24 protein-coding genes and 1 rRNA gene (1 of these 25 running past the window's edge) are annotated in these 57,671 nt (G+C 64.4%); 14 read left to right on the top strand and 11 right to left on the bottom strand.

Annotation, left to right across the window (positions count from 1 at the left end; translation table 11 throughout):
- From BLU85_RS24165 to BLU85_RS24150, 4 genes are all read left to right on the top strand, one after another.
- Window positions 1-291, top strand: the 3' end of a protein-coding gene (locus tag BLU85_RS24165) for a pyoverdine-tailoring periplasmic protein PvdN (protein ID WP_092204195.1). 990 nt of this gene lie to the left of the window's left edge; the window shows 291 of its 1,281 coding nt (coding positions 991-1,281); its start codon lies beyond the left edge, outside the window; it ends in the stop codon at window positions 289-291.
- A 33-nt stretch (window positions 292-324) separates the two neighbouring features.
- Complete coding sequence (locus tag BLU85_RS24160; RefSeq protein ID WP_092204196.1) at window positions 325-1,200, top strand: dihydropyoverdine dehydrogenase; 876 nt, start codon at window positions 325-327, stop codon at window positions 1,198-1,200.
- A gap of 276 nt (window positions 1,201-1,476) precedes the next feature.
- A complete protein-coding gene (locus BLU85_RS24155; protein WP_092204197.1) occupies window positions 1,477-3,126 on the top strand; it encodes a cyclic peptide export ABC transporter in 1,650 nt (549 codons plus the stop codon).
- Window positions 3,127-3,230: 104 nt separating this feature from the next.
- The gene (locus tag BLU85_RS24150; protein WP_092204198.1) at window positions 3,231-5,681 is read left to right on the top strand and encodes a TonB-dependent siderophore receptor; all 2,451 of its coding nucleotides are present in this window, start codon (window positions 3,231-3,233) and stop codon (window positions 5,679-5,681) included.
- A 426-nt stretch (window positions 5,682-6,107) separates the two neighbouring features.
- On the opposite strand, the gene BLU85_RS24145 is transcribed toward BLU85_RS24150, so the two are convergent.
- The 5 genes from BLU85_RS24145 to BLU85_RS24125 form a co-directional block, all read right to left on the bottom strand.
- A complete protein-coding gene (locus BLU85_RS24145) occupies window positions 6,108-7,070 on the bottom strand; it encodes an alpha/beta hydrolase (protein WP_092204199.1) in 963 nt (320 codons plus the stop codon).
- A 103-nt stretch (window positions 7,071-7,173) separates the two neighbouring features.
- Window positions 7,174-19,683 carry a non-ribosomal peptide synthase/polyketide synthase gene (locus BLU85_RS24140; RefSeq protein ID WP_256572884.1) on the bottom strand — a complete coding sequence of 4,170 codons (12,510 nt, stop codon included), beginning with the start codon at window positions 19,681-19,683 and terminating at the stop codon, window positions 7,174-7,176.
- A complete protein-coding gene (locus BLU85_RS24135) occupies window positions 19,683-30,761 on the bottom strand; it encodes a non-ribosomal peptide synthetase (protein ID WP_092290050.1) in 11,079 nt (3,692 codons plus the stop codon). The genes BLU85_RS24140 and BLU85_RS24135 overlap by 1 nt, the downstream gene beginning before the upstream one ends.
- Window positions 30,762-43,259: a non-ribosomal peptide synthetase gene (locus BLU85_RS24130; RefSeq protein ID WP_092204200.1), complete on the bottom strand. Its 12,498-nt coding sequence runs from the start codon at window positions 43,257-43,259 to the stop codon at window positions 30,762-30,764.
- Between the two features lie 291 nt (window positions 43,260-43,550).
- Window positions 43,551-44,285: a thioesterase II family protein gene (locus BLU85_RS24125; protein WP_092204201.1), complete on the bottom strand. Its 735-nt coding sequence runs from the start codon at window positions 44,283-44,285 to the stop codon at window positions 43,551-43,553.
- A gap of 143 nt (window positions 44,286-44,428) precedes the next feature.
- Here BLU85_RS24125 and tam point away from each other — a divergent pair, with 143 nt between their 5' ends.
- The 4 genes from tam (at window position 44,429) to BLU85_RS24105 (ending at window position 49,152) form a co-directional block, all read left to right on the top strand.
- Window positions 44,429-45,199 carry a trans-aconitate 2-methyltransferase gene (gene tam / locus BLU85_RS24120; RefSeq protein ID WP_092204202.1) on the top strand — a complete coding sequence of 257 codons (771 nt, stop codon included), beginning with the start codon at window positions 44,429-44,431 and terminating at the stop codon, window positions 45,197-45,199.
- A gap of 92 nt (window positions 45,200-45,291) precedes the next feature.
- Complete coding sequence (locus BLU85_RS24115; protein WP_092204203.1) at window positions 45,292-46,425, top strand: cupin-like domain-containing protein; 1,134 nt, start codon at window positions 45,292-45,294, stop codon at window positions 46,423-46,425.
- 110 nt (window positions 46,426-46,535) lie between these two features.
- Window positions 46,536-47,336: an SDR family oxidoreductase gene (locus tag BLU85_RS24110; RefSeq protein ID WP_092204204.1), complete on the top strand. Its 801-nt coding sequence runs from the start codon at window positions 46,536-46,538 to the stop codon at window positions 47,334-47,336.
- Window positions 47,329-49,152 carry a glycoside hydrolase family 15 protein gene (locus BLU85_RS24105; RefSeq protein WP_092204205.1) on the top strand — a complete coding sequence of 608 codons (1,824 nt, stop codon included), beginning with the start codon at window positions 47,329-47,331 and terminating at the stop codon, window positions 49,150-49,152. The genes BLU85_RS24110 and BLU85_RS24105 overlap by 8 nt, the downstream gene beginning before the upstream one ends.
- Window positions 49,153-49,309: 157 nt before the next feature.
- Here the strand turns inward: BLU85_RS24105 and BLU85_RS24100 are convergent, their stop codons facing one another.
- Window positions 49,310-49,675: a DUF6124 family protein gene (locus BLU85_RS24100; protein ID WP_092204206.1), complete on the bottom strand. Its 366-nt coding sequence runs from the start codon at window positions 49,673-49,675 to the stop codon at window positions 49,310-49,312.
- A 543-nt stretch (window positions 49,676-50,218) separates the two neighbouring features.
- Here BLU85_RS24100 and BLU85_RS24090 point away from each other — a divergent pair.
- Both BLU85_RS24090 and BLU85_RS24085 read left to right on the top strand, forming a co-directional pair.
- Window positions 50,219-50,596 (top strand): hypothetical protein, encoded by a 378-nt coding sequence (locus BLU85_RS24090; RefSeq protein WP_092204208.1) that lies wholly within the window; start codon window positions 50,219-50,221, stop codon window positions 50,594-50,596.
- A 28-nt stretch (window positions 50,597-50,624) separates the two neighbouring features.
- The gene (locus BLU85_RS24085; RefSeq protein ID WP_092204209.1) at window positions 50,625-51,527 is read left to right on the top strand and encodes an alpha/beta fold hydrolase; all 903 of its coding nucleotides are present in this window, start codon (window positions 50,625-50,627) and stop codon (window positions 51,525-51,527) included.
- Here BLU85_RS24085 and BLU85_RS24080 read toward each other — a convergent pair.
- Window positions 51,496-52,488, bottom strand: a complete 993-nt coding sequence (locus BLU85_RS24080; protein ID WP_092204210.1) for a GlxA family transcriptional regulator — start codon at window positions 52,486-52,488, stop codon at window positions 51,496-51,498. The two genes, BLU85_RS24085 and BLU85_RS24080, sit on opposite strands and share 32 nt — an antisense overlap.
- 99 nt (window positions 52,489-52,587) lie before the next feature.
- Here BLU85_RS24080 and inhA point away from each other — a divergent pair, with 99 nt between their 5' ends.
- The gene (gene inhA / locus BLU85_RS24075; protein ID WP_092204211.1) at window positions 52,588-53,274 is read left to right on the top strand and encodes an isonitrile hydratase; all 687 of its coding nucleotides are present in this window, start codon (window positions 52,588-52,590) and stop codon (window positions 53,272-53,274) included.
- Window positions 53,275-53,345: 71 nt separating this feature from the next.
- Here the strand turns inward: inhA and BLU85_RS24070 are convergent, their stop codons facing one another.
- Window positions 53,346-53,603, bottom strand: coding sequence for an Atu4866 domain-containing protein (locus tag BLU85_RS24070; protein ID WP_092204212.1), 258 nt, complete (start codon window positions 53,601-53,603; stop codon window positions 53,346-53,348).
- A gap of 25 nt (window positions 53,604-53,628) precedes the next feature.
- Entirely contained in the window at window positions 53,629-54,366 is a 738-nt protein-coding gene (locus tag BLU85_RS24065; protein WP_092204213.1) for an SDR family oxidoreductase, read from the bottom strand.
- A 203-nt stretch (window positions 54,367-54,569) separates the two neighbouring features.
- Between BLU85_RS24065 and BLU85_RS24060 the strand changes: the two genes are divergently transcribed.
- Together BLU85_RS24060 and BLU85_RS24055 are read left to right on the top strand one after the other, a co-directional pair.
- Complete coding sequence (locus BLU85_RS24060; RefSeq protein WP_092204214.1) at window positions 54,570-55,517, top strand: AraC family transcriptional regulator; 948 nt, start codon at window positions 54,570-54,572, stop codon at window positions 55,515-55,517.
- Between the two features lie 176 nt (window positions 55,518-55,693).
- Complete coding sequence (locus BLU85_RS24055; RefSeq protein WP_092204215.1) at window positions 55,694-55,945, top strand: hypothetical protein; 252 nt, start codon at window positions 55,694-55,696, stop codon at window positions 55,943-55,945.
- 464 nt (window positions 55,946-56,409) lie between these two features.
- Here BLU85_RS24055 and BLU85_RS24050 read toward each other — a convergent pair whose 3' ends face one another.
- Window positions 56,410-56,868, bottom strand: coding sequence for an SRPBCC family protein (locus BLU85_RS24050; protein WP_092204216.1), 459 nt, complete (start codon window positions 56,866-56,868; stop codon window positions 56,410-56,412).
- A 154-nt stretch (window positions 56,869-57,022) separates the two neighbouring features.
- Between BLU85_RS24050 and BLU85_RS24045 the strand changes: the two genes are divergently transcribed.
- Entirely contained in the window at window positions 57,023-57,424 is a 402-nt protein-coding gene (locus tag BLU85_RS24045; RefSeq protein WP_092204217.1) for a lysozyme inhibitor LprI family protein, read from the top strand.
- Between the two features lie 118 nt (window positions 57,425-57,542).
- Here BLU85_RS24045 and rrf read toward each other — a convergent pair.
- Window positions 57,543-57,658 (bottom strand): 5S ribosomal RNA (rrf, locus tag BLU85_RS24040).
- Window positions 57,659-57,671 lie beyond the last annotated feature (13 nt).

The following is a 57,671-nucleotide window of genomic DNA, read 5'->3' as shown; positions in this document are numbered from 1 at the left end:
GAGGTGCAGGCGCGGATCCACGCCCTCAACAGCTACCTGAAAAAACAGCTGGTGGCACAGCCGCAGATCGAGCTGATCACCCCCATGAGCCCGGAGTTGTCCGCCGGCTTCACCTTCTTCCGGGTCAAGGGCCGCGACAGCGACGAAGTCGCCGCCTACCTGATGAAGAACCGTGTGATCGCCGACGCCGTGCATCGCGATGCGGGACCGGTGGTCCGCACCGCACCGGGGCTGCTCAACACCGAAGCCGAGATCGATCGCTTCATGGGGTTGCTGGGCAAAACGCTCTGAGCCGAACCTTTTTGACCTTATCGAGAGAGATGGATGAACAGTTTTTCGCTGAAGCTACTCCCGGCACTGGCCCTCGCCGCCCTGCTGCCCTCCGGCGCCCAGGCATCGCAACCGGGCCAGGTCTTTCGCGACTGCAAGGATTGCCCGGAAATGGTCGTGCTGCCCACCGGCACCTTCCAGATGGGCACCCCGGACGACGAAGTGGGACGCGAACCCGACGAAGGCCCGCTGCACCCGGTGACGTTTGCCAAGCCCGTGGCGATCAGCCGCTTCCAGGTGCTCAAGGGCGAATGGTTCGCCTACCTGCGCGACACCGGCTACACCATGCCCGATGGCGATGAGCGTCCCGGTCGAGCGTGCAAGGCCGGCATCCCGGACTACCAGGGCAGCGACCCGCGCAAGCAATACACCGACCGGCACCCGGCGGTGTGCATGGACTTCGACGAGGCCAATGCCTACGTGGCGTGGTTGTCGAAAAAAACCGGCAAACAATACCGGCTGGTCAGCGAGTCCCTGCGCGAATACGCGGCACGCGGCGGCAGCACCGGGCCGTTCCCCTTCCCGTTCGATGAGGGCAAGGAATACAGCATCGCCCAGCACGCCAACACCTACGGCGCGGCCGACGGCTACAACTTCACCGCCCCGGCCGGCAGCTTCGCGCCCAACGCCTTCGGCGTGTACGACATGCACGGCAACATCTACGAATGGACCGCCGATTGCTACAACGAAAACTATGTGGGCGCCCCGAGCGACGGCAGCGCCTGGCTGACCGGCAAGTGCGAATTCAAACGCATCCGCGGCAACGACTGGGGCGAGGCGCCGGTGTTCTCCCGCTCCGGCAACCGCAACGCGCTGGTGCCGGGCAATCGGGGGGACTGGATCGGTTTTCGGGTGGCGCGGGATATGTAATCGACTGCCCGCCTGAAGACCCCGCTTTTTGTGGCGAGGGAGCTTGCTCCCGCTCGGTTGCGTAGCGACCGCAAAAGCTTGGGGCCGCTTCGCAGCCCAGCGGGAGCAAGCTCCCTCGCCACAACGGCGCTCCTCGGGCAATCAGGTGTTAAATCCCCTCCCCTACCAATCGTTCTACAGGTGGGCGCGCCCCAACCCGGCGTGCCGCCGTCCTCCAGCCCATGCGGTGAATGCCCCGCGATGGCCTTCGCCCTTTTCATCTAGCAGGGAAACTCCATGAGCCAACCAAAACGCGGGGTGATCAATGAATTGTTCACCCTGCTCAAACCCTTCCGGCTGATTGTCATCGGCGCCATCCTGCTGGGCATGGTCGGTGGCCTGAGCGTGACCGTGCTGCTGGCGACCATCAACAAGGTGCTGCACGCCGAAGGTGGGCTGAGCCACACCGTGGTGGGCGTGTTCGCCGGGTTGTGCCTGCTGGCCCTGGTCAGCTCCATCTGTTCCGACATCGGCACCAACTACGTCGGCCAGAAGATCATCGCCAAGCTGCGCAAGGAGCTGGGGGAAAAAGTTCTGTCGGCGCCCATCCAGCAGATCGAACGCTACCGCAGCCATCGCCTGATCCCGGTGCTGACCCACGACGTCGACACCATCAGCGATTTCGCCTTCGCCTTCGCTCCCCTGGCCATTTCCCTGACCGTCACCCTCGGCTGCATGGGGTACCTGGCCATGCTGTCGTGGCCGATGTTTCTGATGATGGTCGTGGCGATTGTCATCGGCACCGTGGTCCAGTACATCGCCCGCGGTCGTGGGATCAAGGGCTTCATGGAAGCTCGCGATTCCGAGGACGAATTGCAGAAGCACTACAACGCCATCGCCGAGGGCGCCAAGGAGCTGCGCATCCATCGCCCCCGGCGGCAACGCATGTTCGTCTCGGGCATCGAACACACCGCCGACAAGATCTGCGACACGCAGATCCGCTCGGTGAACATTTTCGTGATCGCCAAGACCTTCGGCTCGATGCTGTTCTTCGTGGTGATCGGCCTGGCCCTGGCCCTGCAATCGCTGTGGCCGAGCGCCGACAAGGCGGTGATGAGCGGTTTCGTGCTGGTGTTGCTGTACATGAAAGGCCCGCTGGAACACCTGATCGGCACCCTGCCGATCGTCAGCCGCGCCCAGATCGCCTTCCGCCGCATCGCCGAATTGTCGGAGCAGTTTTCATCCCCTGAACCGCACCTGTTGCTCAACGACCCAGGCCAGCCGAAACCCCCGGTGCAGACCCTGGAACTGAGCAATGTGACCTACAGTTTCCCGGCGGTGGAAGGCGCCACGCCGTTCCGCCTGGGACCGGTGAACCTGAAGATCGACCAGGGCGACATCGTGTTCATCGTGGGTGAAAACGGTTGCGGCAAAACCACGCTGATCAAGCTGCTGCTGGGCCTGTACGCGCCGCAGCAAGGGGAAATCCGCCTCAATGACCACGTGGTGACGGCCGTGACCCGCGACGATTATCGCCAGTTGTTCACGACGATTTTTGCCGATTACTACCTGTTCGACGACATCGTCCAGGGCGACACCCATATCCCGGACGACGCCAATAAATACCTGCAACGCCTGGAGATCGCCCACAAGGTCAGCGTGCGCGACGGCGCCTTCACCACCACCGACCTGTCCACCGGCCAGCGCAAGCGCCTGGCACTGGTCAATGCGTGGCTGGAAGAACGCCCGGTGCTGGTGTTCGACGAATGGGCCGCCGACCAGGACCCGACCTTCCGGCGGATTTTCTACACCGAGCTGCTGCCGGACCTCAAGCGCCTGGGCAAGACCATCATCGTGATTTCCCACGACGACCGTTACTTCGACGTGGCCGACCAATTGGTGCGCATGGAAGCCGGCCGGGTGATCACCGAACTGCAATCGGCGTAAATAATCACGATTCTCATTCTGGTTTTTTCTGGGTCGTGCGTCCTAATTAAGAATTGATGACAACTACACCCCTATTAAAACTAAAACCTGCAAGAGTGAAACACATGCCAGCAACTCCGGGGATTCCACGTTTTACCAAGGCACTGATCATGCGCCGCCTGCTGCAACCAGGCTTCAGCGCCAGCGCATTCAGCCTGGCCTTGGCCATGCCGTTCAGCGCACAGGTCCAGGCACAGGAAGTCGATCTCAACATTCCGGCGCAGTCGCTGGCGAGTGCCTTGCAGGCGTTGAGCAACCAATCGAACATGCAAGTGCTCTACAGTGCCGATGATGTCCAGGGCCTGCGCAGCCAACCGGTCAGCGGTCGGTTGTCGCCGGCGCAGGCGTTGTCGCAGATGCTGGTGGGGACCGGCGTCATGTTCACCATCCAGGGCAACACGGTCAGCGTGCGCGCCAGGACAACGGGGAATTCGCTGGAACTGGGCGCCACGACCATCACCGGTAAATCCGCGGAAACCGCCTACGGCCCGGTGGACGGCTACGTCGCCACCCGCAGCGCCACCGGCACCAAGACCGACACGCCGATCCTGGAAGTTCCGCAGACCATCAACGTCGTCACCGCCGAGCAAGTCGCCACCCAGGGCGCGCGCAACCTGACCCAGGCCTTGCGCTACACGCCGGGCCTGAACACCGGTGGCTTCACCGACCGCAACGCCATCGCCGACGAGATCACCAGCCGGGGTTTCTCGCCGACGTCGCTGTACCTCGACGGGGCCTACCTGCCCTATGCCGGCAGCCTCGGCGGCGCGCCGCAAATCGACCCGTACACCTTGGAGCGTATCGAAGTGCTCAAGGGCCCCTCGTCGGTGCTGTACGGGCAGAACCAGCCCGGCGGCCTGATCAACATGGTCTCCAAGCGCCCGACCACGGAACAGCGCAGCCAGATCAAACTGGGCGCGGGCAGCTACAGCCGGGTCAACGGCGCGTTCGACACCAGCGGTCCGATCGACGACCAGAAGGAATTCAGCTACCGCGTCATCGGCGTGGCGAAAAAAGGCAACCAACAGGTCGATCACACCCACAGCGAACGCATGCTGCTGGCACCGAGCCTGACCTGGGCGCCCAACGACGACACCTCGCTGACCGTGCTGGCGCAGATCCAGCGCGACGATGGCCTGGAGGACTACCAGGCGCTGCCGCGGATCGGTTCCCTGGAGCGCGGCCCCAACGGCCAGCGGATCGACCGGGACTTCTTCTCCGGCGACACGCGGTGGAACGACTACAAGCGTGACCAGTTCATCCTGGGCTACGACTTCAGCCACAACATCACCGATGACCTGAAATTCCGCTCCACTGCGCGTTATACCGATGTGCGCGACCAGTACCGGGGCTTCTACCTGCGCAGCTTCGTCACCACCGGTGGCGTCACGGACCAGACCCAGGCCAACCGGGTAAAACTCGACTGGCAACAGCACAACACCGCCTACACCGTCGATAACAACGTGGAGTACAAATTCAATACCGGGGCCCTGGAACACACCACCCTGGCGGGCGTGGACTATCGGCATTTCAACCGTAAGTACGATGGCTACAACGCCTACAACGTCGCGCCGATCGACCTGTACGGCAATAACAACAACTACGACACCGGCAGCGTAACCCCAACGCTGGACACCAAGTGGGACAACACCGTTCGCCAGACCGGCGTCTACCTGCAGGACCAGATCAAGCTGGACAAGTGGATCCTGACCGTGGGTGGCCGCCAGGACTGGGCAGAAGTGGACAACAAGGACCTGCTGGCGGGCACCGTTTCCTCACTGCGCGACAACAAGTTCACCGGCCGGGTAGGCCTGACCTATGTCACCGATTTCGGCCTGGCGCCGTACATCAGCTACTCGGAATCCTTCCTGCCGACCACGGGCACGGACGCCAGCGGCGACGCCTTCAAGCCGACCGAAGGCGAACAATACGAAGTGGGCGTGAAGTACCAGCCATTCGACAAGACGATGATTACCGCCTCGGTGTTCCAGATCAAACAGAAGAACCTGGTCACCGCCGACCCCGCCGATCCGCAGAACTCGATCCAGTCGGGCCAGGTGCGTTCACGGGGGGTTGAACTGGAAGTCAAATCCACCGTCGACAACGTCGACGTCATGGCTGCCGCCACCTACCTCGACTCGTTCTACACCAAGGACAACTACGGCAACGAGGGCAACCGCAGCGAGCAACAGGCACCGTTCTCCGCCACGCTGTGGGTCGACTACCACTTCACCCAGGCCGTCCTCAATGGCCTGACCTTCGGCGCAGGCGCCCGTCACACCGGCCGCAAGCCAGGCGACGCGGCCAACTCGTTCGACGTACCGGCCTTCACCGTGTTCGACACCACTATCAGCTATGACATGGGCAAGGCCACCTCGAGCCTGCGTGGCGTCACCACCAGCCTGAACGTGCAGAACGTCTTCGACCGCGAGTACGTGTCCCACTGCAACTATTCGTTCGGCTGCTACTACGGCCAGGAACGCGTGGCCTCGCTGGACGTGACCTACGACTTCTAAACAACACCCAAAACCGGGCCCGGCCCTAATGCCAGTCAGTTAAGGATCAAACGACTCAAAACCTGTGGGAGCAAAGCTTGCTCGCGATGGCGGCGGACCAGTCAATGACGTTGTCGACTGGCACACCCCAATCGCGAGCAAGCTTTGCTCCCACGGGTTGGGGGATTAACTGACCGGCATTAGGCCTGGCCCGGTTTTTTGTGCCTGCCAATCCTGAAACCCTCCCCCACAGAGGATGTGTGGCAGATGCAAATCCTGAAACCACCCCAAAACAACTGTGGGAGCGGTGGCATGTGCAAATCCTGAGACCACCCCAAAACAACTGTGGGAGCGAGCTTGCTCGCGATAGCGGTGGATCAGCAAAATAATCTTGGCTGACACTCCGCTATCGCGAGCAAGCTCGCTCCCACAAGGGATGGTGGTGATTCAGGCGGTCAACGCAGTCCGCAAGGCTTGGCTCAATTGCGCGTACACCTCATCGATCTCCGGCACCACGCTCTGCAAGCGCAGGTAGTCGTGGATCAGGCCGGTGTATTCGATCAGTTCCACGCTCACCCCCTGCTCCTGCAAACACCGGGCGTAAGCGCGGCCTTCGTCGAGCAGCGGGTCATGGCCGGCCAGGGCGATCAGGGCCGGGGCCAGGCCTGGGCAGCCGGGCGCCAGCAACGGCGAGAAACGCCAATCCAGGCGATCGGTGGGCTCATTGGCGTAGTGCCGGTAGAACCACTCGAGGGTTTCGCTCTCCAGCAAATAACCTTCGCCGAACAGCTCGGTGGACGGGCTGCTGGTGGACGCATCGGTCACCGGGTAACAGAGCAATTGAAAGCACGGCTGGATCGCCAGGGCAGCGGGTTCCAGGGCCGCTTGCAGCGCCAGCACCGTCGCCAGTGTCGCGCCGACGCTGTCGCCGCCGAACGCCACGCGGCTGATGTCCAGGCCTTCGGCGCGGGCCTGCCGGGCCAGCCAGTCGAGGGCGTCGGCGCCGTCGTTCAGCGGGGTCGGGAAGGTGTGCTCCGGGGCCAGGCGATAGCCCACCGACAACACCGCGCACGGTGTCCGGGCGCAGAATTCGCGACAGACGCCGTCGTGGGATGCCAGGCTGCCGACCACATAGCCGCCGCCGTGAAAGTACACCAGCACCGGCAGCGCCTGGGCCGAAGCCGTGGCGGGACGATACAGACGCAGCGCCAGCGTCGCGCCGTCACGGGCGGTGAATGGGTGAGCGGCGCACTGCACATCCGCCGGAGCATCCCAGCGCAATTGCCCGGTGGTGCGCTCGAACGCCTCACGGGCCTGGGCCGGCGTCGACAGGTGAAACGGCCCGGGGCCGTCGGCCTGGCTTTCTTCGGCCAGGTCGAGGAAGGCATTGAGTTCCGGATGCAAGGACATCGCAGGAGTTCCTTATGTAAAAACCATGGGTAAAAGATGAGCCACTCAGACTCATGCAAACCCTGTGGCAAGGGAACTTGCTCCCTCACCACAGGTGCAAGACTCAAGCCGCTTGCGCCACGCAGTGCTCGATCAACGCCTCCAGTTCCTCCTGGTAGGCGCGCATCAAGCCCTCGACGGTCTCGGCACGGTAGCGGCGGGTGCTGAAGATGCAGCGCAGCGCCAGTCGCCCGTCGTACACCTGCCCCACCACTTCCAGCCAGTTGCCCAGCGCGGCATGGGGGCTGTAGCAACTGCCGTAGCTTTCCGCCGCCGGCACCAGCAACGCCTTGTCGTCGAAGCTCTGGTCGAACTGCCCCAGGTAGTTGAACGTCACCCGTGCCTGGGGCGCGCGGCCCAGGGTGGCGGCCATCGGCTCGCCGCTCATGTAGCGCAACACGCCATAGCCCAATCCCTTGTTCGGCACGGCGGCCAACTGCCGTTGCACCGCCCGCACCGATGTGCCGATGTCGGCGTCATGGCTCGGGGTCAGGCGCACCGGGAACATGCTGGTGAACCAGCCCAGGCTGCGGCTCAGGTCGATGTCCTTGACCAGGTCCTCGCGCCCATGCCCCTCCAGTTGGATCAGCACCGACGGCTGCTGGCTCCAGCGGCACAAGACCCGGCTCAGCGCCGCCAGCAATACGTCGTTGATCTGCGTCTGGTAGGCCGCCGGCACCTGTTTGAGCAACTGCTGGGTGTGCTGCTCCGACAGGCTCAAATGCGCCACCGACTGGTACTGCACCTGGTTCTTGCCCCGCAGGTTGTCACACGGCAACTCGCTGCCCGGCTGGTCGATCTGCTCCAGCCACCAGGCTTTTTCCTGCGCCGGATAGTCCCGCGCATAGGCTTGCAGGCCCTCGGCCCAGGCCCGGTAGCTGCTGGTGCGAATCGGCAGGTTCGGCGTCTGGCCGTCGCAGTAGGCCGCATAAGCCGTCTGCAAATCCTGCAGCAGCAAACGCCACGACACCGTGTCGATGACCAAGTGATGAATCACCATCAGCACGCGAATTTCACCGCTGCCCAGGGTCACATGCGCCGTGCGCCACACCGGCCCGTTGTGCACATCAAGGCTGCGTTGCACCCGTTCGGCGTACAACTCCAGCTCGGCTTCATCGGCCACGCTGTGCTGCCAAAGCAAAGGTTCGTTGGCCCACTGGGCCTGCATCTCCTCCAGCGCCTGGTAATGCTGCAGGTGACGCCCGCCGACTTCACTGAAGCGCAGGCGCAAGGCATCGTGCTGCTGCATCATGCCGCGCAAGGCCAATTCCAGCGCCGTCAGGTTCAACCCCTGGCGGGCCCGCAGCATCAACGCCTGGTTGTAATGATGGGGTTCGCTCATGCGCTGGTCGAACCACCATTGCTGGATCGGAATCAGGTTGAACTGCCCTTCGGCGGCCACCTGGGTCACGTCCTCGACCGTCACGGCAAACGTGTTCGAACGCTGGTCGAAAATCGCCTCGATGGTCTGGCCGCGCATCAGGTCCCGCAGCTTGAGCTCCATCTTCAGCTCCCCATGGTTGCGCACCCGCGAGACCACTTGCAGGCTGAGGATCGAGTCCCCACCCAGCTCGAAGAAATTGTCGGTGATGCCCACCCGCTCGACTTGCAACACCTCGGCCCAGATTTCGGCCAGCAATTGCTCATCGCGGTTACGCCCCGGTACATACTCGGCGCCCTTGAATTCCGGCTCCGGCAAGGCCTGGCGATCGAGCTTGCCGTTGGGGGTGACCGGCAACGCCTCCAGGCAGATGACCTGGGCCGGCACCATGTAATCCGGCAATTGCGCCCGCAGCTCGGCCTTGAGCCGATCGCCGATGGCCACGCCATCGGGGGTGACCACGTAGCCGATCAGTTGCTTGCCCGAAACACTGTCGCGGGCGATCACCACCGCATCGCTGACGTCGGCCAGTTGCCGCAGGCTGGCCTCCACTTCTCCCAGTTCGATGCGGAAACCCCGCACCTTGATCTGGTGGTCGATACGGCCGACGTAATCGAGCACCCCGTCGACGCGCTGGCGTACCAGGTCGCCGCTGCGGTACAGGCGATCGCCCGGCTGGCCGAACGGATCCGGCACGAAGCGCTCGGCACTCAGGTCCGGGCGACGGTGATAACCACGGGCGATGCCCGCGCCACCGATGTACAACTCGCCGGCAATGCCCGGCGGCAACGGGTTGAGGTTGTCGTCCAGTACATACAAGGCGCGCTCCCCCACCGCACGCCCGATCGGCGCGTAGGCGGCTTCGCAACGTTGGCTGGCCGGCACCTTCCACAGCATCGGCGTGACCACGGTTTCGGTCGGGCCATAACCGTTGGTGAAATATTCTGGCCGCAGCGCAGCTTTCACCTGCTCGAAGGTCTGGTCCGGCACCGCATCGCCGCCGAAGCAGTAGACCCGCACCGGCGGCGGTGCCAACTGGCTGTTGGCGGCGTATTCGGCCAGTTGCTTGAGGTAGGCCGGCGGGAAGCAGGCGATGGTAATGCCGTGGCGGTGCAAGGCGTCGAAGGTCTGCTCCGGCGTCCACAGCGCGCCGTCGCGAATCACCAGGGTGCCGCCGCTGAACAGCGTGCTCAGCCAGCGTTCATGGGCGCCGTCGAAGGCGAACGACATGAAATGCAGTTCGCGGGTGTGTTCGTCCATGTCATACAGCCCGGCGATGGCCTGGCAATGCATGCTCATCGGCCCGTGCGCCACGGCGACGCCTTTGGGGCGACCGGTGGAGCCCGAGGTGTAGATCAGGTAGGCCAGATTGCCGCCGAGCAAACCGCTGTGGGGCGGCAAATCGCTGTAGCCGCGGCTGTCGAAACCGTCGATGGCCAGGCGCGCCAGACCGTCGAGATCCGGCAGGCGTGCCTGCACCCGGCTGTGGGTCAGCAACAGCGCCATGGCCGAATCTTCGATCATGAACGCCAGGCGCTCGGGTGGATAATCGATGTCCAGCGGCACATACGCCGAACCGCTTTTCATCACCGCCAGCAGCGCCACGACCATGTCCACCGACCGCTCCAGGGCCACGCCGACCACCACTTCCGGGCCGGCGCCAAGTTCGATCAAGCGATGGGCCAGGCGGTTGGCCCGACGCTCCAGTTCGCCATAGTCCAGCGAGTCGTCGCCACACACCAGCGCCGTGGCCTGCGGACGCGACTGCGCATGCCGGCCAATCAGCTCCGGCAACAACTGCGCCTGATAGCAACCGTTCGGTGCCGCGCTCCATTGTGCGAAGGCTTGCCACTGTTCCAGCGACAAACGCTGCAGGTTGCCCAGGCACGCGTGGGGTGCATCGATCATCGCTTCCAGGGTGTCTTCCAGGGTCCGGCGGATTCGCTCCACCGCGTCGACGCTGAAGGCGTTGCGCAGGAACAGGTACTCGATGGACAGCGTTTCCCCCAGGTTGACCGCCAGGTCCATCGGGAAGTTGGTCACGTCATGATTGCGTGACTCGCCGAAGCTCAGGCCGGTGTCCCGCTGGTCACCCAGGCGTTCGTCGATGGGGTAGTTCTCGAACACGATGATGCTGTCGAACAAACCCTGCCCGCCCAGGCCCGACCAGCGTTGGATGTCCGCCAGTGGCGCATGGGCATGCTCACGCAGGTCCAGGTTGTAGGCCTGCAATTGTTGCAGCCATTGATCCAGCGGCTGCTCGGGGTCCAGGGTCTGGATCACCGGCAAGGTGTTGATGAACAGGCCGAGGATGTTGTCGGCGTTGACCAGCCCCGCCGGACGCCCGGCGACGGTGGCGCCGAAGACCACGGTGTTCTGTCCGGTGAAGCGTTGCAGCAACAGCAGCCACGCCCCTTGGATCAAGGTATTGGGTGTGATCTGCAAGGCGCGGCAGGCCTGTTGCAGACGAGCGGTCTGCGCCACGTCCCAACGCGAATACAGCGCCTCGTGCCCCGGCAGTGCCTCGACATGCCGCGGGAACATCGCCTGGTTGAGGGAAGTCGCCTGTTCCAAGGTGTCGAGGCGGCTGCGCCAGAAGCGCTCCAGCGCGCCCTGGTCCTGGCGTTGCAGCCACTCGATGAACTCGCGGTAGCGAGCATTGCGGCTGGGCACCTGCCCATGGGCGTAGAACTGCAACACCTCACCGAACAACCGCGAACTGCTCCAGCCGTCCATGAGGATGTGATGGCAGGTCCAGATCATCTGGTAGCGATCGTCTTCCAGGCGCAGCAACAACACCCGTTGCAAAGGCGCGCGGCCCAGGTCGAAACCGGCCAGGTAGTCGGCGGTCGCCCGGGCGCTGATCGCCTGCTCGCTGATGTCCTGTCCACGCCAGTCTTCAATCTGCAACGGCAACTCGACGTGGCGATGGACGATTTGCACCGGCGCGTTCAAGCCATCCTGCCAGTGGAAACTGGTGCGCAGGATGTCTTCGCGCTCGATCACCGACGTCCAGGCCTGGGCGAAACGCTCGGTGTCCAGGCCGTGCACCGGCAGGCTGATCTGGTTGATGTACAAGCCGGAGCTGTCGTCGGCCAGGGTGTGGAACAGCATGCCGTCCTGCATCGGCGACAGCGGATAGATGTCCTCCACCTGCGCCACGGGCACCGGCAGGCCATTGAGTTGCGCCTGGCTCAGGCGCGCCAGCGGGAAGTCCGAAGGTGTCAGGCCCAAATGCCCGTCAGTGCAGCAGTGATCGATCAGTTGTTGCAACGCCACGGCGTAGGCATCGGCCAACGACTGGAGCGTGGCCGCGTCGAAAACATCGCCACTGAAGGTCCAGTCGAGGGACAACTGGCCGTTGAAAATCCGGCCGTCGATGGTCAGCCAGTTGCCCAGGGCCACGTCATCGCCATGCCCGGCGCCACTGCCCTCTTCACTCGGCACGAACAGCGCCTGCTCATCGAAACTCTGGTCAAACTGCCCCAGGTAATTGAAGGTGATGCGCGCTGGCGGCAGTTTTGCCAGTCGCTGCTGGACCGCTTCGGCCCCCAGGTAACGCAGGACGCCGTAGCCCAGGCCCTTGTTCGGCACCGCCCGCAGTTGTTCCTTGATCCGCTTGATCGACTCGGCGGGGTCGCTGGCCGGCGTCAGCAACACCGGGAACAGGCTGGTGAACCAACCGACGGTGCGGCTCAGGTCGATGCCCTCGAACAGCTCTTCGCGACCATGGCCTTCGAGTTGCACCAGGCAGGCCGGTTGCCCGGTCCATTGGCAGACCACTTGCGCCAGTGCGCTGAGCAGCAAATCGTTGACCTGGGTGCGATAGGCCATCGGCGCCTGCTTGAGCAAACGTTGGGTCTGGGTGGCATCCAGGCGTGTGCTCACCGAACGGCCATGGGCCGCGGCCTGGCTGCCCTCGGGACGGGCCCGTGGCAGCGGCGGCAGGGGCTGGTCCAGTTGCCCGACCCAGTAATCCAGTTCCTTGTTCAGGGCTTCGCTGTGGGCGTAGTCCTGCAACTGAGCGGCCCAGGCCTTGAACGCCGTGGACTTGCCCGGCAAGGCCGGCGCCTGGTTCGCCCGCAGTTGGCGGTAGACGTTTTGCAGGTCTTCCAGCAGTACCCGCCACGACACGCCGTCCATGACCAGGTGATGAATCGCCAGGTGCAGGCGCGAACTGCCGTCCTGCACCGCGATCAGGCTGCAGCGCAGCAACGGGCCGTGTCGCAGGTCGAGGCTGCGTTGGGCCTGGTCGGCGATGGCGATGATCTCGGCGGCGTCCTGCGCGGTGCGCTGCCAGATCTCCAGCGGCGGCTTATCCACGGCCTGATGGCTGGCGTGCCAGCGGCCATCGTTGGCCTCGGTGAACCGCAAGCGCAGGGCATCGTGATGGGCCACCACGTGCTGGAGGGCCTGTTGCAGGTGGGCGATGTCCAAGGGTTCGCGCGGGGTCAGCAGGACCGATTGGTTCCAGTGGTCGCGGTGCGGGATATCACTGGCGAAGAACCAATGCTGCATTGGCACCAACAGGCTGTCACCGGTGACCGGGCCTTGGTCGACCACGCCTTCGTCGGTCGCCGTGGCGACCCGCGCCAGGGCCTGGATGTTCTGGTGCAGGAACAGGTCCTTGGGGGTCAGGCCGATGCCTTGGGCACGCGCCCGGCTGACCACCTGGATCGAGTTGATCGAGTCACCGCCCAGGGCGAAGAAGTTGTCGGCGGTACCCACCCGCTCGACGCCAAGCACCCCTTGCCAGATCTCCACCAGTGCCCGCTCGATGGCGTTGACCGGTGCCGTGAACGCTTCCTGGCGCTCGGCCAGGTCGGGTGCCGGCAGCGCCTTGCGGTCGAGTTTGCCGTTCGGGCTCAGCGGCATGTGTTCCAGGCGGGTCAGGTGCGTCGGCACCATGTGCTCCGGCAGGTTCAGGCGCAAATGGGCCAGCAGCGCTTCGCGCAACAGCGGCCAGTCGCTGGCCTCACCGGCCTGGGCCACCACGTAGCCGCTCAGCACCTTGCCGCTGCGGCTGTCCTGGGCCACCACCACCGCTTCTCGCACCGCCGCATGTTCAAGCAGGCGCGCTTCGATCTCACCCAATTCGATACGGAACCCGCGGACCTTCACCTGGTGGTCGATCCGACCGACGTAATCGATCACCCCGTCCGGGCGATAGCGCGCCAGGTCACCGGTGCGGTACAGCCGCTCGCCGGCCACGAACGGGCTGGCGACGAAACGCTCGGCGGTCAGTTCGGGACGGCGGTGATAACCGCGGGCCAGGCCCTGGCCGCTGAGGTACAGCTCGCCGTTGACGCCGCTCGGCACCGGGTTGAGTTCATCGTCGAGGATGTAGGTCATCAGGTTGGCAATCGGCTCGCCAATCGGCACCGCATCGCGCCCTTCGTCGCGGCAGGTCCAATGGGTCACGTCGATGGCCGCTTCGGTCGGGCCGTACAGGTTGTACAGCCGGGCATTGGGCAACTTGGCGAACACCTGCTGCTGGGCATCCACCGGCAGGGCTTCGCCGCTGCAGACGATGCGGGTCAGACGGGTGCACCGGCTGACGTTGGCATCCAGCACGAACGCCTGCAGCATCGACGGCACGAAATGGAGGGTGGTGATGCCTTCCCGTTCGATCAGGCTGACCAGCTTCTGCGGATCGCGATGATCGCCCGGTGCCGCGACGACCAGGCGCACGCCAGTCATCAACGGCCAGAAGAACTCCCAGACCGACACGTCGAAACTGAACGGCGTCTTCTGCAAGACACTGTCGCCGGCCTCCAGGCCATAGGCCTGTTGCATCCAGCACAAACGGTTGGTCAGCGCGCCATGGCTGTTGCCGGCGCCCTTGGGCTTGCCGGTGGAGCCGGAGGTGTAGATCACATAGGCCAGGTTCTGCGCCACGGCCCGGGCAGGCGGATTGTCAGTGGAATGGTCACGCAGCCAGTCGTCATCCCCATCCAGCAGCAATAGGTTAAGGCCACCTCCTGTGGGAGCGAGCCTGCTCGCGATGGCGTCAACACACTCAACATCGCCATTGACTGAACCACCGCTATCGCGAGCAGGCTCGCTCCCACAGAACTGGTTGAGCAATGAACTTTGGGTCAGCAGCAACTCGATGCCGCTGTCCTCGATCATGTAAGCCAGGCGTTCCGGCGGGTATTCCGGGTCCAGCGGCACGTAGGCGCCACCGGCCTTGAGGATCGCCAGCAGCCCGACCACCATTTCCACGCTGCGGTGCACCGAGATGCCCACCAGCACATCCGGGCCGACGCCGCGCTCGATCAAGGCGTGGGCCAACCGGTTGGCGCGAGCGTTGAGCTGGGCATAGCTCAGCGATTGCCCTGCGAACACCAGCGCCTCGGCGTGGGGATCACGCTCGACCTGGGCTTCGATCAAATGATGGACCGGGAGATGGTTCGGGTAGTCGGCGTAGGTGCGGTTCCAGTCCTCGACGATCAGGCGCCGCTGCGCCCTGTCCAGCATCGGCAGCTCGGCGATGCGCTGGGTCGGGTTGGCGACGATGGCGCGCAACAGGTTCAGCCAGTGCTCACCCAGGCGGGCGATGGTGCTCGGCTCGAACAGGTCGCTGGCGTAAGTCAGCGCGGCGCTGAGGCCATCGGCGTACTCGAAGGTGTCCAGGGTCAGGTCGAACTGGGCGGTGCCCGAGTCCCAGGTCAGTTGCTCCAGGCTCAGGCCCGGCAACGCCGACAGGTCCCGGCGGGCATCGCTGGCATGGTTGAACATCACCTGGAACAGTGGCGTATGGCTCAGGTTGCGCGCCGGTTCCAGCCGCTCCACCAGTTGTTCGAACGGCAGGTCCTGATGGGCCTGGGCACCGAGGGCCCGTCGCTTGACCTGATCGAGCAACTGGTCGAATCGCAGGTTGCCGTCGATGTCGGCCTTGAGCACCTGGGTGTTGACGAAGAAGCCCAGCAGACGCTCGGTTTCCACCCGGTTGCGGTTGGCGATCGGCACACCGACGCGGATGTCGTCCTGGCCGCTGTAGCGGTGCAGCAAGGTCTGGAAGCCGGCGAGCAAGAGCATGAACAGCGTGCTGTTGTGCTGCTGGGCCAGGCGCTTGAGGCCTTCGGCCAGGGCCGGTTCGATGACGATGGGCAACCGTGCGCCACGATAGCTTTGCTGGGCCGGGCGCGGATGGTCGGTCGGCAGTTGGAGAATCGGTTGCTCGCCGCCCAACTGCTCGATCCAGTAGTCGAGTTGCCGCTGCTGCTCCCCCGCCGCCAGCCACTGCCGCTGCCAGTGGCCATAGTCGGCGTACTGGATCGGCAGTGGCGCCAGCGTCACCGGCTGGCCCTGGCTGAAACCTGCGTACAACTGCAGCAGGTCGTCGACCATGATCTGCATCGACCAGGCATCGGACACGATGTGGTGCTGGGTCAGGATCAGCACATGGTCCTCAGCGCCCAGTTGCAGCCACTTGACCCGCAGCAACGGACCGCGCTGCAAATCGAACGGTTGCCGGGTTTCGGCTTCGATCAAGCCGCGCAAGGTACGTTCATCGACGTCGACTTCGAGCGATTCCACCGCCAGGGCCAGCGGCGCTGGTTCGTCGATCACTTGCAGAGGACGCTCATGGTCAAGCACGAAGCGGGTACGCAGGCTCTCGTGACGCGCCACCAGTGCATCGAAGCTCTGTTGCAGCGCCGCACGGTCAAGGGCGCCGCGCAAACGCAGGGCCGCCGGAATGTGATAGGCGCTGCTGGTGGGGTCCAGTTGCCAGAGGAACCACTGCCGTTGCTGGGCGAACGAGAGCGCCAGCGGCTGGTCGCGAGAAATGCGTGGAATGCCCGGTTCATCGTGCGCCGATGCCGTGCCCATGGCCTCGACAAACGCCCGCAGGCTGTTATGGGCGAACAACAGGCGCAACGGCACTTGGATATTCAGTTGCTGGCGAATCCGCGACATCACCTGGGTGGCGAGCAAGGAATGGCCGCCCAGTTCGAAGAAACTGTCGTCCAGGCCCACCCGTGGCACCTTGAGGATATCGGCCCAGATCGTCGCCACCGCCTGCTGCACGGGTGTCTGCGGCGCAACATAGGTTTTCTGCCACTGGCTGGCATCGGGCTTGGGCAACTGCTTGCGATCCAGCTTGCCGTTGGGCGTCAGCGGGAAGCGTGGCAACACCACCATGTGCGCCGGCACCATGTAGTCGGGCAGGTTGACCTTGAGCCGGGCCGTGAGGCTGTCGCGCAGGGCGCTCTGGGCGGCGGCGTCCAGGTCATTCAGTTCGGCGGTTGGAACGATGTACGCCACCAGCGCCTGGCCGCCCGGTGCCTCCTGGGCCAGCACCGCCGCTTCGCGCACGCTGTCCTGTTCCAGCAGGCGCGCTTCGATTTCGCCCAACTCGATGCGGAACCCGCGAATCTTCACTTGATGGTCGATGCGCCCGAGGTATTCGAGGATGCCGTCGGCCCGCTGGCGCGCCAGGTCACCGGTGCGATACAGGCGCTCGCCGGCGACAAACGGATGGGGCACGAAACGTTCGGCGGTCAGCGCCGGACGCTGGAAATAACCACGGGCCAGCCCCTGGCCGCCGATCAGCAATTCACCGGCCACGCCATAGGGCACCGGCATCAGGTCGGCGCCAACGATGTACAGCGCCGTGTTGTCGATGGGCCCGCCCAGCCAGGGTTGCGCGGCCTGGGTTTGCAACGGGTGCAAGGCCGACCAGATGGTGGTTTCCGTCGGGCCGTAGAGGTTCCACACTTCACCGCCAAGGGCGAGCATGCGCACGGCCAGTTCCTGGGGCAGCGCCTCGCCACCGCACAGGCACTTGCAGCCGCCCAAACCCTGGGCGTGCTCGTTGTCCAGCAACATGCGCCAGGTCGACGGCGTGGCCTGCACCACGTTGACCTGCTCGGCCGCGATCAGCGCCAATACCGCGTACGGGTCCTGGGCGACGTGCGGGCCGGTCAGTACGATGCACGCGCCGACCATCAGCGGCACGTAGATTTCCAGGCCGAAAATATCGAACGAGAACGTGGTCAGCGACAACGCCCGGTCCTGGGCTGTCATACCCGGCGCCTGGGCCATGCTCGCGACGAAGTTGGTCAGCGCGCCGTGGCGCACCATCACACCTTTGGGCTTGCCGGTGGAGCCGGAGGTGTAGATCGCGTAGGCCAGGTGCTCCGCATCCAGGCGCGGCGCCGGCGCGTCGCAGGCATAATCGTCGAGCCAGTCACCCTCCTGGTCCAACACCAACGTATTCACACCACCACCGCCCCCTGTGGGAGCGAGCTTGCTCGCGATGAGGCCCTCACCGCCAACATCAATATTGACTGAACCACCGCTATCGCGAGCAAGCTCGCTCCCACAGGACAGCGGTAGCTGGTCGAGCAATGAACTTTGGGTCAGCAGCAGCTCGATGCCGCTGTCTTCGATCATGTAGGCCAGGCGGTCCTGGGGGAACGCCGGGTCCAGCGGCAGGTAGGCGCCACCGGCCTTGAGGATCGCCAGCAGGCCCACCAGCATGTGCGCGCTGCGTTCCACGGCAATGCCCACCAGGACATCCGGGCCCACGCCGAGGCTTTGCAGCTTGCCCGCCAACTGATTGGCCCGGGCATTGAGTTGGCGGTAGCTCCAGCGCTCGCCGTCGATGACCAGCGCCGGGGCGTCCGGGGTGCGCGCCGCTTGTCTTTCGAACAGTTGATGAACAAAACCCGCCTCGGGCGCCGGTGTCGGGGTGCGCTGGCCGTTGTCGAGCTGGGCCTGGCGCTCGGCCGCGTCGAGCAACGGCAACTCACCGATGCGCTGCGCCGGATCGGCCACGATCGCCCGCAACAGGTTCTGCCAATGCCCGCCCAGGCGCGCGATTGTCTCGGCGCCAAACAGGTCGGTGGCATAGATCAGCCCTGCCGAAAGCCCTTCACTGTGCTCCACGGTTTCCAGGGTCAGGTCGAATTGCGCCGTGTGCGAATCCCAGCGCAGTTCCTCGACTTTCAACGCGCCGACCGGCCCCTCGCCCGCCGGGCCTTGGGTCCGGTGGTTGAACATCACTTGGAACAGCGGGCTGTGGCTCAGGTTGCGCTCAGGCTGCAACGCCTCGACCAGTTGCTCGAACGGCAACTCCTGGTGAGCCTGGGCGCCCAGGGCTGTCTGTTTGACTTGTTGCAGCAAGGCGCCAAACGAATCCTGGCTCTGGACATCGCTGTCGAGCACCTGGGTGTTGACGAAAAAGCCGATCAGGCGCTCGGTCTCGACCCGGTTGCGGTTGGCCGTCGGCACGCCGACGCGAATATCGTTCTGGCCGCTGTAGCGATGCAGCAGCGCCTGGAACGAGGCCAGCAGGAGCATGAACAGGCTGACGCCTTCGCGCTGGGCCATGTGCTTGAGGTCGCCGGCCAGTACCGCGTCGATGGCCAGCTCCAACCGTGCGCCGCGATAGCTCATCACCGCCGGACGCGGAAAATCGGTCGGCAGTTCCAGCACCGGTTGCTGGCCGCCCAGGCGTGCGGTCCAGTATGCCAACTGACGCTCGCGCTCGCCCGCTTCCATCCAGTGCCGCTGCCAGATGGCGTAGTCGGTGTACTGGATCGGCAGCGCCGGCAATTGCGGCGCGTGGCCCTGGCTGAAGGCGGCGTAGCCGTCGACCAGTTCCTCGACCATCACCTGCATCGACCAGCCATCGGCCACAATGTGGTGCAAGGTCACGATCAGCACATGATCATCCGCCGCCAACCGCAGCAGGCGCGTGCGCAGCAGTGGCCCCTGTTGCAGGTCGAAGAGCTGGCGGGTTTCGCCTTCGATCAACTGGCGCAGCTGCGTCTCGTCCGGCAACCGTTCCAGGGTGTCTGCCTGCAAATGCACTGGCGCCGCCGCGTGCACCTGCTGCACGACCTGCTCGCCATGGGTCTGGAAGGTGGTGCGCAGGCTCTCGTGCCGGGCCACCAACGCAGTGAAACTCTGTTCCAGCGCAGCGATGTCCAGCGGCCCGCGCAAGCGCAGGGCCGTGGGCATGTGGTAGGCCGCGCTCTCGGGGTCCAACTGCCACAGGAACCATTGGCGCTCCTGGGCAAACGACAACGACAGTGTGTCGAACTCGGCACTGACAGGCGGGATCGGCAGGTTCGCCGGGGAAACGTTCTCTTCGAGCATCTTCTGCAAGTACAAGCGACGTTTTTCCAGCGGCAGCGTTATGAAGCGCCTGGCAATACGTTGTGCGACAGCGGTGTCCATCAAACCTCCTCAAATTCATCGAGCAGCGCTTCGAGCTTGCTCAATTTCGACGTACTCATGGGTTCGCCGGCAGGCTCGAGTTGCGCCACGAACGCGCCGAGTACCGGGAATTGGAAAATCAGTTGCGGGGTCAAGGTCAGGCCCAGTTCCAGTTGCAGGCGCGAGACCACGCTCACCACCAGCAGCGAATGCCCGCCCAGCTCGAAGAAGTCGTCGCCCAGCCCGACCTGCTCGACCTTGAGCACGTCTTGCCAGATGGCCGCGACCCGGCATTCGAGGTCGCTCTGCGGTGCCAGGTATGCCGGTTGCAGGGCACGGGTGTCCGGTGCCGGCAAGGCCTTGCGATCGAGCTTGCCGTTGGGGGTCAGCGGCAAGCGGTCGAGGAAGACCCAATGGGTCGGCACCATGAAGTCCGGCACCTGGGCCGCCAGTCGCGCCTTGAGCCGTTCGCCCAGGCTGCCCTGGTCGAGAGGGCTGTCCTGGCCGACCAGATAGGCCACCAGGTTCGGCCCGCTCACGTCGTCCCGCGCCAGCACCACCGCATCGCGCACATCGGCATCGGCCTGCAGGCGCGCTTCGATTTCCCCCAGCTCGATACGCAGGCCACGGATCTTCACCTGGTGGTCGATCCGGCCGAGGTACTCGATCACCCCGTCGGCGCCATAACGGGCCAGGTCACCGGTGCGATACAGGCGGCCGCCCGGGGCTGGCGCGAACGGATCGGGAATGAAGCGCTCGGCGCTCAGTGCCGGTCGTTGGTGGTAACCACGGGCCAGGGAATCACCGGCGATGTGCAACTCGCCGACGGCACCCACGGCGCAAGGCTGTAGCGCCGCGTCCAGCACGTAGGTGCGCACGTTATCGATGGGACGGCCAATGGCGATGATCCGTTCGGCGTCGTCTTCGCTGCCGCGCACCACCGCATGGCTGCTGGTGTCGATGGTCGCTTCGGTCGGGCCATACAGGTTGCGCAGTTCGCCATCGAACAGCGCCATGACCTGGCGCGACAGGTGCACGCTGAGGGCTTCGCCACCGCACAGCAGCAGGCGCAGGGAGGCCAGTTGCGCGCGGGTCGCCAGTGGCAGCAAGGCCTGCAACAGCGAGGGCGCCATTTGCAGCACGCTGATACGCCACCGCGCCACGTCGGCCCAGAGGGTGGTCAGGTCGAGGTTCAGGTGCGGGCTGGCGAGCACCAGTTGCGCGCCGCTCATCAACGGCAGCCAGAACTCCCAGACCGAGGCATCGAAACTGATCGCGGTTTTTTGCAAGACGCGGTCGGCGGCCGTCAGTTTCAGGCAACCCTGCATCCACGCCATGTGGTTGCTCAGGGCGGCATGGCGAAGGGTCACGCCCTTGGGCTTGCCGGTGGAGCCAGAGGTGTAGATCACATAAGCGAGGTGATCGCCGTCGATGGCCACGCCAGGGTCACGCTCGCTGTAGCCGGCCAGCCATTGTCCAGGCTGATCCAACAGCAGCGCGTTCACGGCAGCGTCGCCGAACAGCGGCAGCACATCGGTCTCGGTGAGCAGCAAGGCGATGCCGCTGTCCTCCACCATGTACGCCAGGCGATCCCGGGGATAGGCCGGGTCCAGTGGCACGTAGGCGCCGCCGGCCTTGAGCACCGCCAGCAAGCCGACCACCATCTGCACGCTGCGCGACAGCGCCAGCCCCACCAGCACGTCGGGGCCGATGCCGCGCTCGATCAAGCCATGGGCCAGGCGATTGGCCCGGGCATTGAGCTGGGCGTAGGTGAGCGTCTCCTGCTCGCTGACCAGGGCGACCGCGTCGGGGGTGCTTCGGGCCTGGGCCTCGATCCATTGATGGACCAGGCGCCGAGGCGGTTCCACCACCGAGGTGGCGTTCCAGTCGTGCAGCAGCCTGGCGCGGGCCACCGTATCCAGCAATTGGATGTCGCCCACGCAACCGCCGACCGGCAGGCTCACCATCTGCGCGAGCACGTGTGCCACCTGCTCAGCCAGGCGCTCGACGGTGTGTGTAGGGAAAGCAGCATGGGCATAGGTGAAGTGCAGGCTCAGGATGTCAGTTAGATTGACGGCCAGGGTCAACGGGAAATTAGTCTGTTCCTGGCTGGCCACGCTGCCGAAGCTCAAGCCCGAGGGCGCCTGCTCTTGCAGGGCCTGGGACACGGGGTAGTTTTCGAACACCAGCAAGGTGTCGAACAAACCGTCACCGCCCTGCCCGGCCCAGCGCTGGATCTCGAACAGCGGCGTGTGCTCGTGCTCGCGCAAGGCCACGTTCTGGCCCTGGAGCTGTTGCAGCAGTGCGCTCAGCGCCTGCTCCGGGCGCGGGCTGGCGATCACCGGCAAGGTGTTGATGAACAGGCCGATCTGCTGCTCGACCCCCTTGAGCTCGCTAGGACGTCCCGACACGGTGGCGCCAAAGGCCACGGTGGCGTGCCCGGTGTAGTGCTGCAGCAGCAACAGCCAGGCCGCTTGGACGACGGTGTTGAGGGTGACTTTCTGCTGGCGGGCGAACTCGCTCAGGCGTTGGGTCTGCTGGGGCGTCAGGTCGTGATAGTGGTTGGCGTGGCTGCTTTCCAATGCCGATTGCAACGGCGCGATACGGGTCTCGGCCAGACGGGTCGGCGCCACCAGGCTGTGCAATTGCCCCAGCCAGAAGGTTTCGCTGGCCTGGGCGTCGCGGCCTTGCAGCCAGGCGATGTAGTCCCGATACCGCCCGGCCGGGCGTGGCAAGGCCTGGCCGTCGTAGCGTTGCAGCACTTCGCCGAGCAACTGCGAGTTGCTCCAGCCGTCCATCAGGATGTGGTGATGGGTGTAGATCAGGTGATATCGCTGCTCAGCGGTACGCACCAGCACCAGGCGCAGCAACGGTGCGCAGGCCAGGTCGAAACCCTGCTCGCGCTCGGCATCCGCCAGTTCGGCCAGGGCCTGGCCGACATCGGCGCGGGTGCTCCAGTCCAGCGAGGTGAACGGCACGCGCACCTGCTTGTGCACCACTTGCACCGGGCGCTCGCTGCCCTGCCAGACAAAACTGCTACGCAGGCTGTCATGGGCATCGACCGCCGCTTGCCAGGCCGCCTCGAAACGCCGTGGGTCGAGGCCTTCGATGTCCAGGCACATCTGGTTGATGTACTGGCCGCTGCCCGCTTCGTACAGGCTGTGGAACAACATGCCCTGCTGCATCGGCGCCAGCGGGTAAAGGTCTTCCACCCCGCGCGCCGACAGCGCCAGGCCATCGAGTTGTGCCTGGGTCAGGCCGGCCAGGGGAAAATCCGCCGGCGTCATGCCCTGGCTCGTCGGGTCGCAGCAATGGGCGATCAACAGCGCCAGCTCACGGGCGTAGTCATCGGCCAAGCCCTGGATGGTCGCCGGGTCGAACTGTTGCGCACTGAACGTCCAGCCCAACCGCAGCGCGCCATCGAACACCTGGCCGTTGAGCGTGAGCCAATTGCCCAGGGTGGTCAGCGGGCTTTGCTCGTCGCCGGCGCTTTCGCTGGCCGGGCTGAACAAGGCACCTTGGGCCTGATCGAAACTGCCGTCGAACTGACCGAGGTAATTGAAGGTGATGCGCGGCACCGGCAACGCCTCCAGGGCCGCCCGACTCGCGTCGTCGCCCAGGTAACGCAGGGCACCGAAGCCCACGCCTTTGTCGGGAATCGTCCGCAGCCCTTGCTTAATCGACTTGATCGAGTCCGCCAGTTCCACCGCTGGCGACAACCGGACCGGGAACAGGCTGGTGAACCACCCCACCGTGCGCGTCAGGTCGACATTGGCAAACAGCTCTTCGCGGCCATGGCCTTCGAGCTGGAGCAACAGGCTGTCGTGGCCGGTCCAGCGGCAGATCACCCGGGCCAGGGCCGTGAGCAACAGGTCGTTGACCTGGGTGCGATAGGCCGCTGGCGCCTCTTGCAGCAACTGCCGGGTCAAGGGCGCATCCAGTCGCGTGTGAACGGTGACGGCCTCGCGATTTTGCCCGATCGCCTCGGGGTCGAGGCACGGCAGGTCGGTCGGCGCGTCGCGCAGTTGCCCTTGCCAATAGGCCAATTGCTGCTGCAATTGCGCGCTGCGCGCATGGGCCAGCAACTGCTCGGCAAACACCTTGACCGAACTGGTCTTGGCCGGCAGTTGCAGCGCTTGGCCGGCGAGCAACTGCTGGTAGGCGGTTTGCAGGTCGTCGAACAGAATCCGCCACGACACGCCGTCCACCGCCAGGTGATGGACCACCAGCAACAGGCGCTGGCTGCCATCGGCCAAGGTCGCCAGGACGCCGCGCAACAGCGGTCCGGCGTGCAGGTCGAGGCTGCGCTGGGCCTGATTGGCGACGGTTTCCAGCGCGCTGGCATCGGCCACCTCACGCTGCCACAGCAGCCCCTTGCCCGCCCAAGCCTGGTGTTGCGCCGCCACCTCACGGTGCTCGGCGCGCCAACCTTCGGCGGTTTCATTGAAGGACAAACGCAAGGCGTCGTGGTGCAGCACCAATGCCTGCAAGGCCTGCTCCACCACGGACGCTTGCAACGGGCTGGCCGGTTTCAGCAACACCGACTGGTTGTAGTGGTGACGCTCGGGAATCGCCTCGGCGAAAAACGCCTGCTGGATCGGCAACAGCGGCGTCGACCCTCGGCTCGGCGCCTGATCGATGCCCGGTGCCTGCCCACCGGTCTGGGCGACGCTCGCCAGCGTCTGTACGGTCTGGTGCTGGAACAAGTCCTTGGGAGTAAAACGGATGCCCGCCTGACGGGCGCGGCTGACCACCTGGATGGAGACAATCGAGTCGCCGCCCAACTCGAAGAAGTTGTCGCTCAGACCGACCCGTTCGACCTTGAGCACGTCCTGCCAGATCGCTGCGATCTGTTGCTCCAGTTCACTTCGCGGTGCCACGTAGTCCTGCTGGACCTGGCTGGCGTCGGCGGTCGGCAAGGCCTTGCGGTCGAGCTTGCCGTTGGCGGTCAACGGCCATTGCTCGAGGAACAGCAGGTGCGTCGGCACCATGTAGTCCGGCAGCTCGGCCTTGAGCTGGGCCTTGATCTGCTCGCGCAGGCCGGCAGAGTCTTCGGTGGCGTGGGCCGGGATGACGTAAGCCACCAGTTGCTGGCCGCTCGGCCCTTCCTGGGCCAACACCAGCGCTTCACGCACCGACGCCAGGGCGTTCAGGCGTGCTTCGATCTCGCCCAGTTCGATGCGGAACCCACGGATTTTCACTTGATGGTCGATGCGGCCGACGTACTCGATCACGCCATCGCTGCGGTACTGCGCCAGGTCGCCGGTGCGATACAAGCGTGCGCCGCTGTCGCCGAACGGGTCGGGGATGAAGCGCAACGCGGTGAGGTCGCCACGCTTCAGGTAACCCCGGGCCAGGCCGGCTCGACCGACGTACAGTTCACCGATGCAGCCTTTCGGCACGGGGTTGAGGTCGCCGTCCAGCAGGTACCACGACAGGTCGGCAATCGGTTCGCCAATCGGGCTGCTGGCGTCCTGTTCCAGGTCCGCCAGCGACAGCGGACGGTAGGTCACGTGCACGGTGGTTTCGGTGATGCCGTACATGTTGATCAGTTGCGGGGCCGCGTCGCCGTACTTGTCGAACCATGGGCGCAGGGCTTTGATGTCCAGCGCCTCGCCGCCGAACACCACGTAGCGCAGGGCATTGCCCCGGTCATCGGCGCAGGCTTCGTGCATCAACTGCTTGAAGGCCGACGGCGTCTGGTTCAGCACCGTCACCCCGGCCTCACAGAGCAGTTCGTGGAACTGCTGCGGGGAACGGCTGACGTCGTACGGCACGATCAACAGCTCGCCACCGTGGAGCAAGGCACCGAAGATTTCCCACACCGAGAAGTCGAACGCGTAGGAATGGAACAGGCTCCAGACGTCCTGCGGACCAAACTGGAACCACGGCTCGGTGGCCTCGAACAGGCGCAGCACGTTGTGGTGCGGCAGCAAGGTGCCTTTCGGATTACCGGTGGAACCGGAGGTGTAGATCACGTAGGCGAGGTTCGCCGCGTCCATCGCCACGTGTGGATCGCTGTCGGCGAAGGCGCTGACGTCGGCGTCCAACAGCAGCGTCTGCACGCCGTCCGGCACTGGCAATTGATCGACCAGGGCCGCTTGGGTCAGCAGCAAACGGATGCCGCTGTCCTGCATCATGTAGGCCAAGCGATCCTGGGGATAAGTCGGGTCCAGCGGCACATAGGCACCGCCGGCTTTGAGGATTGCCAGCAGGCCCACCAGCATGTCGAAACCGCGCTCGGCGGCCAGCCCCACCAGCATATCCGGGCCGACGCCGTGGGCGATCAACTGATGGGCGCGGCGGTTGGCCTGGGCGTTGAGGACGCCGTAGGTCAGGGTTTGGGCGTTGCAACGCAAGGCGATGGCATCGGGGCGCAAGCGCGCCTGTTCGGCGATGCGCTGATACAGGCAGGCTTCGCCCGGGAAGCTGCGCGGCGCCGGGTTCCATTGGCCGATGTGTTGCCGTTGCTCGGCGGCCGTGAGCATTGGCAGTTCACCGATGCGTTGCCGGGGGTCGGCAACGATGGCGTGCAGCAGGTTCAGCCAGTGCTCAGCCAGGCGTTGCACGGTGCTGGCGTCGAACAAGTCAGTGGCATAGGTCAACGCCGCACCGAGTTCACCCTCGGCTTCCAGGGTGTCGAGGGTCAGGTCGAACTGGGCGGTCTGGCTTTCCCAGTCCTGGGCCTTGATGACCAGCCCGGGCAACGCCGGCAGTGCCTGGCGAGCAACACTCTGGTGGTTGTACAGCACCTGGAACAACGGGCTGTGGCTCAGGTTGCGCTCAGGCCGCAGTGCCTCGACCAGTTGCTCGAACGGCAGGTCCTGATGGGCCTCGGCACCGATGGCCGCCTGTTTGACCTGCGCCAGCAACGCACTGAAACGCTGCTGCGGATCGACCTCGGCCTTGAGCACCTGGGTGTTGACGAAAAAGCCGATCAGCCCTTCGGTCTCCACCCGGTTGCGGTTGGCGATGGGCACGCCGACACGAATGTCCGACTGGCCGCTGTAGCGATGCAGCAAGGCCTGGAACGACGCCAGCAAGACCATGAACAACGTGCTGCCTTCGCGCTGGGCCAGTTGTCGCAGCTGTTGACCCAAGGCCTGGGGCAGGTCGATAGCCAGGCGTGCGCCGGCAAAGCTCTGCCGGGGCGGGCGCGGCCGGTCGGTGGGCAGCGCCAGCAACGGCTGCTCGCCCCCCAGCACATCGGTCCAGTACGCCAGTTGCCGTTCCCACTCGCCGGCGTCCATCCACTGACGCTGCCACACCGCGTAATCGGCATACTGGATCGGCAGCTCGGCCAATGCCGGGGCCTCACCCTGGCTGTACGCGGCATAACCCTGGATCAGTTCCTGCACCAGCAATTGCATCGACCAGCCATCGGAAACGATGTGGTGTTGGGTCAGCACCAGCACATGCTCGTCGGCCGCCACCCGCAGCAGGCCGACCCGCAGCAGCGGGCCGTTTTGCAGGTCGAATGGCTGGGCGATCTGCTGGCGGACGAAGGCCTGGATCTGTTCATTGCCGCCGTCGAGAACCTGCGCAATCACCACCGGGCTCATCTGCTCGTGAATGACTTGGAACGCTTGCTCATCGACCTGGACGAAGGTAGTGCGCAGGCTCTCGTGGCGCTGCACCAGGGCGGCGAAACTCCGTTGCAAGGCCTGCAGGTCCAGGGCGCCCTGAATTCGCAGCGCCGCCGGAATGTGGTACGCCACACTGTGGGGCTCCATCTGCCAGAGGAACCACTGGCGTTGCTGGGCGTAAGACAGTGGCAATTGCGCCGGGTCCCGGGAAAGACGCGGGATGCTCGCCGGCCGCGCCACGTCGCTGTCCACCAGCGCGGCCACACAGGCCTCAAGGCTGGCGTTCTCGAACAACTGGCGCAGTTGCAGGTTCAGGCCGAGGGCCTGGCGAATGCGCGAGACCATCTGTGTCGCCAGCAGCGAATGGCCGCCCAGTTCGAAGAAGTTATCGCGCAAGCCGACCCGCTCCACCTTGAGCACGTCCTGCCAGATCGCCGCGATCTGTTGTTCCAGTTCACTTTGCGGTGCCACGTAATCCTGCTGGACCTGGCTGGCGTCGGCGGTGGGCAAGGCCTTGCGGTCGAGCTTGCCGTTGGCGGTCAGCGGCCATTGCTCGAGGAACAGCAGGTGCGTCGGCACCATGTAGTCCGGCAGATCGGCCTTGAGCTGGGCCTTGATCCGGTCACGCAAACCGGCTTGCTCCTCGCGGGGATCTGCCGGGATCACATAGCCCACCAGTTGCTGGCCGCTCGGCCCTTCCTGGGCCAGTACCAGCGCTTCGCGCACCGCCGCCAGGGCGTTCAGGCGCGCTTCGATCTCGCCCAGTTCGATGCGGAACCCGCGGATTTTCACTTGATGGTCGATACGACCGACGTACTCGATCACGCCATCGCTGCGGTACTGCGCCAAGTCGCCGGTGCGATACAAGCGCGCACCGCTGTCGCCGAACGGATCGGGGATGAAGCGCAACGCGGTGAGGTCGCCACGCTTCAGGTAACCCCGGGCCAGGCCGGCGCGACCGACGTACAGTTCACCGATGCAGCCCTTCGGCACGGGGTTGAGGTCGCCGTCCAGCAGGTACCACGACAGGTCGGCAATCGGCTCGCCAATCGGGCTGCTGGCGTCCTGTTCCAGGTCCGCCAGCGACAGCGGACGGTAGGTCACGTGCACGGTGGTTTCGGTGATGCCGTACATGTTGATCAGTTGCGGGGCCGCGTCGCCGTACTTGTCGAACCACGGGCGCAGGGATTTGATGTCCAGCGCCTCGCCGCCGAACACCACGTAGCGCAAAGCGTTGGCCCGGTTATCGGCGCAGGCTTCGTGCATCAACTGCTTGAAGGCCGACGGCGTCTGGTTCAGCACCGTCACCCCGGCCTCACAGAGCAGTTCGTGGAACTGCTGCGGTGAACGGCTGACGTCGTAGGGCACGATCAACAGTTCGCCACCGTGGAGCAAGGCGCCGAAGATTTCCCACACCGAGAAGTCGAACGCGTAGGAATGGAACAGGCTCCAGACGTCCTGCGGACCAAACTGGAACCACGGCTCGGTGGCCTCGAACAGGCGCAGCACGTTGTGGTGCGGCAGCAAGGTGCCTTTCGGATTACCGGTGGAACCGGAGGTGTAGATCACGTAGGCGAGGTTCGCCGCATCCATCACCACGTGAGGATCGCTGTCGGCGAAGGCGCTGACGTCGGCGTCCAACAGCAGCGTCTGCACGCCGTCCGGCACTGGCAATTGATCGACCAGGGCCGCTTGGGTCAGCAGCAAGCGAATGCCGCTGTCCTGCATCATGTAGGCCAAACGATCCTGGGGATAAGTCGGGTCCAGCGGCATATAGGCACCGCCGGCCTTGAGGATTGCCAGCAGGCCCACCAGCATGTCGAAACCACGCTCGGCGGCCAATCCCACCAGCACATCCGGGCCGACGCCGTGGGCGATCAACTGATGGGCGCGGCGGTTGGCCTGAGCGTTGAGCTCGCCGTAGGTCAGGGTTTGGGCATTGCAACGCAAGGCGATGGCATCGGGGCGCCAGCGCGCTTGTTCGGCGATGCGCTGATGCAGGCACGCCTCGCCCGGGAAGCTGTTCGGCGCCGGGTTCCATTGGCCGATGTGTTGCCGTTGCTCGGCGGCCGTCAGCAGCGGCAGTTCACCGATGCGTTGCCGGGGGTCGGCGACGATGCCGTGCAGCAGGTTCAGCCAGTGTTCGGCCATGTGTTGCACGGTGCTGGCGTCGAACAGGTCGGTGGCGTAGCTCAGGGATGCGACCAGCTCACCGTCGGTCTCGTGGGTGTCGAGGGTCAAGTCGAACTGGGCGGTGTGGGAACGCCAATCCAGGCTCTCGACCTGCAACCCCGGCAGTTGCAGGGCTTGAGCCGCGCCGCTGCTCTGGTGGTTGAACATCACCTGGAACAGCGGGCTGTGGCTCGCCTGTCGCTGCGGCGCCAGTGCCTGCACCAACTGCTCGAACGGCAGGTCTTGATGGGCTTGCGCCCCCAGCGAAGCCTGCTTGACCTGGGCCAGCAATTGCTCGAAAGGCAGGTCACCCCGCACCTGGGCATTGAGCACCTGAGTGTTGACGAAAAAGCCGATCAGGCCCTCGGTTTCCGGGCGGTTGCGGTTGGCGACCGGTACACCGACGCGGATGTCCGACTGGCCGCTGTAGCGGTGCAACAAGGCCTGGAACGACGCCAGCAAGACCATGAACAGCGTCGAGCTTTCGCGCTGAGCCAAGTGCTTCAGGCCCTGGGTCAGCCCGGCGTCGAAGCGCAGGTCCAGGCGTGCGCCGCGATGGCTCTGCACCGCCGGGCGCGGGCGGTCCGTCGGCAACGGCAGGACTTCGCCGCCATCGCCCAGCCGTTCGGTCCAGTAGGCCAGTTGCCGCTCCAGCTCGCCGGCCTCCATCCATTTGCGCTGCCAGATCGCATAGTCGGCGTACTGGATCGGCAAGGCTGCCAGGGTCGGCGCCTGACCGCTGCGGTGGGCGGCATAGAGCTGGACCAGGTCGTTGACCATGATCCGAGCGGACGCGCCATCGCAAATAATGTGGTGCTGGGTCAGCACCAGCACATGGTCGTCCGCTGCCAGTTGCAGCAACTTGACCCGCAGCAGTGGCCCTTGTTGCAGGTCGAACAGCCCGGCGATTTCATCATCGATCAGGGCTTTGAGCGCGGACTCGTCCAGCAACACCTCCGGCTCGATCGCCAGGCTCAAACGCGCCTGCACCACTTGTCGGGGCCCTTGCGCGCTGTCGACGAACACCGTGCGCAGCACGTCATGACGGGCCAGCAAGGCATCGAAGCTGCGTTGCAGCGCGGGCAGGTCGAGGGCGCCTCGCAGGCGCAGCGCCGTGGGCACATGGTAGGCGGCGCTGTGGCGGTCCAGTTGCCAGAGGAACCACTGGCGCTCCTGAGCGTAGGACAGGTCGAGGGTCTCGAACTCGTCGCGCATCGCCGGGATCGGCAACGTCGCCAGGCTCATGTTTTTGCTGTGCAGCTTGTGCAGGAACGCTTGCCGTTGGGCGAGCGGTAAACGGATGAATCGCTGAACCAGAGACAGGTTATCGAGCTGAGTCATTCAAAGGGTCTCCAGGTCTGCCAGGAAGTCATGCATCTCACTCAGGTCTGCGCTGGAGTGAGGGGTCAGGTGGGCCGCCAGTTGTGCGGCGTAGTCGGCCAGGGACGTGGTGCTGAACAGCAAGTCCAGGGGCACCGCGGCGCCCTGTTCCATTTGCAGGCGCGCCGTCGCTTGCGTCGCCAGCAGGGAATGCCCACCCAGCTCAAAGAAGTTATCGTCGCGCCCTACCCGTTCGAGCTTGAGCACGTCTTGCCAGATGTCGGCGATGCTCTGTTCGAGCGCGCCTTGTGGCGCCACGTAGGCACGCAGCAGTTGCTGGGCGTCCGGCAGCGGCAGGGCCTTGCGGTCGAGCTTGCCGTTGGGGGTCAACGGCAAGCGTTCGAGCAGCAGCCAGTGCGCCGGCATCATGTAGTCGGGCAGCAAGGGCGCGAGCTGCGCCTTGAGGGCTTCGCGCAGGGCCGTGGGTTCGGCAGTCTCTGGATCGGTGGCCACCAGGTACGCCACCAACTGCAGGCCGCCCGGCCCGGGTTGTGGCACCACCACGGCTTCGCGGATCGCTTCCTGGGCCAGCAGGCAGGCTTCGATTTCCCCCAGTTCGATGCGGAAGCCGCGGATCTTCACCTGATGGTCGACCCGGCCGATGTACTCGATCACGCCGTCGCCACGCTGGCGCGCCAGGTCACCGGTGCGGTACACCCGCGTGCCATTGCCGAACGGGTCCGGCAGGAATCGCTCGGCGGTCAGCGCCGCCCGGTCGTGATAACCCCGGGCCAGGCCGTCGCCGCCAATCAACAGTTCGCCGATCAGCCCGACCGGGTTCGGCGCGAAATGATCGCCGACGATGTACAGCGACGTGTTGGCGATCGGCCGGCCGAGGTACGGCACGCGTTGCTCTTGAGTCAAGCGGTAGGCCGCCGACCAGATGGTGGTTTCGGTCGGGCCATACAGGTTCCAGACCTCGCCGGCGACATCGAGCAACCGCTCGGCCAGGTCTTCGGCCAACGCCTCGCCACCGCACAGGCATTTGCGCCCGGCCAACAGACCGGACGCCGGGTGGTCGAGCAACATGCGCCAGGTCGAGGGCGTGGCCTGGACCACGCTGACCTGTTGCCGGTCGATGGTCTTGAGCAGCGCCTCGGGGTCGTGGGCGCTCTGCTTGTCCACCAGCACCACGCAGGCACCGCTCAACAGTGCGCCGTAGAGTTCCAGGCCGAAGATGTCGAACGAGAACGTGGTCAGCGACAGCACCCGGTCACGGGCGGCGATGCCCGGTTCACGGGCCATGCTGGCGACAAAATTCACCAGTGCCCCATGACGCACCATCACGCCCTTGGGCTTGCCCGTGGAACCCGAGGTGTAGATGGCGTAGGCCAGGTGCTCCGCATCCAAGCCCGCCGCCGGCGCCTCGCCGGCATAACCGTCGAGCCAGTCACCCTCCTGGTCCAACACCAAAGTATTCACACCACCACCGGTCCCTGTGGGAGCGAGCCTGCTCGCGATGGCGTCAGCACATTCAACATCGCCATTGACTGAACCACCGCTATCGCGAGCAGGCTCGCTCCCACAGAACTGGTCGAGCAATGAACGTTGGGTCAGCAGCAGCTCGATGCCGCTGTCTTCGATCATGTAGGCCAGGCGATCCTGGGGGAACGCCGGATCCAGCGGCAGGTAGGCGCCACCGGCCTTGAGGATCGCCAGCAAAGCGACAATCATGTCCAGGCCACGCTCCAGCGCCACACCGACCAACTGATCGGGCCCCACGCCCTGTTCGATCAAACAATGGGCCAGGCGGTTGGCCCGGACATTGAGTTCGCCATAGCTCAGCACCTGATCGGCGAACACCAGCGCCGTGGCATCCGGCGTCTGCCGGGCCTGGGCCTCGAACAGCCGATGGACGCAGTGCGCCTGGGGATATTCCGCCGTGGTGGCGTTCCAGCCTTGCACGTGCTGGCGGGTTTCGCCCTCGTCGAGCACGCTCAGTTCGCCCAGGGGCCGTTGCCCGGCGTCGATCATTTGCAGCAGCAAGCGTTGCAGGTGCACGCCGATCTGCTCGACCGAGGCTTCGGTGAAACGCGCGCACTGGTAGCTGAACTGCACCGCCAGCTCGGCACCGAGGCTGACCAGCAGGGTCAGCGGATAGTTGGTCTGTTCCAAGTTGTCCACGGCACCGAAACGCAAGCCCTCAGGCGCACCGTGTGCCAAGGCTTCGGAAATCGGGTAGTTCTCGAAGACCAGGATGTTGTCGAACAAGGCTTCGCCGCCCAGGCCGGCCCAGCGCTGGATGTCGAACAGCGCCGTGTGCTCGAACTCGCGCAAGGCCAGGTTCTGCGCCTGGACGCTGTGCAGCCAGTCGCCCAGGTCCTGCTCCGGACGCGGGCTGGCAATGACCGGCAAGGTGTTGATGAACAGGCCGATCTGGCCCTCGACGCCCACCAGGTCCGCCGGCCGCCCCGCCACCGTCGCGCCGAACGCCACACTGGCCTTGCCGGTGTAGCGTTGCAACAGCAACAGCCATGCCGCTTGCACCAGGGTGTTGACGGTGACTTTGGCCTCGCGGGCGAACTCGGCCAGGCGTTGGGTCTGCATCCCATCCAACTGCATGCGGTGATGGCCGTACAGCGTCGCCGGGACGTCCTGTGCCGGGCGCGCAAACGCCTGGGCCAGGCGCACCGGCTCATCCAGCGTGCGCAGCTGTTGCGTCCAGAAGCCCTCGCCGAGGCGCGCGTCCTGGCGTTGCAGCCAGGCGATGTAATCGCGATAACGGCCAGCCGGGCGTGCCACGCTGTCGCCGCGGTAGTGCTGCAACACTTCGCCGAGCAACTGCGCACTGCTCCAGCCATCCATCAGGATGTGATGGTTGGTGTAGATCAGGTGATGTCGATCCGTGCCGGTGCGCACCAGTACCAGGCGCATCAACGGTGCCTGGGTCAGGTCCACACCTTGGGCCCGTTCTTCATCGGCGAGGGTTTGCAAGGCGTCGTCGATATCCGTCCGCCCGTTCCAGTCCAGCACACGGAACGGCACCTCGACCTGACGCAGGACGATTTGCACCGGCTGCTCCAGGTCGCCCTGCCAGAAGAACCCGGTGCGCAGAATGTCATGGGCATCGACCACCGCCTGCCAAGCGGCGCGGAAGCGCTGCGGATCGACACCCTCCACGTCAAGGCGCATCTGGTTGATGTAATCGCCACTGCCGTGGCCGAGCAAGGAATGAAACAGCATGCCCTGTTGCATCGGCGACAGCGGGTAGATGTCGTCGACAGCCTGAGGTGCTCGGACCAATGTGTCCAATTGCGCCTGGGACAGCCGCGCCAGCGGGAAGTCCGACGGCGTCACGCCATGGTGCTGGCTGTCGCAGCAATGGCGGATGAGCGCGGTGAGTTCTTGCAGGTAGTCATCGGCCAGGCGCTGGATCGTCGCGACGTTGAACAGGTCGCCACTGAAGGTCCAGCTCAAGTCCAGCTCGCCGCCGAAGACTTTGCCGTCCAGCGCCAGCGGGCTGCCCAGCGGGCCCTGCATGTTCAACTCTTCGCCGCCATGCTCGGCGGTGGGCACGAACAGGGCATCGTCAGCCGCCGCGAAACTGCCGTCGAACTGGCCGAGGTAGTTGAAGGTCAGTTGCGGCGTTGGCAAGGCCTGCAACGCATGCCGTGCCGGCGCATCGCCCAGGTGTGCCAAGGCACCGAAACCGATGCCCTTGTGGGGGATGGCGCGCAGCTGTTCCTTGATCTGCTTCAGCGAAGCACCGAGTTCGGCAGCGGGTGTGAGGCGGGCCGGGAACAGGCTGGTGAACCAGCCGACCGTGCGGGTCAGGTCGATGTGTTCGAACAGTTCTTCACGGCCATGGCCTTCGAGTTGCACCAGCACACTGTCGCCGCCGGTCCAGCGCACCATCACCCGCGCCAGGGCGGTGAGCAACAGGTCATTGACCTGGGTGCGATAGGCCGCCGGGGCTTGCTGCAACAGTTGCCGGGTGAGGGACTTGTCCAATGACGTGCGGACAGTCATGGCCTGAGCCTGTTGCCGCCCGCCCTGGGGGTTATCCCATGGCAACGCCGTGGAGGCGCCTTGCAACTGTTGCTGCCAGAAACCCAGTTCGGCCTGCAAGGATGCGCTGCGAGCATAGCCCTGCAACGCTTCGGTCCAGGCTTTGATCGCGCTGGTCTTGGCCGGCAACTGCACGGTGGCGCCGGTCAGTGCCTGCCGATAGGCCGTCTGCAAATCTTCGACGAGGATCCGCCAGGACACCCCGTCGACCACCAGGTGATGCACGATCAGCAGCAAACGCTGGGTGCCATCGGCGAGGTTCGCCAGCACCGCGCGAATCAGCGAGCCGCCGTCCAGTTGCAGGCTGCGCTGGGCCTGATCGCCCAGGGCTTGCAGCGCGGCAAGATCGGCGACGTCGGCTTGCCAGACAACCCCGTCGGCCACCCCGTCACGGTAGCGCGCCGTCCAGCCTCCGGCCTGCTCGATGAAGGCCAGGCGCAGGCTGTCGTGGTGCGCGACCAGGGCATCCAAGGCCTGCTCCAGCACCTGCGCATCCAGCGCTTGGGTCGGCTTGAGCATCACCGACTGGTTCCAGTGATGACGGTCAGGAATCGCCTGGGCGAAGAACCACTGGTGAATCGGCAGCAGCGCCGTTTCGCCGGTGACCGGTCGTTGGTCGATCGCGTGCAGCGCTGCGCCCGTCTGGGCCACCGCCGCCAGCGCCTCGATGGTCTGGTGCTGGAACAAGTCCTTGGGAGTGAAGTGGATACCGGCCTGGCGAGCACGGCTGACCACCTGGATCGAGACGATGGAATCGCCGCCCAGTTCGAAGAAGTTGTCCCGCAGGCCCACTTGCGCAAGCTTGAGCACGTCCTGCCAGATCGACACCAGTTGCTGTTCCAACGGGCTGCGCGGTGCCACGTAGGTTCGCTGCAATTGGCTGACGTCGGGCTTGGGCAGGTTCTTGCGGTCGAGCTTGCCGTTGGGGGTCAGCGGCAGGCGTTCGAGCAGCAGTAGATAGGCCGGGACCATGTGCGCCGGCAAAGTCGCCTTGAGCTGGTCACGCAAGTGTTCGGCGAAAGCCTCACCCACGGATTCATCGGCCACCACATAGGCAACCAGACGCTTGCCACTGCCGGCAGCCCCTTCCTGGGCCACCACCACCGCTTCGCGAACGCCCTTGAGGGCTTGCAGGCTGGCTTCAACTTCACCCAGTTCGATGCGGAAGCCGCGGATCTTCACCTGGTTGTCGATGCGGTCCAGGTAATCGAAGGTGCCATCGACGCGTTGGCGCACCAGGTCGCCGGTGCGGTAGAGCAAGCCGCCGCTGCGGCTGAAGGGGTCGGCGACAAACCGTTCGGCCGTCAGGCCCGGACGGTTCAGGTAGCCCCGCGCCAGCCCGGTGCCGCCCAGGTACAGTTCACCGGCCATGCCCTGGGGCAACAGGTTCAAGTCGGCGTCGAGCACGTAGGCGCTGCGGTCGCCGATGCGGCTGCCGATGGGTGCATAGGCAGCGCCACACACCACGTCGCGGCCGGCCTTCCAGATCAACGGGGTGACCACGGTTTCGGTCGGGCCGTAGCCGTTGATGATGAAGTCCGGATCGAGGGCGCGCTTGACCCGTTCGAAACTGGCATTGGGCACCGCATCGCCGCCGAAGCAATAGATGCGCACTTTCGGCGGGTTGCCCTCGCGCTCGGCGTGCTCAGCCAGTTGTTGCAGGTACACCGGCGGGAACGCCACCACGGTCACGCCGTGCTCGCGCATCGCGTTGTAAGTCTGCTCCGGGGTCCACAGGCTGTCGTCACGGATCAGCAGCGAAGCGCCGTGGGTCAGGCTGGTGAGCCAGCGTTCGTGGGCACCGTCGAAGGCGAAGGACATGAAATGGAATTCGCAATCGCTGCTCTGCATTTCATAGCGCTCACCGATGGCCTGGCAGTGCATCGCCAGGGGACCGTGGGCCACGCTCACGCCTTTGGGGTTGCCGGTGGAGCCGGAGGTGTAGATCACGTAGGCCAGGTTCTGCGGATCGACCTGAACGGACGGCGCCTCCGGAGGTTGCAGGCTCAAGTCCAGGCGATCGAGTTCCAGCACCTGGGCGGCACCGTCCAGGGGCAACTGCGCCGACACCCGGGAATCGGTGAGCAACAACGCCAGCCCCGAATCCTCGACCAGGTACGCCAGGCGTTCCCGTGGGTAACGGGTGTCCAACGGCACGTAGGCCGCGCCGGCCTTGAGCACCGCCAGCAGCGCGACGATCACCCCTTCGCTGCGCGGCAGGGCCACGCCAACCCGGGTTTCCGGGGCCACGCCACGGGCAATCAAGGCGTGGGCCAACTGGTTGGCGCGCCGATCGAGGTCGCCATAGCTGAAACGCTGGCCGTCGAAGATCACCGCCGTGGCGTGGGGCTTGAGCGCCGCCAGATCGGCGATGCGCTGGTGCACGGCGATGTCGGTCGGGTACGGCTGCGGATGGTTGGCGGCCTGTTGCCGGGCCTGTTCCTCGACGCTGACCAGGGCGATTTGCCCGAGGTTGCGCGCCGCCGACTCGGCGAAGCGCTCCAACAACTGCAACAGCTGCGCGCTGATGCCGTCGATGGCCGCCGGGCTGAAATGCGCCCGGTCGAAACTGTAGTGCAGCGCCAGCGTCTCGCCGAGGGTCACTGCCACGCTCAACGGGTAATGGGTTTGCTCCAGGTGGCTGACTTCGCCAAACACCGCGCCCTGCCCGGCGCCTTCTGCCAGGGCCTGGGCAATCGGGTAGTTCTCGAACACCAGGATGTTGTCGAACAGCGCCTCGCCGCCCTGGCCGGCCCAGCGCTGGATATCCGCCAACGGCGTGTGCTCGAACTCCCGCAAGCTCAGGTTCTGTGCCTGCACGGCTTGCAGCCAGGCACCGACCGACTGGTCCGGACGTGGCGCGGCGATCACCGGCAAGGTGTTGATGAACAGGCCGACCTGCTGCTCGATGCCCGGCAGATCCGCCGGACGCCCGGCCACGGTGGCACCGAAGGCGACGCTGTCATGGCCGGTGTAGCGCTGCAGCAGCAACAGCCACGCCGCTTGCACCAGGGTGTTGAGGGTGACCTTCTGTTGGCGGGCGAACTGCTCCAAGGCCTGGGTGCGGGTCGCGTCCAGGGTCTGGAAATGATCGCCATGGCCGCTGTGGATTTCGCTGGCGGACATGACGCGCGCCAACCGCGTCGGCTCTTGCAGGGTGGCCAACTGACCGGTCCAGAACGTCTCGCTCAGTTGAGCGTCCTGGCGTTGCAGCCAGGCGATGTAGTCGCGGTAACGCCCGGCATTGGCCTTGGGCAAGCGACCGCTGTAGCGCTGCAATACCTCACCTAGCAATTGGGCATTGCTCCAGCCGTCCATCAGGATGTGGTGATGGGTGTAGATCAAGTGCCAGCGCTCGGCCTCGGTCTGCACCAGCACCAGGCGCAGCAACGGTGCCCGGGCCAGGTCGAAGCCCTGCCGGCGCTCGGCGGCGGCGCGTTCATCCAGGGCTTCGCTGAGATTGTCGCGTTCACGCCAATCCAACCGCGTGAACGGCAACTCGACCTGACGATGAACGATCTGCAACGGTTGTTCGAGCTCGCCCTGCCAGACAAAACCACTGCGCAGGATGTCCTGGGCGTCGAGGGTGGCCTGCCAGGCATCGGCGAAGCGCTGTGGATCGAGGCCCTGCACGTCCACACGCAACTGGTTGATGTATTCCCCTGCCGCCTGCTCGTACAAGGTGTGGAACAGCAAGCCCTGCTGCATGGGCGACAGCGGATAGAGGTCGTCCAACTGCCCGGCGGCCACCGGCAGGCTGTCGAGTTGCGCCTGGCTGATGCGGGCCAGGGGGAAGTCCGATGGCGTGGCCTGTGGCGTTTCCAACGTGCAGCAGTGTTCGATCAACGCCCTCAGTTCAGCGAGGTAGTCAGCGGCCAGTGTCTCGATGGTCTGCTGCTTGAACATCCGCTCGCTGAACCCCCAGTTCAGGGACAGCTCGCCGCCATAGACCTGGCCTTCCACCGTCAACCAATTCGCCAGCGGTGCCCGGGCATGTTGCGCCGCGCCACTGCCTTCGCCAGAGGGAACAAACAGCGCACCGTCGTCGAACTGCCGGTCGAACTGGCCCAGGTAGTTGAAGGTGATGCGCGGCGCCGGCAAGGCCGCCAGTTCGGCACGCACCGCCGGTTCGCCCAGGTAGCGCAGCACGCCATAACCCAGGCCCTTGTCCGGCACGGCGCGCAGTTGTTCCTTGATGGCCTTGACCGACGCACTCAATGCCGGCGCCGGGCTGAGGCTGACCGGGAACAGGCTGGTGAACCAGCCGACGGTACGGGTCAAGTCAACGCCATCGAACAGCGCTTCACGGCCATGGCCTTCGAGCTGGATCAGCGTGCTGTCCTGGCCGGTCCAGCGGCACACCGTACGGGCCAGGGCCGTCAGCAGCAGGTCATTGACCTGGGTGCGATAGGCCTTGGGCGCCTGTTGCAGCAGTTGGCGGGTCTGTTCGGCGTCCAGTCGCACTTGCACCTTGCGCTCGTCACACGCCAGCAGCAGGCGCTCGGGGTAATCACACGGCAAGCCGTTGCCGGCCGGCGCATGACCTTGGGCGCGCCAGTAATCGAGGCTGACCATGAAGCCATCGAGATGCCCGTGCAGGTGCGCGGCCCATTGTCCATAAGCGCTGGTCTTGGCCGGCACCTGGATCGCCTGGCCGGCCTGCAGTTGGCGGTAGAACTGCTGCAGATCGTCCAGCAGCACGCGCCAGGAAACACCGTCCACCACCAGGTGATGGATCGCCAGCAACAAGCGCTGGCTACCGTCGACCATATCCACCAGCAACGCCCGCAACAGTGGCCCGTCTTCCAGGTCGAGGCTGCGCTGGGCGTCGTCGCACAGGGCGTTGAGTTGTTCGACCGAGGTCGCCTGGCGCTGCCACAACACACTGGCCGCCGACGGCTCGGCATAGGCTTGCTGCCATTGGCCGTTCACCTGGGCAAAGCGCAGGCGCAGGCTGTCATGGTGCTCAGCCAAGCAGGCCAGGGCCGAGGCCAATGCCACGGCATCGAGGTGTTCGCCCGGTACCAGCAGCAGCGACTGGTTCCAGTGTTGCCGCTCGGGAATGTCGCGCTCGAAGAACCACTGCTGCACCGGCGTCAACGGCACCGCGCCGCGTGCCAGGCCCTGATCGATCGCCTGGCTGTCGCCCTGGCGCGCTACGAGCGCCAGGCTGCGCAGGGTCTGGTGCTGGAACAGGGCCTTGGGGTTGAGCACGATTCCGGCTTGCCGCGCACGGCTGACCACTTGCATGGCGACGATGGAATCACCGCCCAGCTCGAAGAAGTTGTCTTCCAGGCCGATGCTGCCGAGGTTCAACACGTCCTGCCAGATCGCCGCCAGGGCTTTTTCCATTGGGCTGTGGGGCGCAACGAATTCACGCTGCTGTTCGCTGCCGTCAATGGCCGGCAACGCCTTGCGATCGAGCTTGCCGTTGGGAGTCAGCGGCAGTTGCGGGAGGAATACCAGATAGGCCGGCACCATGTAGTCCGGCAGGTGTTCGCGCAGGGCGGTCTTGAGGGCTTCGCGCAATTGCACCTGGGCGTCGGCCTCGGTCAGCACCGCAGCCTCGCGCGGGACGATGAAGGCCGCCAGTTGCTGGCCGTGCTCGCCGTCCTGGGCCAGCACCGCCAATTCGCGCACCTGGGGTTGTTGCAGCAGGCGCGCTTCGATTTCCCCCAGTTCGATACGGAAGCCGCGGACCTTGACCTGATGGTCGATGCGACCGACGTATTGCAAGGCGCCGTCGGCCTGGTAGCGAGTCAGGTCGCCGGTGCGGTACAGGCGTTCGCCGGTTGTGGAAAACGGGTTGGGCACGTACTTCTCGGCGGTCATCGCGGCACGGCCGAGGTAACCGCGGGTGATGCCCGCACCGCTGAGGTACAGCTCCGCCGAGACGCCTTGGGGCACCGGTTGCAGGTCGGCGTCCAGCAGATAGCTGGCGGTGTGCTTGAGGGGCCGGCCGATGTTCGCCGTGCCGCCGGCGGTGCGTCGGGTCCAGGTGGAATAGGTAGTGTCTTCCGAGGGGCCGTAGAGGTCGTAGATATGCTCTACTCCCTGTGGGAGCTCTGCTCCCACAGGCTCAACCCCACAGGAGGGGTGTGGTTGGTACAGCGCATCCACCAGGCTTTGTTTCAGTGGCTCACCGGCGAGGTTGATGATGCGAACGCTGGCCGGGATCTCGCCGCTGCGCTGCAACGCGGCAATCGCCGAGGGCACGGTGTTGATCAGTCGTACCTGATCCCGAGCCGGCAATTGCGGCAACTCCAGGGCATTGCGGGCGATGATCAGCGAGCCGCCGTTGGCCAGGGTCACGAACAGTTCCCACACCGACAGATCGAAGCACACCGACGTGGAGGCGAGTACGCCCTGGATGTCGTCGCGGCTGTAGACCGATCGGGACCAATCGATCAGCGCCAGCACGTTGCGATGGGCAATCGCCACGCCCTTGGGGTTGCCGGTGGAGCCGGAGGTGTAGATCACGTAGGCGAGGTTGTCTGGCGTGACGCGGGTGACCGGTGCACTGAGTGGGTACTGCCCCAGCTCGAGCCGATCCAGCATCAGCACGGCGGTTTCGGCCGGCACGTCCAGCGTCGCCGCCACCGCCTGTTCAGTCAGCAAGACCCGGGCGCGGCTGTCGTCGAGCATGTAGGCCACGCGCTCGGCCGGGTAGTCCGGGTCCAGCGGCACGTAGGCGCCGCCGGCCTTGAGCACCGCCAGCAAGGCGATCAGCAACTGCTCGGAGCGCGGCATCGCCACGCCCACGCGCACTTCCGGGCCCACGCCCAATTCGATGAGTTTATGGGCCAGGCGATTGGCGCGGCCGTCGAGTTCGCTGTAGCTCAGTCGGATGTTGGCGAAGGTCACCGCCAGTGCATCCGGCGCAGCCTGGGCCTGGCGGGCGATCATCTGGTGGATGCACAGCGCCTGGTCGAACGGCGCATCCACCGGGTTCCAGTCATGGATCAGGCGCTGGTACTCATCGGCTTCCAGCAGCGGCAATTCACCGACGAGCGCGCGGCTGTCGGCGACCATGCCGTGCAGCAGCCGTGTCCAGTGCCGGGCCATGCGCTCGACCGTGGCGGCATCAAACAGATCGTTGGCGTAGGTCAGCGCCGCATGCAGTTTGCCGGCCTTTTCCAAGGTGTCGAGGGTCAGGTCGAACTGCGTGGTGCGGCCCTGCCATTCCAGCATCGACAACTCCAGCCCCGACGCCGTGCGGAGGCTGGCGATGTCGGCCACTTGTGGCTGGTGGTTGTACATCACCTGGAACAGCGGTGTATGGCTGAGGCTGCGCTCCAGTTTCAGGGCTTCCACCAACCGTTCGAACGGCAGGTCCTGATGGGCCTGGGCGCCGAGGGCGGCTTCCTTGACCGTGCGCAGCAACTCATCGACACGGGTCTGGCCGCCGAACTCGGTGCGCAATACCTGGGTGTTGACGAAGAAGCCGATCAGCCCTTCGGTTTCGGCGCGGTTGCGGTTGGCGATGGGCACGCCGACGCGGATATCGGTGTGGCCGGTGTAGCGATGCAGCAGCACGTTGAACGCGCCGAGCAGGAGCATGAACAGGGTGATGTTGTGCTGCTGGGCAGTGGCGCGCAGTTGCTCGGCCAGTGCCGGCTCCACGGCGAACTCAAAGCGCGTGCCGCGATAGCTGGGCATCGCCGGGCGCGGGTGATCGATGGGCAGTTCCAGCACGGGATGCTCATCGCCCAGTTGCGCCTGCCAGTACTCGAGTTGACGCGCCTGCTCGCCAGCTTCCAGCCAGCGGCGTTGCCACAGGGCGTAGTCGCTGTACTGGATCGGCAAATCGGCCAGTTGCGGCACCACGCCTGCTTCATGGGCGTCGTAGCAGCGGATGAACTCGTCGATCAGTACGTTCATCGACCAGCCGTCGGAGACGATGTGGTGCAAGGTCAGCAGCAGCACATGTTCCCGCTCATCGAGGGTGAGCAATTCGACCCGCAGCAACGGGCCGCTGGACAAATCGAAAGGCTGCATCGATTGCGCTTCGGCAGCCTGGCGCACCGCCTGCTCGCGCTCGGCGGCCGGCAAGGCGCTGAAGTCCTGGCGCCCGATCGCCAGCGCTGCGTTGGAGGGGACTTGCAGCAGGCTGTCGTCGGCCTGGCGCTGGAACACCGTGCGCAGGGTTTCATGACGGGCCACCAGGCTGGCGAAGGCTTGCTCCAGGGCCGGCAGGTTCAACGCACCCTTGAGCCGCACCGCGCCCGGCAGGTTGTAGGCACCGCTGCCCGGCTCCAGTTGCCAGAGAAACCACATGCGCTGCTGGGCATAGGACAACGCCTGGCGATCCTCGGCCTCGACACCCCGGGGAATGGGAAAACCGCTGAACTCCACGCCCTCCTTGTCCAACGCGGCCAGGAACATCCGGCGCTTTTCCAGGGGCAACCCGATAAACCGGCGAGCAAGTTTCAAGGCGTCTTCAGCATTCATTTCTGGGGTATCCGGAATCAGTGGGCACAAGGCACAAAGGCAAGTAGTCCCTATGAAACGAATGCAAGCCGGAAAAATTAGCGTTTGGGAATTTGTGTCAGGAAGGGGGCAGGACGGAGATTTCGAGAATGATGCGGACCACTCCTGTGGGAGCGAGCTTGCTCGCGATAGCGCTGGGTCAGCTTGCTGTTCGCTGACTGACACGACGCCATCGCGAGCAAGCTCGCTCCCACAGAGGATGGATCACCCCAGCCAATGTGGGGAAGGCATTTGAATGAGCTGGGAATCCAATCAGGCGCTGATGGCCAACCCATGCCGCCGATGATGCACGCTCAACTGATCCTTGATCAGCCGCAGCACCTTGGCCTCGTGCTCGTGAATGAAGAAGTGCCCGCCCGCCAGCATGTCCACCGAGAAGCTGCCGGTGGTTTCCTGGCGCCAGCCCATCAGTTGCTCCGTGGTGGCCTTGTCGGCCGTGCCGCCGAACACATGCACCGGGCAGTCGAGCAGCGGCCGTTGCCGCGGCTGGAAGCGTCCGCACAACAAAAAATCAGCCCGCAGGATCGGCAGGGTCAGGGCCATCAGCTCTTCATTGGCCAGGATCTCCTCGCTCGTGCCGTTGAGGGTACGCAGTTGCTCGATCAACTCAGCGTCGGTTTTCGCCTTGGCGAAACCGCGGTCGTAGTCGGCCCGCATCGTCGGCGCCGCGGTGCCGGAGGCAAACAGCGCCACCGGTTCCGGACAGCCGAGCTCACGCAGGGCATGGGCGATCTCGCAGGCCAGCAGCGCGCCCAGGCTGTGGCCGAACAAGGCGTACGGGGCCTGGAGCGTCGGGTACAGTTCCCGCGCCAGTTGCATCGCCAACGGGCCCATGTCGGTGTGCAGCGGCTCGTCGAAGCGCGCCCCGCGTCCCGGCAACTCCACCGGTTGCACATGCAGCCATTGCGGCAACTTGCGCCGCCAGCGGCTGTACACCATCGCGCTGGCGCCGGAATAAGGCAGGCACAGCAGGGTCAGTTGGGTCACTGCGGTTTTCTCCGATCGGTCGTGTAGGAAAGATAACGAGATCGTAACCCACAAAATTAGTCAAAACCGTTACGTTCGCTCCATCTGCCCCATCCGACCTTATACTGGCGACCTCGACTCACTCCACTGCACAGGAGAACGCCATGGGCTGGTCCGCCAAGCAATACGTCACCTTCGAACAGGAACGTACCCGTCCGTCCCGGGACCTGCTCGCCGCCATTCCCCCCACACAGGCCCGTTCGGTGATCGACCTGGGGTGTGGCCCGGGCAATTCCACCGAACTGTTGGTGGAACATTTCAGCGGCGCCACGGTGCGCGGCCTGGACAGTTCCAGCGACATGGTCGACGCCGCACGCAAACGCTTGCCCGCCGTGGCGTTCGACACCGCGGACATCGGCCAATGGGATGAACCCGGGCCGTTCGACGTGATCTTCGCCAACGCCGTGCTGCAATGGCTGCCCGACCACGCCACCCTGCTGCCCTCGCTGATCGACAAACTCGCCCCCGGTGGCAGCCTGGCGATCCAGATGCCCGATAACCTGCAGCAGCCCTCCCACCGTTTGATGCGGGAAATCGCCACCAACGGTCCCTGGGCCAGCCAACTGGCCGGGGCGGCGGATTCGCGTACCGAGGTGGAGGATCCCAGCACCTATTACTCGATCCTCAAGCCCCACTGCAGCCGCGTCGACGTGTGGCGCACCACCTACCATCACCCCTTGGCCGGTGGCGCCCCAGGCGTGGTGGAATGGTTCAAGGGCAGCGGCTTGCGGCCGTTTCTCGAGCCGCTGGACGAGACGCAACGCGAGCAGTACCTGGCGCGCTATCTCAAGGCGATCGAGCAGGCTTATCCAGCCCTGGACGATGGGACCGTGCTGCTGCCGTTTCCCCGGGTATTCATGGTCGCGACGCGCTAGGGCGAGGGTCGATGAGGCAGCGACGAGGGCCTAAATTTCTGCTCCGGCCCCTCGTTACCTGCTAAGACCAAAAACCCGCAAGAGTGACCGCCGTGGACCTGCAAACCATCCTGGGCAAGCTGTTCGCCAATGCCGGCGCCGTTGGTATCGAAGGCGTCTTCCAATTCGTGTTCGGCCCGCACCAGGCGTACTGGTCCGAGGTCAAGGCCAGCAGCCGCACCGAGGCTGGCCGCCACACCCGCCCCGACGTCACCATCGAGGTGGCGGAGAAGGACTTCCTCGGGATCATGGCCGGCATGGCCAACGTGGAAGAACTGTTCGCTAGCGGTCGCCTGAAGATCGGCGGCAACATGGGCCTGGCGACGTTGCTGCCGCAGATCATCGACCATGCCCGGCATGGCGGTGGCGTGGTGGAAAAGGTCGACATGAACAAGCGCTACCCCACCCCACCACGCTTCAGCGAAAAGCTCACCGCCAGCCTGCCGACCCAACGCAGCGTGCAACGGCGGCCTCGCAGCGGGCTGTCGGTGCAGGAGTTTCGCGCCCAGTACCTGCCCCACGGCATTCCGCTGGTCATCAGCGACGCCTTGCAGGACTGGCCGTTGTTCAAGCTCAGCCGCGAAGAATCCCTGGTGCATTTTGCCGAACTGCAAGGCATCACCCGCCACGGCGACTACGTGAAGAAAACCTTCTCCACCGAGCGGGACTTTCGCTCCACGTCCATGGCCGACTTCATCGCCTCCCTCGACAGCCCGGCGGCCAAGGGCACCGACGACGAACCACCGGCCTACATGGGCAACAACATCCTGCCGGCGCGGCTGATGGAGCAGATCAAGCTTCCGCCCTACTTCGACCCGTCGCTGTTCATCCCACCGCGCATCTGGATCGGCCCCAAGGGCACCTTGACGCCGCTGCACCGCGACGACACCGACAACCTGTTCGCCCAAGTCTGGGGCCAGAAAATCTTCACCCTCGCCGCGCCTCACCACCGCGAAGCCCTGGGCACCTGGTCCACGGCTCCCCAAGGTGGGCTGGACGGCTGCGATTTCAACCCGGACGCGCCGGACTACCAACGCTTCCCCCACGCCCGGGACGTGACCTTCATGCGCGTGACGCTGGAGGCTGGGGATTTGCTGTTTTTGCCGGAAGGCTGGTTCCATCAGGTGGAGTCGGTGTCGACGTCGTTGTCGGTGAATTTCTGGGTGAATTCGGGGCGGGGTTGGTAGGAGCCAAAGGTTTTGTGTGCGGCTGGAATATGAAGACAGCTTCACCCAAGTGAACTCCACCCTCCTCACACCAGTCAGCAGGTAAGGCCCTCCATTCAAGGTGCTAGACCATGCAGATATCCCTCGCCCAACAGGTTGCCCTCGTCACCGGCGCCAGCTCCGGCATTGGCGCAGGCTCGGCCAGGGCGTTGGCCGACGCCGGAGCCGCGGTGGTGCTCAACTACCACTCCAGCGCCGGCCCGGCGCAAGACCTGGCCCGTGAAATCAACGCCAACGGCGGCCGCGCCATCGCCGTGGGTGCCGATGTGTCGAAGGAACACGAGGTCGAGCAGTTGTTCGCCCAAACCCTCGAAGCCTTTGGCACGCTGGACATCTTGGTGGCCAATTCCGGCCTGCAAAAAGACGCCGCCGTCGTCGACATGAGCCTGGAAGACTGGAACACCGTGATCGGCACCAACCTCACCGGCCAGTTCCTCTGTGCCCGCGCCGCCCTGCGGATCTTCAACCGCCAGGGCATTCGCCAGGGCGTGTCCCGGGCCGCCGGCAAGATCATCCACATGAGTTCGGTGCACCAGCGCATTCCCTGGGCCGGCCACGTCAATTACGCCGCGTCCAAGGGCGGTGTCGATCTGCTGATGCAGAGCCTGGCCCAGGAAACCAGCCACCAGCGCATCCGCATCAACAGCATCGCCCCCGGTGCCATCCGCACGGCGATCAATCGCGAAGCCACCGAGGGCGAGCAGGAGCAAAAGCTGCTGGAACTGATTCCCTACGGTCGCGTCGGCGATGTGGAGGACGTCGCCAACGCGGTGGTCTGGCTGGCCTCGGACTTGTCCGATTATGTGGTGGGTACCACGCTGTTCATCGATGGCGGGATGAGCCTTTACCCGGGGTTTCGTGGCAATGGCTGATCATGACGAACCGCAAAGCCCCATCGAAAACCACGGCATCATTGGCGACATGCGCACCGCCGCGCTGGTCAATGATCGCGGCAGTGTCGATTTTTTCTGCTGGCCGGAATTCGACAGCCCGTCGATCTTCTGCTCGCTATTGGACACTGCGCAAGCAGGCATTTTCCAGCTCGCGCCAGACCTGCCGGATGCCCGTCGCCAACAAATCTACCTGCCCGACACCAACGTCCTGCAAACCCGCTGGCTGAGCGACGGCGCCGTGGTGGAAATCACCGACCTGCTGCCCATCGGCGACAGCGAGGACGATCTGCCGGTGTTGATCCGCCGGGTGCGCATGACCATCGGCAGCGCGACGTTTCGCCTGCGCTGCGCGGTGCGTCACGACTATGCCCGGGCCGCCACCACGGCGCGCCAGGACGGTGCCCACATCTGTTTCGAGGCGCCGGGACAACCGAGCCTGCGCTTGTGCGCCGACCAGCCCATGACGCTGGACGGTAACGCAGCGGTGGCCGAGTTCACCCTTACCCAAGGCCAGAGCGCCGAGTTCCTGCTGGGCGGCATCGACGACCCCCGCCTTCAGGACGACGTCAGCACGATATGCCTGGAGCGGACCCTGGCGTTCTGGCGCGGCTGGGTCGGCCAATCCAACTATCGCGGACGCTGGCGGGAAATGGTCAATCGCTCGGCCCTGGCGCTGAAACTGCTGACCTCGCGCAAACACGGCGCCATCCTCGCCGCCGCCACCTTCGGCCTGCCGGAAACCCGCGGCGGCGAGCGCAACTGGGATTACCGCTACACCTGGATCCGCGACGCTTCGTTCACGGTCTACGCGTTCATGCGCCTGGGCTTCGTCGAAGAAGCCAACGCCTATATGCGCTGGTTGCGCGGACGGGTCAGCGACTGCTGTGACCAGCCGACCAAGCTCAACATCCTCTATGGCCTGGACGGCAGGCTGGAACTGCCGGAAACCGAGCTGCCGCACCTGAGCGGTTTCGGTGGCGCGCAGCCGGTGCGCATCGGCAACCTCGCCTACCAGCAGGTGCAATTGGATATTTTCGGCGAGCTGATGGACGCGGTGTACCTGGTCAACAAATACGGCGAAGCCATCTCCCATCAAGGCTGGAAACACACCGTCGACGTGGTCGACCAAGTGTGCAAGGTCTGGCAGGACAAAGACGTGGGCATCTGGGAAATGCGCGGCGACAAGCAGCACTTCCTGCATTCGCGGCTGATGTGCTGGGTCGCCGTCGACCGCGCCATCCGCCTGGCCGAAAAACGCTCCCTGCCCGCCCCGTTCGCCCGCTGGGACGAGACCCGCCAGGCCATCTACCAAGACATCTGGACGAATTTCTGGAACGAGGAGCACCAGCATTTCGTCCAGCGCCTGGGCAGCACCGCCCTGGACGGTTCGATGCTGTTGATGCCCCTGGTGCGTTTCGTCAGCGCCCGCGACCCGCGCTGGCTCTCGACGCTCGATGCCATCGAAAAACACCTGGTGCGCGACGGCATGGTCTATCGCTACCGCAACGACGACAGCCCCATCGACGGCCTCAGCGGCATCGAAGGCTCATTCGCGGCCTGCTCGTTCTGGTACGTCGAATGCCTGGCCCGCGCCGGCCGCGTGGAAAAAGCCCAGCTGGAATTCGAACAACTGCTGCGCTACGCCAACCCGCTGGGGCTGTACGCCGAAGAGTTCGACAGCCACGGCTACCACCTGGGCAACACGCCCCAGGCCTTGACCCATCTGGCGTTGATCAGCGCGGCGAGTTTTCTGGACCGCAAATTGAGCGGGGAGAAGAACCATTGGCAGCCGTGAGCGGAGTGGTTTGTGGCGAGGGCGCTTGCTCCCGCTCGACTTTGTAGGAGCTGGCGAAGCCTGCGATCTTTTGATCTTTCGCTTGGGATTCAAGCGTTAAGGGAAAGATCGCAGCCTCGTTGCACTCGACAGCTCTTACACAGCTCCTACACAGCTCCTACCGTGTTAAGTCGGCCAATTCGATGTCATCCAGAGCTCGATTGGCCAGCAATCTGGCCAGCTCGATCAACTGCTGAATCCCCAACGCCACATGCCGCCGGGAACCCTCCAGCTCGAATCCCAGGTCACTGACCAGCGCATCGGCCGAGGCCAGGGTTTCGCTGAGGGTGGTTAGCACCGATTCGGTGTTGAGGCCGGGGATCACGGTGAACACCTGGCCGTCCTGGGTATCGGGTTTGGCTGGGGTGGGAGACAAGTGAATGTTCAGCGCCCGGTCGGCGGCTTCGCGGAGTTTTTTTGTGTCGAGGGTGGTGTAGGCAGAAAGGTCTTCGGCGCGTGGGGGGTTGGGGGTGATCTTGACCATGATATGAATCTCCATTCGAACGTGGAGTTCACCATTTCCGCGACCAAGCAGAAGGGTGGCGAACTGTACGCAGGTTGGTCGACCAGGGAATGGAAACCCGGCAGGGCCCGAAGCCCTCCCACGCACAGTCAGCCATAAAACAGACAGCCGCTCGCGCGGCACCGTGCGCCATTCTAAACCCGGGCGACCAAACCCGGTCGCTGATTTTGCAGCGACGAGCAAAGCCTATCCCCGCCCCTTCCGAACCGACAACCGACGCGACTCGTCAGAAAATTCCCGGAGCACCACATTTTTTGTAGGAACACATAACCTGTGGCGAGGGAGCTTGCTCCCGCTCGACTGCGCAGCAGGCGCAAGAATCCTGGGGTCGCTTCGCAACCCAGCGGGAGCAAGCTCCCTCGCCACAAGAGCATTGCAGTCTCCGGGTCCCCATTTATCACTCCGTCCCGTTAGAAGTTGCCAGCCCCCCAAACCCCTCCTAAGATCGATGCTCTCACGGGTGCAGCGGAGCTGCCCGATAAAAACCCGACTCAAGGACCTGACATGACCCATATCAAACGCCCCATCACCACCCCACCCCGAACAGGCCTGACCCGCGAGGACCTCTGGGAAGGCCAGGACCGGGGCCTGATCAAGTGCTGGGAAATCGGCCGCGACCGGGCGATGAAGTTTCCCGAGCTGGCGCAGCGTTGCCTGGCCGGTGAATTGCCGGTGCTGGGTTGGAAAGGTGGCGTCAGCCGCAGCCTGAAAAAAAACGAAAAATTCGGTTGCCTTAAGTACCTCGCTCAATGGCAGGGCCTGCGCAGTGAAGACCTGGACATCGACCTGACCCAGGAGCGTACCCTGACCTGTTCCAGCACGAACATGATCGTGACGTTTACCCCGGATCGGGCCAAATACGTCAACCAGGAACCTGCCTGAACGTAACCGCACACTGCCGGAGGCCGACATGAACCTTGAACCCAGGATCGACTTCGCCGTCACGCCATTGCTGCGCATCGCCTACGAAGAACACGGCCCCGCCAGCGGCGGCCCCATCATCCTGCTGCACGGTTTTCCTTACGACCCCAGGGCGTTCGATGCAGTCGCGCCGGCCCTGGCCCAGCGTGGCTACCGGGTCATCGTGCCCTACCTGCGCGGCTACGGCCCGACCCGCTTCAACAACCCGGACATCATGCGTTCCGGCCAGCAAGCGGCGTTGGCCCAGGACCTGCTGGACCTGATGCATGTACTCTCCATCCCCCAAGCGGCGCTGTGCGGCTACGACTGGGGCGGTCGGGCGGCGTGTATCGTCGCGGCCCTGTGGCCCGAGCGTGTGCGCTGCCTGGTGACCGGCGATGGCTACAACCTGCAGGACATTCCACGCTCCACGCAGCCGCTGGACCCGGAAACCGAACATCGCCTGTGGTACCAGTATTACTTCCACACGGCCCGGGGCGTCGAGGGCCTGACCCGGAACCGGCGTGAACTGTGTGGCTTGCTCTGGCGCCTTTGGTCACCGACCTGGACACGGGGCGCCGAACTGTACCCCCTCAGCGCCGCGTCGTTCGATAACCCGGACTTCGTCGACGTGGTGATCCATTCCTACCGTCATCGCTTCATGTACGCGCCGGGCGACCCGACGCTGGAGTGGATGGAGGAACGGCTGGCGGCACAACCGGCCATCAGCGTACCGAGCATTTCCCTGTGCGGCGCCGATGACGGCGTGGGGCCCGCGTCGGAACACGATGAAGACGTCGAGCATTTCACGGGGTTCTATGAGCGCCGAGTGCTGCCCGGTGTTGGCCACAATATTCCCCAGGAAGCCCCCGAGGCCACGCTCAAGGCATTGCTGGATCTGCTTGAGGGCTGACGGCGAATCGCTCGCGATAGGCCTGGGGCGTCACGCCCATGGCCCGCAGGAAACTGCGGCGCAGGGTTTCTTCGCTGCCGAAGCCACATTGCACCGCCACCCGCTTGATCGACACCGCCGTGTCGGCCAGCAGGCGGCGAGCGGTTTCCACGCGAATCAACTCCACGGCCCGCGCCGGGGTCTGGCCGGTCTCGGCGCGGTAGTGCCGTACAAAGCTGCGTTCGCTCATACCCACCTCGGCGGCCAAGCTCGACAGGCCCAGGTCACGGGTGAGGTTTTCGGCGATCCAGGCATGCAGGTCATCAAATCGACTGCCTTGCTTTTGTAGCGACAAGGTCACGCTGAACTGCGATTGGCCGCCAGGGCGCTTGAGGAACACCACCAGGTGCCGGGCGACCTCCAGCGCCACCGCGCGGCCCAGGTCCTCCTCGACCAGCGCCAAGGCCAGGTCGATGCCGGCCGTGACCCCGGCCGAGGTCCAGACCGGACCGTCGTTGATGAAAATAGGGTTGGGTTCGACCCGCAGTTGCGGATGCTGCTCGGCCAGTTGTTCGCAGCGAGTCCAGTGCGTCACCACGCGCCGTCCGTCCAGCCAACCGCTGGCGGCCAGCAGGAACGCCCCAGTGCACACCGACGCCACCCGGCGCGAACGCAGGCCATGATCCTTGACCCAGGCCACCAGCGCCGGGTCTTTCGCCGCTTCGTACACGCCCCAGCCTCCGGCGATCAACAGCGTGTCGCTGCCTTCGCTCGGCAGCGGCTCGGCCATCAGCGCCAAGCCTGCCGAGGACATCACCGCCCCACCGCCCACGGCGATGACCGTCGGCGTGTACGGCAGCGGCAGGCCTTGCTGGCGGGCCAGGTCGTTGGCCGATGCGAAGACCTGCAAGGGCCCGGTGACATCGAGCACTTGCACGTTGGCGAAGGCCAGGACATGAACGGTTTTCGGTGGGTTGGGCATATTGGCGTGATTCGTGGGCTTATTGGCGTGTACGCCAGAGCCTACGGATCTAAAGTAAAACCGTCCACCCCTCGGGCATCATTCAAAGGAGAACGCGACATGACGTTGCAGATCGGTTTGCTGTTATTCCCCCAAGTCCAGCAGTTGGACCTGACCGGGCCTTATGACGTGCTGGCCTCGTTGCCGGACGTGAAGGTCCACCTGGTCTGGAAGGACCTGGCGCCGGTCACCGCCAGCACCGGGCTGGTGTTGCTGCCCACCACCACGTTCGAGGACTGCCCGAAACTCGACGTGATCTGCGTCCCCGGCGGCACCGGCGTCGGCCCCCTGATGGAAGACGAACAGACACTGGCCTTCATCAAGCGGCAAGCCGCCGACGCGAAATACATCACTTCGGTGTGTACCGGTGCGCTGGTGCTCGGTGCCGCGGGCCTGCTGCAAGGCAAGCGTGCCACCACCCACTGGGCCTATCACAGCCTGCTGCAAACCCTGGGCGCGACGCCGATCAAGGAGCGCGTAGTCCGCGATGGCAACCTGCTCACCGGTGGCGGCATCACGGCCGGGATCGACTTTGCCTTGACCCTGGCGGCCGAACTGTTCGACCAGGCCACCGCCGAGCTGGTCCAACTGCAACTCGAATACGCCCCTGCCCCACCGTTCGACGCCGGCAACCCGGACACCGCGCCGACGCGCGTGCTGGAAGAAGCGAACCGGCGTGCGGCGGAATCGTTCCGGGTGCGCTCGCAGATCACCCAGCGGGCTGCGGCGCGCTTGGAACAGGCGTAACGATCAGTCCCGATGGAAATGAAAGCCGTGGTGAGGGGAGCTGTCCCCTCACCACAACGGTCATCGGCTCATCATCCCTCCTGGCGATACAACACCATCCCAGCGTGGTAGAGCACGCCTTCGCGAAAATCCCCATCGGCGGTGAAACCGGTATCGTCGTGGTATTCGATATGGTCATCCTGCAGCCAGTAGTCGCCCTGATATGCGCTCTCATGTAAACCTCGCGCTTCGTCATAGCGTCCGCCCGGCAGCAGCCGATGGCGAATCACGCCATCAGCCGTCACCCAAAGGCCGACGAATTTATCCTGGTCTCCAAATGCCTTTCTCATGGGACATCTCCTGTCGGCAAGTCGGTCAGAATGGACTGGCGGTGGGCCGCACGATCAGTTCGCTGACGTCTACGTCCGCCGGTTGTTCGATGGCGTAGGCGATTGCCCGGGCGATGGCTTCGGCCGGAATGGCAATCCTGCGGAACTCACGCATTTCGGCACGTCCACCTTCATCGGAAATGCTATCGGCCAGTTCCGATTCGGTCACACCGGGGGAAATCACCGTCACCCGCACATCACCTCCGACTTCCTGGCGCAAGCCCTCGGAAATCGCCCGCACGGCATACTTGGTGGCGCAATACACGGCGGCCGTCGGGCTGACCGCGTAGGCACCGATGGAGGCGATGTTGATGAACTGGCCGCTGCGCTGACGCTGCATCAAGGGCAGGCCGGCGGCGATCCCGTGGAGCACGCCACGGATGTTGACGTCGATCATGCGATCCCATTCCTCGACTTTCAGCGCCTCGAGCTTGGAAAGCGGCATGACACCGGCATTGTTGATGATCACGTCGACCTTACCGAACCGTTCGACAGCAAAATCGACGAAGTCCTGAACATCCTCACGACGGGTCACGTCCAGCGCTTTACAAACCGCCTGCTGGCCGGCGGCTTCGAGTTCCTGCACCAGGGTTTGCAAACGATCGATGCGCCGCGCGCCAAGCACGACACGAGCACCGCGAGCCGCCAGCAACCGCGCCGCGGCTTCACCAATCCCGCTGCTGGCGCCGGTGATGACCACAACTTTGTTTTGAATATCGGACATGATGGTTCCCTCGACTGGATGTATTGGCTCCCGGTGGGAGCGTTTTGACAGGTCCAGATTAGGGAACCAGCCGAGACCGGAGTTAGCCGGATCCTCCTGCGCACTTGCACGATCCTGTAGCGATAGATCCGACTCTGGTCGACAGCCGCGCAATCGGTTTTACTAGCGCGGTCTATTCATTTTGGCCAGGGAGGTTGCTTGGCATGTCGGTATCCACGTCCATCCACATTGCGCCAGACGACAGCGTCAATCAGCGTCGCGCCGAAATAGCGAGCCTGATGATGCGCTTCGCCCCGGAATTCGGCGTCCATCCCACGGCCATCGAAGCGTTGCACCTGATCCGCTGCGACCAGCCGACCGAAGCCCTGCACGTCGTGCATAAGCCCGGCCTGTGCGTGATCATCGAGGGCCGCAAGGAAGTGCGCCTGGCTGATGAATGCTACATGTATGACCCCCTCAATTACTTGGTGGTCTCGGTGACCCTGCCGTTGTCCGGCCAGGTGATCGAAGCCAGTCCCGAGCGTCCCTACCTGTGCATCCGTCTCGACATCGATCCGGCACAGATCTGCCGCCTGATCGCCGACGCCAGCCCCATCGGCGTGCCGACTGAAAGAACCGATCGTGGATTGTTCCTGGATCGCATCGATGCGCCATTACTCGACGCGATGTTGCGCTTGCTGCGGCTGCTGGACAGCCCGGGCGATATCGCCACCCTCGCGCCGCTGGCCCAGCAGGAAATTTTCTACCGGTTGCTGCGTGGCGCCCAAGGCCAGCGCTTGCACGAAATCGCCATTCCCGACACCCAGACCCATCGCATCAGCCGCGCCATCGAGTGGCTCAATACTCATTACGCCAAGCCACTGAGCATCGACAGCCTGGCACAAATGATCAATCTCAGCCCTTCGGCCCTGCATCACCGCTTCAAAGCCGTGACCGCCATGAGCCCGCTGCAATACCAGAAGCAGTTGCGCCTGCAGGAAGCCCGACGGTTGTTGTTGGCGGAGAACAGCGACGTTTCGTCAATTGGCTACAAGGTGGGGTATGAAAGCCCTTCGCAGTTCAGCCGCGAATACAGCCGTCTATTTGGCGCCTCACCGAGCAAGGACATCGCTCGTTTGCGTGCCCAGGCCCTGCAAGCCACGAGCGCCTGATCCTGCACACAGACAGGATCAGGCAAAGCCAGGACAGTATCCGTCTACCGCCCGCCCCCGCCTCGCCCCTAATCTGAACCCATGCAGCAAGACAACCGTCCCGGCTGCAACGGGTTCAGCAGATCACGACATCTGAACGACCCGGCACTCAACCTGATATGACCGGAGTCTTTACCATGAAAACGTTCAACACCTTGATCGCCATTACCACCTTCGCCCTGAGCGCCAGTGCGTTTGCCCTGCCGAGCCAGCAACAAGACCGTTTCTTTACTTGGGCTGGCGATTACCAGCAGCCGGTGGCCGCTGATGGCGCGGATCAGACGCCAGGGGGCCAGACCTTGGCTGCCGACGGTGCCGAGCGTACCCCTGGGGGTCAAACCTTGGCCACTGATGGTGCCGACCGCGCCATGAGCCGGCGTCTGGCATGATCAGGCCACTTTCCCACAGACGAAAAAAAACCCGCCTAGGCGGGTTTTTTGAGGACCAATTTGACTCCCTGTCCGGCATTCCATGCCTGGTCCAATCATCCATGACCCCAAGCACTCCCTGTACTCAGTGGATGAACATAGATTAGGCCCACCGGTGACTTGGAGAAAGACGAGAAAGCAGCAACAGCGTGTAAGCGTTTCGCTATAGGACGCTTTCCTGGCTTTTCAACAGGCGAAAAAAAACCCGCCGAAGCGGGTTTTTCCAAGACCATTACGACTCCCTGTCGATAGCTAATCCTTGCATGGTCGATCGTCCCTGATCCTGAGCACTTCCTGTGCTTCAGTGGATAAGTCCAGATTACGCCTCGGATCCAAAATGAAATAGACGACATAGCTACCATCTCGTGTAAGACATTCGCTATACCTGCCCCTCCGAAAACCCTTAGCTCTGCCAGCCGGCTGGCTCAAGGCTTGTGCAGGAACGCTTCAATATTGGCCATCTGCTCGTCCCAGCCACGGCTGTCCATGCGAAAAGCCTTGAGTCGGCGTGCCTCGGGAATGTTGTTGAAGCCCGACTCCACGACTTTGAGCAAGGTACCGCCATTCATGTCTTCGAGTTCGAATTGCACTCGGGTTTCGGACTCTTGGGAATAATCTACCTGCGGCTCGACAGCGTAAGGATGCCAGCGAAATGAGAACACTCGCTCGGGCTCCACCCGCTCCACCGCTACGTCCCAGATAAGGTGTTCGTAACCTGGATAAGTGATTTGCCCTTGGGTACGCTCGCCCGCCACAAACCGTTTCCCCTCAAGGGCGACACCGAACCATTGGCCAAAGGCTTCGGCATTGGCCAGGGCCCGCCAGACCTGGGAGCGCGGGGCCTTGAGCAGGATCTTTCTTTCAATGCGGTCGGATGAATGCATGAGTCACCTCCTGTGTTTCAACAGTAGGCTTGTAAGACCACAAGGCCAACCGGAAAGTTGTATCAGACCATTGTTTAGCGCTCGTCAACTTTAAAACAGCACGGCGCGATGTAAACTCCCTCGGCGCCTTCACCCCCTCAAGGAGAGACCCAACATGTCCCTACGCTTGCTCCTGGCCCTGACGCCACTGCTTTTTGTCGCCGTTGCCCAGGCCGACGACTGCGCTAACGCCACTACTCAAGGCGAAATGAACCAATGCGCAGCCAAAGAAAACAAGGCCGCTGACAATGAGCTGAACAGTTTGTACGAGCAGATCACCGCACGCCTGAAGGACAATCCCGAGGCCAAGAAAATGCTGGTCAAGGCTCAGCGTGCCTGGATAGGCTTCCGTGATGCCGAATGCGAATTCTCCGCCTCTGGGGTTGAGGGCGGCAGTGTCTACCCGCTGATCTATGACAATTGCATCACCGCCCAGACCAAGGCCCGTGTCGAGGCGTTCAAGACCTATCTCAAGTGCAAGGAAGGGGATTTGAGCTGCCCCGTACCCGAGGCTTGACAGCCAGGATGCAAAAAAGGATGACCTCTGCAGGTCATCCTTTTTTCGGCCAACACTTTTTATTGCGGAAAAAACAAAACCCCTACCTGCGTCAGCAGATAGGGGTTTCGGAATTTAATCTTGACGATGACCTACTCTCACATGGGGAAACCCCACACTACCATCGGCGATGCATCGTTTCACTTCTGAGTTCGGGATGGGATCAGGTGGTTCCAATGCTCTATGGTCGTCAAGAAATTCGGTAGCC

Origin of the sequence: Pseudomonas sp. NFACC14, from assembly GCF_900106885.1 — a bacterium.
Lineage (GTDB): Bacteria > Pseudomonadota > Gammaproteobacteria > Pseudomonadales > Pseudomonadaceae > Aquipseudomonas > Aquipseudomonas fluorescens_AA.
The sequence above is the reverse complement of the archived record's forward strand: the minus strand, read 5'-3'. Positions and strand labels throughout refer to the sequence as shown.

Bases quoted from the DNA above. Each gene is read 5' to 3' on its own strand.
- BLU85_RS24160 (WP_092204196.1), top strand. From the start codon at position 325: ATGAACAGTTTTTCGCTGAAGCTACTCCCGGCACTGGCCCTCGCCGCC.
- BLU85_RS24155 (WP_092204197.1), top strand. From the start codon at position 1,477: ATGAGCCAACCAAAACGCGGGGTGATCAATGAATTGTTCACCCTGCTC.
- BLU85_RS24150 (WP_092204198.1), top strand. From the start codon at position 3,231: ATGCCAGCAACTCCGGGGATTCCACGTTTTACCAAGGCACTGATCATG.
- BLU85_RS24145 (WP_092204199.1), bottom strand. From the start codon at position 7,070: ATGTCCTTGCATCCGGAACTCAATGCCTTCCTCGACCTGGCCGAAGAA.
- BLU85_RS24140 (WP_256572884.1), bottom strand. From the start codon at position 19,683: ATGGACACCGCTGTCGCACAACGTATTGCCAGGCGCTTCATAACGCTG.
- BLU85_RS24135 (WP_092290050.1), bottom strand. From the start codon at position 30,761: ATGACTCAGCTCGATAACCTGTCTCTGGTTCAGCGATTCATCCGTTTA.
- BLU85_RS24130 (WP_092204200.1), bottom strand. From the start codon at position 43,259: ATGAATGCTGAAGACGCCTTGAAACTTGCTCGCCGGTTTATCGGGTTG.
- tam (WP_092204202.1), top strand. From the start codon at position 44,429: ATGGGCTGGTCCGCCAAGCAATACGTCACCTTCGAACAGGAACGTACC.
- BLU85_RS24110 (WP_092204204.1), top strand. From the start codon at position 46,536: ATGCAGATATCCCTCGCCCAACAGGTTGCCCTCGTCACCGGCGCCAGC.
- BLU85_RS24105 (WP_092204205.1), top strand. From the start codon at position 47,329: ATGGCTGATCATGACGAACCGCAAAGCCCCATCGAAAACCACGGCATC.
- BLU85_RS24100 (WP_092204206.1), bottom strand. From the start codon at position 49,675: ATGGTCAAGATCACCCCCAACCCCCCACGCGCCGAAGACCTTTCTGCC.
- BLU85_RS24090 (WP_092204208.1), top strand. From the start codon at position 50,219: ATGACCCATATCAAACGCCCCATCACCACCCCACCCCGAACAGGCCTG.
- BLU85_RS24085 (WP_092204209.1), top strand. From the start codon at position 50,625: ATGAACCTTGAACCCAGGATCGACTTCGCCGTCACGCCATTGCTGCGC.
- BLU85_RS24080 (WP_092204210.1), bottom strand. From the start codon at position 52,488: ATGCCCAACCCACCGAAAACCGTTCATGTCCTGGCCTTCGCCAACGTG.
- inhA (WP_092204211.1), top strand. From the start codon at position 52,588: ATGACGTTGCAGATCGGTTTGCTGTTATTCCCCCAAGTCCAGCAGTTG.
- BLU85_RS24070 (WP_092204212.1), bottom strand. From the start codon at position 53,603: ATGAGAAAGGCATTTGGAGACCAGGATAAATTCGTCGGCCTTTGGGTG.
- BLU85_RS24065 (WP_092204213.1), bottom strand. From the start codon at position 54,366: ATGTCCGATATTCAAAACAAAGTTGTGGTCATCACCGGCGCCAGCAGC.
- BLU85_RS24060 (WP_092204214.1), top strand. From the start codon at position 54,570: ATGTCGGTATCCACGTCCATCCACATTGCGCCAGACGACAGCGTCAAT.
- BLU85_RS24055 (WP_092204215.1), top strand. From the start codon at position 55,694: ATGAAAACGTTCAACACCTTGATCGCCATTACCACCTTCGCCCTGAGC.
- BLU85_RS24050 (WP_092204216.1), bottom strand. From the start codon at position 56,868: ATGCATTCATCCGACCGCATTGAAAGAAAGATCCTGCTCAAGGCCCCG.
- BLU85_RS24045 (WP_092204217.1), top strand. From the start codon at position 57,023: ATGTCCCTACGCTTGCTCCTGGCCCTGACGCCACTGCTTTTTGTCGCC.